Source organism: Pseudomonas sp. BS-2016, from assembly GCF_001806145.1.
In the GTDB taxonomy this organism is placed as follows: Bacteria; Pseudomonadota; Gammaproteobacteria; order Pseudomonadales; family Pseudomonadaceae; genus Aquipseudomonas; species Aquipseudomonas lundensis.
Window position 1 is genome coordinate 633,172 of record NZ_MLCT01000015.1, and the last position, 56,395, is coordinate 689,566.

Below are 56,395 nucleotides of genomic sequence, written 5' to 3' on the forward strand. Positions count from 1 at the left end.
ATGTCGTTTTCGTTCACACCGTGGCGAACCAGGGCATCAACGGCACCACTCACCAGGCTTTCGACGACGAAGCTGTTGAAACGGCCAACCACGAGTGCGTAGCGGCCTTTGGGGGCAATGAAGGTACCTTCGATGGTCTTCAGGGTCATTCGGTATGTCTCGTATTAAAGAGCCAGAACGCACTCGCGTGCGTTCTTTAATGAGTTTGGGCCACGAATTTCAGGCGGGAAACACCCGGTCTTTATTCGGAGGGCACGTATTCTACAACTTCCAGATCGAAACCGGATATGGCGTTGAACTTCATCGGTGAACTCATCAGGCGCATTTTGCGCACACCGAGGTCACGCAGGATCTGCGAACCGGCCCCCACAATGCTGTAGGTCGTCGGTTTTTTGGCCGGCAAAGCGTCGGCTGTTTCGCGGATGTGCGCCAGCAACACGTCGCCATCCAGCGGGTGCCCCAACAGCAGCACCACACCGCTGCCAGCCTCTGCGACGGCGCTCATGGCAGCACGCAGGCTCCAGCGGCCGGGCTGCTTGACCATCAGCAGGTCACGCAGCGGGTCCATGTTATGCACCCGCACCAGCGTCGGTTCATCTGCGCAGATCTTGCCCAGAGTCAGTGCCATGTGCACGTCGCCTTCGACTGAGTCACGATAGGTCACCAGGTTGAATTGGCCCAGTTCGCTGTCCAGCGGCTGCTCGGCTATCCGCTGAACGGTACGTTCGTGGATCATCCGGTAGTGGATCAGGTCAGCGATGGTGCCGATTTTGATGTTGTGTTCAGACGCGAATTTTTCCAGCTCGGCGCGACGCGACATGGTGCCATCGTCGTTCATCACTTCGCAGATCACGCCGCTTGGCTCAAAACCGGCCATGCGCGCCAGGTCACAGGCCGCTTCGGTGTGACCGGCACGCGCCAGCGTGCCGCCAGCCTGTGCCATCAGCGGGAAGATATGCCCCGGGCTGACGATGTCTTCAGCCTTGGCGTCCTTGGCGGCGGCAGCTTGCACGGTGCGGGCGCGATCAGCGGCGGAGATGCCGGTGGTGACGCCGGTGGCGGCTTCGATGGAAACGGTGAACTTGGTGCCGAACCCCGAGCCGTTGCGCGGTGCCATCAACGGCAGCTTGAGCAGCTCGCAACGCTCGCGGGTCATCGGCATGCAAATCAGGCCACGGGCGAAACGCGCCATGAAGTTGATGTGCTCGGCCTTGCAGCACTCGGCGGCCATGATCAGGTCGCCTTCGTTCTCGCGGTCTTCGTCATCCATGAGGATGACCATCTTGCCTTGGCGGATGTCTTCAACCAGTTCTTCGATGCTGTTGAGCGCCACGCGGCACCCCCTTAAGTCAGGATTTGAGGTAGCCGTTGGCGGCCAGAAAACTTTCGCTGATGGTGCTGCCCTTGGTCGGCTCGGCGGCCTTGTCGCCCAGCAGCAAGCGCTCCAGATAACGCGCCAGCAGATCGACCTCAAGGTTCACCCGGCGGCCCGGACGGTAGTCGTCCATGATGGTTTCGCTCAGGGTGTGCGGGATGATGGTCAACGAGAATTCGGCGCCATTGACCGCGTTCACGGTCAGGCTGGTGCCGTCGACCGTGATCGAGCCTTTATGGGCGATGTACTTGGCCAGCTCTTTCGGCGCGCGGATGCGGAATTCGATGGCGCGGGCGTTCTCTTCGCGGGAGATCACCTCGCCGACGCCGTCCACGTGACCGCTCACCAGATGACCGCCCAGACGCGTGGTCGGCGTCAGGGCTTTTTCGAGGTTGACCCGGCTGCCCGATTTCAAGTCATTGAAAGCCGTGCAGTCCAGCGTCTCGCGACTGACGTCGGCCATAAAGCCGTTGCCCGGCAGCTCAACGGCTGTCAGGCAAACGCCGTTGATGGCAATGCTGTCACCGAGTTTAACGTCGCTCAGGTCGAGCTTGCCGGTCTCTACATAAACCCGTACATCGCCACCTTTTGGGGTCAGTGCACGGATGTTGCCGATGGATTCGATGATGCCGGTAAACATGGCGTTCCCCTTGAGAACCAAGCCTGCGTAAAACGGAGGCTGAGAATTATACGCTGGCTGATGGCACAGGTATGGCAGTGACTCGCCAGTCATCCCCAACTGCGCGCATATCAATGATCTTGAGCTCGGTTGCCTCGCTCATGCGGGTCAAGGGCAATTCCAGCAACGGACGTGCCGTTGAACCCAAAAACTTGGCCGCGATGAAAATCTGATATTCGTCCACCAGCCCTTGCTCGGCAAATGCGCCCGCCAGACGTGGACCGGCTTCAACCAATACCTCGTTGACGCCCCGCGCCGCCAGCGCCACCAGCAATTGACGCAGATCGACCTGACCGTTCTCGCCAGGGATCACCAGGCACTCGGGCCCCGTGCGGTATTGCTCGGCAGGCGGTACGCAGGTGGCCACAAGCGCCGGGCCAGCCTTGAAAAACGGCGCATCGAGCGGCACGCGCAGGCGGCCATCGATCAACACGCGCAGCGGCGGGCGGCTCATGACCAGCGCGGTCTGCTCGGCATCCAGCCCCAGCTCGTCGGCACGTACGGTCAGGCGCGCACCGTCGGCCAGCACGGTGTCGGCGCCCGTGATCACGACGCTGGCCTCGGCGCGTAGACGCTGCACGGCCGAACGCGCGGCAGGGCCGGTGATCCATTGGCTCTCGCCACTGGCCATCGCCGTGCGCCCGTCCAGGCTCATTGCCAATTTGACCCGCACAAACGGCAAGCCGTGTTCCATGCGTTTGAGAAACCCCTGGTTCAGGGCCCGCGCCTGGGTTTCAAGCACGCCGCAGCGCACGTCGATCCCGGCATCCGTCAAACGCTTGAGGCCACGCCCGGCGACTTCCGGGTTCGGGTCTTGCATGGCGGCCACCACGCGGGCGACCCCGGCCGTGACCAACCCTTCGGCGCACGGCGGGGTGCGGCCATGGTGGCTGCACGGCTCAAGGGTGACATAGGCGGTCGCCCCGCGAGCCAGCTCGCCAGCGGCACGCAATGCGTGAACCTCGGCATGGGGTTCACCGGCCCGCACATGCCAGCCCTCGCCCACGACCTGACCGTCACGCACAATCACGCAGCCGACACGCGGGTTGGGATGGGTGGTATACAGGCCCTTTCGGGCCAGTTCGATGGCACGCGCCATGTAATGGGCGTCCAGTACGGATTGCTCAGTGGACACAATCACTCCTTTGAAGGCTCACGGGCAAGGCGGTCGATCTCTTCGCGGAACTCGTTGAGGTCCTGGAAGCGTCGATACACAGAAGCAAAACGGATGTAGGCCACTTCGTCGAGTTTTTGCAGCTCGGTCATGACCAGCTCACCGACCACCAGCGATTTGACTTCGCGTTCGCCGGTGGCGCGCAGCCTGCTTTTGATATGCGCCAGCGCCGCTTCAAGACGCTCGACACTGACCGGGCGTTTTTCCAGCGCACGCTGCATACCGGCGCGCAGTTTTTCTTCGTCGAACGGCTGACGGCTGCCGTCCTGCTTGATGAGGCGAGGTAAGACCAACTCAGCTGTTTCAAAGGTGGTGAAGCGTTCACCACAGGCCAGGCATTCGCGCCGGCGACGCACCTGATCGCCCTCGGCGACCAGACGCGAGTCGATGACTTTAGTGTCGTTGGCACCGCAGAAGGGACAGTGCATGGTGGCAGGCAACAAAAAATGGGGAGCGCCATGGTAGCGCATCCCACTGGCAAGACAAGCCATAGGCTTTACGGTATACAGTCCGCCTACTACGTTTTACACAATCCGATACGTCGACTGACCTGCCGCTGGAGCCCTCTATGTCGCTACGAACGCTTGTTTTGCTGTGCCTCGCCAGTGTGCTGGTCGCCTGTAGCAGCGAGCCGCCCAAGTCGGCGCAACCTCAAGTGCTGACCCAGCCTAAAACCGATGCGCCTGCCGATCTGGGGCCCTTGCCTGCCTATCAACGTGAACTGAGCGGCGTATTGACGGGCGCGCCCGCAGGCGCCGAAGTTGAATTGGCGATGTTGATCGTGGATGAACGCGGTCGCCCTCAAGGGCTGATGGCCAGCAGCAAGATTGTCGGCAACAACCAGCCACTGCCATTCAAGCTGCGCTTTAACCCGCAGGCATTTCCGGCCGGTGCACGGGTCGAACTGCGCGGGCGCGCCAGCCAGTCCGGGCAACTGATCCTGCACTTGCCGTCGCGCATCATCCAGCAGCCGACCACGCAAGCCTTGGGCACCCTGGCCTTTGTCAAAGCACCATGAACCCGCCGTTGGCCCTGCAACAGTCGCTGAGTGAACTGCTGGGGGATGCGCAACTGGTGGTCACCGACCTGCCCGACACGTCGCTCAAGCTGTGGCTGATCGACGCGCAGAACATGGACCGCGCCTTCACCCCGGACGAGACCCGGCGCATTTTGCATGAGCCGCCGTACTGGGCGTTTTGCTGGGCCAGCGGTTTGGCCCTGGCGCGCTACCTGGCCGAGCAGCCGCATTGGGTCCAAGGCAAGCGCGTGCTGGACTTCGGTGCTGGCTCAGGCGTGGCCGCGATTGCAGCAGCCAAGGCTGGCGCGCTGGAAGTGCTGGCGTGCGATCTCGACCCGCTGGCGCTGGCCGCCTGCCAGGCCAATGCCGCGCTCAATCACGTGCAGTTGGGCTACTCCGACGATTTCTTCGCCGAGGCAGATCGCTTTGATCTGATCCTGGTCGCTGATGTGCTGTACGACCGCGAAAACCTGCCCCTGCTTGACCAGTTCCTAACCCGCGGGCAGCAAACGCTGGTGGCCGATTCACGGGTGCGCGACTTCAGGCATCCGCTGTACCGCCAGTTGGAAAGCCTCAAGGCGCTCACCTTGCCGGATCTGGCCGAGCCCCATGAGTTCCGTCACGTGAGCCTGTATCACGCGCAGCGCTGACACGCGACTTTCAGCGTGCCCGCGCAGCCTTTATAGTTGCCTTCATTTACCTGTTTCGAGACCCACAATGACTCAACCTACGACTGCATATAGCTTTGACGTGACGTCGGCAGACTTCGACAAACAGGTTGTTGAAGCCTCTTTTGAACAACCCGTCCTGGTGGATTTCTGGGCAGAGTGGTGCGCCCCGTGCAAGGTGATGCTGCCGATTCTGGAGCAGATAGCCGAGGACTATCAGGGCGAGCTGCTGCTGGCCAAGGTCAACTGCGATGTGGAACAGGACATCGTGGGCCGCATCGGCATCCGCACCCTGCCGACGGTGGTGTTGTTCAAGGACGGCAAGGTGGTTGATGGCTTTCAGGAGGCGCAACCCGAATCCGCGATTCGCGCCATGCTTAAGCCTCATGTCGAAATGCCCGCTCCGCCAGCTGAAGACCCGATGGTGCAAGCGCAGGCCCTGTTTGCCGAAAGCCGCTTTGCCGACGCAGAAGCGTTGCTCAAGCAGGTACTGACCGAAGACAACACTAATGCCAGGGCATTGATTCTGTATGGCCGTTGCCTGGCCGAGCGAGGTGAGCTGACTGAGGCCCAAGCCGTGCTGGACGCGGTCAAGAGCGACGAACATAAAGCCGAGCTGGCGGGCGCCAAGGCGCAGTTGACCTTCTTGAGCCAGGCCAAAGACCTGCCGGATGTGGCAGACCTCAAAACCCGTGTGGCGCAGAACCCGCAGGACGACGAAGCTGCCTACCAACTGGCCGTGCAGCAGTTGGCGCGCCAGCAATACGAAGGCGCACTGGAAGGTTTGCTGAAATTGTTTATCCGCAACCGCAGCTACAACGAAGGCATCACCCACAAAACCCTGCTGCAAGTGTTTGACCTGCTGGGCAACGATCACCCGCTGGTCACCACCTATCGCCGCAAACTGTTTGCCGCGCTGTACTGATCTCGCTGCGGCGACAACGCGCCCTCACCGGTTTATTCGACCCAGCTGTAAACCGGTGAGTCCGCGCCGCTCGCCACTTGCACTTGCGGGCTATGACGCAAGCGCACCAACAGCCGCTTGCCCGCTCCCGTGCTGCCGGTCAAGGCCTCTAATTGCGCCAGCAACTGCGGCCCGGTCATGTGTCCGGCCTTGCGCAGTAACGCCTTGGTCATTTCCCACACCGCGTCGTCCTGACTGACCGGCGTGCTGGCAACCGCCACGCTGGCGGGCGCCGCTGCTTTTAACGTCCCGCCCAACTGCGCCCACTCCGTCTCGTCCAGCTCAACCGTCAGATCGACGGGCCAATCGCCAATTGTTCCGCGAATCCGCACCATTGCAGGGCTCCTCAAGTTTCATGTGCGCATGCTCCCATGCGTCTTGCGTAACGCCAAGCACACGGGCAAACTCTCGCAAATTCGTTATAAGATTACATAACAAAACATTCATCCCATTGTTGCTGGAGTTATGCTATGCGTCGTTTGCTGCTCGCTTTGCCGTTCGCTTTATTACCGCTGGCCGTGGCGCATGCGGCTCAAGCGCATGATCACGAACATGGCAGCCTTGCTCCCCATGAGCACGGCGTAGGCACCTTGAATGTGGCACTCGACGACAAAACACTGGAACTGGACCTCGACGGCCCGGCGATGAACCTGGTGGGGTTTGAACACGCGGCCACCACCGATGCCGACAAAGCCACCGTGGCGGCCGCCAAGGCTCGACTGGAAAACCCGCTGGCCCTGTTCAACCTGCCGCCAGCGGCAAAGTGTGTGGTTGAGGCGCAGGAGCTGAACAGCCCGTTGTTCGATCCGGCTCCCGAAGAAGGCGCCAGCAATGCCAAGGCCGAGCATCACCACAGCGACATCGAAGCTCACTACGCGTTTACCTGTGCCGATACGGCCTCGTTAAAAACCCTCGACCTCAGCAGGTTTTTCAAGACATTCCCCGGCACCCACTCATTCAAGGTACAACTGATCGGCCCGAACGGTCAGCAAGCGGTTAACGTGTCAGCGAAAGCCCCGACGCTGACGTTCTAACCACGGCCAGTGGCTGGCGCCGCCCTTTACGCAGACGGCGCCACTGACATCCTCGTTTTCCCGACATTGCAGGCGACCCTGATTTCCCATGACCCAAGCACTCATCGAACTGAGCGACCTGCGTTTTAGTTGGCCGGGCCATCCCGTGCTGCTGGACATCCCCCACTTCAGCCTGCAGGCCGGCGAAACCCTGTTTCTCAAAGGGCCCAGTGGCAGCGGTAAAACCACCCTGCTGGGCTTGCTCGGGGGGGTGCAAAAGGCGGACTGCGGGTCGATCCGCCTGCTGGGCCAGGAGTTGAGTGAGTTGGGCTCCGGTGCGCGCGACCGTTTTCGCGTCGACCACACGGGGTACATCTTCCAGCAATTTAACTTGCTGCCTTTTTTGTCCGTGCGTGAAAACGTCGAGCTGCCTTGCCATTTTTCCAAACGGCGGGCCAGCCGCGCCGCTCAACGTCATGGCAGTGTCGACACAGCCGCGCGCACCTTGCTCGCGCACTTGGACCTTAAAGACCCTGCTTTGCTGGAGCGACGGGCCGACTCGTTGTCCATCGGCCAGCAACAACGGGTCGCGGCGGCCCGCGCCCTGATCGGCCAACCGGCGCTGGTGATCGCTGACGAGCCCACCTCGGCCCTGGACGCCGACGCACGCGAAGCCTTCATCAAATTATTGTTCGCCGAATGCCGCGAAGCAGGCGCCAGCCTGTTATTCGTCAGCCACGATCAAAGCCTGGCCCCGCTGTTTGACCGCAACTTGTCGTTGTCTGAACTCAATCGTGCCGCCACTCCGGCAGAGGTCTGAGATGTATTTGTTCCGTCTTGCGCTGGCCAGCCTGGCCAACCGCCGCTTCACCGCGCTGCTGACCGCGTTCGCGATTGCCTTGTCCGTGTGTTTGTTGCTGGCCGTGGAGCGGGTGCGTACCGAGGCCCGCGCCAGCTTTGCCAGCACCATCAGCGGCACTGACCTGATCGTCGGCGCCCGTTCGGGTTCGGTGAATTTGCTGCTGTATTCGGTGTTTCGTATCGGCAATGCCACCAATAACATTCGCTGGGACAGCTTTGAGCACTTCGCCACGAACCCCAAGGTGAAATGGGCGATCCCCATGTCCCTGGGTGATTCCCATCGCGGCTACCGGGTGATGGGCACCAGCGAAGCCTATTTCGAGCACTATCAGTATGGTCATCGGCAAAACCTGCAGTTGGCCGATGGCCGCGCCTTTGCTAGCGACCCATTTGAAGTGGTGCTAGGCGCCGAGGTCGCACAGGAGCTGCACTACAAACTGGGGGACAAACTGGTGCTGGCCCACGGCGTAGCCGCAGTGAGTCTGGTCAAGCACGACGACAAACCCTTCACCGTGGTCGGCATTCTCAAGCGTACGGGCACGCCCGTGGACCGCACGCTGCACATCAGCCTGGGCGGCATGGAGGCCATTCACATCGACTGGCACAACGGCGTGCCAGCGCGCGGCGCAGGCCGTGTGACAGCCGATCAGGCCCGCAACATGGACCTCACACCCCAAGCCATTACCGCGTTCATGCTGGGGCTGAACAGCAAGATTTCGACCTTCGCCTTGCAACGTGAAATCAACGACTTCCGGGGCGAACCGATGATGGCCATTTTGCCCGGCGTCGCCTTGCAGGAACTGTGGAGCTTGATGAGCACCGCTGAAAAAGCCTTGTTTGTGGTCTCGCTGTTTGTGGTGCTGACCGGTTTGATCGGCATGCTGACGGCGATTTTGACCAGCCTCAATGAGCGACGGCGCGAAATGGCGATCCTGCGATCAGTCGGCGCCCGGCCGTGGCACATCGCTACTTTGCTGGTGTTCGAAGCGTTGGCATTGGCGCTGATCGGTGTAGTGGCGGGGGTTGCCCTGTTGTATGTGGGTATCGCGCTGGCACAAGGTTATGTGCAATCGAACTACGGCCTGTACTTGCCGCTGGCCTGGCCCAGTGAATATGAATGGACGCTGCTGGCAGGTATTCTGGCCGCCGCCCTGTTGATGGGCTGCGTGCCCGCCTGGCGCGCTTACCGCCAATCGCTGGCCGATGGCCTGTCCATTCGCTTATGAGCCTGTGTATGAAAATGTCCGTCTTGCCACGCGCACTGCTGGCCCTGTTACTGATGGTTTCAACCCTTGTATGGGCCGCCGAACCCAAGGAGTTGACGTGGTCGGAGATGATTCCGCCGGACGCCGCGCCCGAAGTGCCGGACACGGCGCCGATGCATGACCTGTCACAGTTGGGCAATCTTGACCCCGAGGCGGCCCCCGCTGCGCAGCAGAGCATGCCCAATGCGCCGGTTGTGCCTGCGCTGGACGGGCAAAACATTCGCTTGCCGGGCTACATCGTGCCCCTTGAAGTCAATGAAGAAGGCCGCACGACGGAGTTTTTGCTGGTGCCGTATTTCGGCGCCTGCATCCATGTCCCGCCACCGCCCTCGAACCAGATCGTGCACGTGACCAGTCACGTCGGGGTCAAACTGGACGAGCTGTACCAGCCGTACTGGATCGAAGGCGCATTGCAGGTCAAGCCAAGCAGCAGTGAGCTGGCCGATGCGGGGTATCAGATGGACGCGCAGAAGATCTACGTTTACGAGTTACCGGAGTAACCGCCGGGGGCCACGCTGCCCCGGCGTCGGAGCCGCCTGATGGCAGGCCACGACCGCGAGTAAAGAGTCCGTGTTTGCGGGTTAGTTCACGAAATTTTCACAATTTTTCAGCGCATCGTCGTTTCATTGAGCTGGGTCAACAGAGTGGCTCGGAGCGCTCATTACCATTGGTTATATAAATTTTAAATATCCAATTGGAGCTCCCATGCACAAGTCTTTGCTCAGCGCAGCGGCACTTGCCCTTGCCGTCGTTGCCCCGCTTGCCCACGCGCACACTGAAGGCGACATTATCGTCCGTGCCGGTGCCATCACGGTTAACCCGAAAGCCGACAGCTCCAGCGTAAAAGTGGACCAGGGTCCGCTGGCGGGTGCTGATCTGGGCGGCAAGGCAACCATGAGCAGCGACACCCAATTGGGTCTCAACTTTGCCTACATGGTCACCAACAACATCGGTATCGAGTTGCTGGCCGCCACTCCGTTCGAACACGACGTGAAAATCAAAGGCACCGGCCTTGATGCCGCCAACGGCAAACTGGGTTCCCTCAAGCACTTGCCGCCAACCCTGAGCGTTGTGTACTACCCGCTGGACTCCAAGTCCGCGTTCCAACCGTACGTGGGTGCCGGTATCAACTACACCTGGATTTACGACGAGCACGTGGGCAGCCGCGCCAACGCTGCGGGCTTCGATAACTTCAAAGCGAAAAACTCGTGGGGCATGGCCTGGCAGATCGGTGCTGACTACATGCTGACCGACAACATCATGATCAACGCCCAGGCGCGCTACATCGACATTGATACCCGCGCGACCGTGGAAAACAACAGCGTTGCGCCAGGCACCCGCGCCAAGGTCAACGTTGACGTCGATCCATGGGTTTACATGGTTGGCTTGGGTTACAAGTTCTAAGCAATAGCCGAACCTAAAAAGGCGCCTTTCGAGGCGCCTTTTTCATGTGCAGCGTTTATTAGCGACCCAACAAACGCGCCAAGCCTTCACTCATGGGCGTGGTCTGGCCCAGTGTGAAACGGTCTAACAGGCGGCTGTTATCGGCACGCGAATGCCGAATGTCACCTGAGCGCGCCGGGCCATAGCTGATCGGTGGCAACTCACCGACCACTTCACTTAGGGCAGCCAGCATTTGCTTGAGGGTCGTGGCTTGGTTCAGGCCCACGTTGACCGCGCCTTCTTCCACGTGTTCGGCTTCGACTGCCTGCACCAGAATCTTCACCAAATCGCCCACATACACGAAGTCGCGGGTTTGTTCGCCATCGCCAAAGATAGTGATGGGCAGGCCTTTTTCAGCGCGCTCACTGAAAATGCTGATCACGCCCGAGTACGGCGAGGACGGGTCCTGACGCGGCCCGAAAATGTTGAAGAAGCGGAAAATCACGGGCTCCAGATCGTGCTGGCGGCGGTAGAAGTCCAGGTAGTATTCGCTCGACAGTTTGTCCGAGGCATACGGGGTGAGCGGCGCTTTGGCGGTGTCTTCGACAATCGACTCACCTTCGCCGTTGTTGCCGTAGACCGCTGCGCTGGAGGCAAAGACCACGCGCTTGACGCCCGCTTCGCGCATGGCTTCGCAGACGTTCAAGGTGCCGACAAAATTGCTCTGGTGGGTGCGTACGGGGTCATCCACCGAGGCCTGCACCGACGCCACTGCCGCCAGGTGCACCACGGCACTGCAGCCGGCCATGGTTGAGGCGACGAGCGCGGCATCGGCCACATCCCCTTCGATCAGTTCGACCTTGGGATTATCCAGCGGCAGGTTGCTGCGCTTACCGGTGGACAGGTCATCCAGGATGCGCACTGCGTAGCCCTTAGCCAGCAATGCATCGACCAGATTGGAACCAATAAACCCGGCACCGCCGGTTACGAGAATGGGGGCATCAGCCATGACGATAAAACCTGTCCAGTAGGATCGGGAGGCCAGCGCGCCAGGCGCGGGGCTTGATCCCGAAGGTGTGTAGAATTTTTTTGCACGCCAGCACCGCATGCTGCGGTTCTTCAGCGGCATCGGGGCGTGCGGCGTGCGCTTGGGGGGTCGGGGCTTCGATGGCCAGCGGGTGCAGGTTGCGCGCCTCGGTCAGGATGGCCTGGCCCAGCGCCAGCGGCGTGGTGGCCTCGTGCCCTGCATAGTGGTAGGTGCCCCACAGCGGCGCCGCGCAATCGAGTTGTTTGAGCACCGAAATGATCACCCGGGCCGCATCATCGACCGGCGTCGGGTTACCGCGACGGTCATCGGCCATCAGCAACTCGCCCGGTTTTTCAGCCTGTGCCAAAAAGCGTCCCAACGTGCCGTCCGGGCTGTCATCGAGCAGCCAGCCAAAACGCAGCAACACGTGTTGCGGGCAAATGGCACGCACGGTTTGTTCGATCCGCCACAAGGCCTGCCCGCGCAAACCCAGCGGCACAGGTTCATCTTTCTCGCTGTAGGCCGTGGCTCGGGAGCCATCGAAGACGCGGTAACTGGAAGGCTGGATCAGCGTGATGCTGTGGTGCTGGCACAGTTCGGCCAGGCGCTCGACAGCTCGTTCCTGGGCAGCCAGGCGAGCCTCGCTGACAGACTGCGCCTGAAACCAGTCGAAGTAGTACGCAAGGTTGATGACGGCGTCCGGTCGGGTGTCATCGAGCAGTAGGGTCAGACTCGCAGCATCCCAGCCGTCTTGCGGCGGACGCGGGGCCAGGAAGTTGATGTCTTCCTCGGCACCCAGACGAATCAGCGCCTGCCCGAGAGCATTTCCGCCGCCCAATAACATAAGGCGCATTCGCATAGAGTGTGCAGGCTCAGTCTATTCAGAACGGTGATGTATACCAGAAAACCAACCATACAAGCCGTTGGCCATGATCAAGACCCCCGCATTTTGCGGGTTTCTGTGCGTGTCGTCACTGACAAACTGCATCAGTTTCCTACACCGATTATTGCGATGACGGTGGTGCATCGGTCAGTACCAGCGTGGATCGATGGGCCGCCGCCTCCGCTGGCTGTGGCGGCGTGAACCCGCTGATTGGCGCCAGCAACGCCTGTGGATAGGTTTGGGCGAAGTGAACGTCTTCTGACTTATCCACAAGCTTTTTCAAGCGATCGTTGAATGCCCGTGTGATCGTGCTCTGCGCACCGGACATGGTTCGAAATTGCGCGGTAACCGTTACGCCATCAAGGTTCATGCTGTCCACCCCGAACACCGTCAACGAGCCTTGCAAGCTCAGGCTCAGCAGCGGGTCATCGCTGATCTGGCGCCCGGCTTCGCGAATAAGATCAGTGGCTTTGTCGATGTCCGTGGCATAGGTGAACTGCACGGAAAAGAACGCATAGGCGAACTGACGGGAATGGTTGACCACGGCCTTGATCTGGCCGAACGGCACCGAGTGGACGAAGCCGCGACTGTCGCGCAGGCGCAGGGTGCGGATTGTCAGGCCTTCGACGGTACCCGCGTGATTGGCGTCCACCACCACCCAGTCACCGACCGAAATGGTGTCTTCAATAATGATGAACAACCCGGTGATGACATCCTGAACCAATTGCTGTGAGCCAAAACCGATCGCCAGACCGATCACCCCGGCCCCGGCCAGAAACGGCGCAACGTTCACGCCCAGATTGGCCATGGTGGTGATGGTGCACACCACCACCAGAATCACTTTGATGGCATTGCGCAGCAACGGCAGGATGGTTTTGATCCGGGTACTCGGTTCTCGCGTGCCACGCCGGTTGGTAGTGGGTTGCAAGGCTTGTTGAATCGAGGTGTCCAGCACCACCCACGTCAGCCAGGTCACCAACAGGATCAAGAGGATATGCCCGAGGGAATCGCTGATGACCTTGCCGGTGCTGCTATCGGACGCAAACGCCAGCAGCGAAAAGCCCCAGATTTGCGCCAGCAGTTCTATAAACGTAACGGCCAGCGCTATGCGCAACAGCGCGTACACCACCGTCATCAAACGCTCTCTGTAAGCGCCGTTGCGGTTGGCGTGGGTGCTGAACCAGTGATGCAGGATTGTGCTCAGGAACACGGTGCCGATTAACAGCCCGGAGGTCAGTAACGCGTTGCGTAACGCCCGTTCACTGCCCTCACCCACGCCAATCAGATTCAGCATCGAGACCAGCAGCATCAGCAGGATTGGCCAGTACCAGAGGGCGGAGAAAATGCGCAGCGACTCTTGCAGCGCCGGTTGTCCCAGGCGCTGGGCCAGTGCGCGGTTACGAATCAGGTGGGCCACCGGACGCCGCAACTTGATGGCCAAAAATGCGAACACACTGCACGCGATCAGGCCGGTCAGTACCGACAGGCAACTGGCGATGTTGCCGCCCAATTGGCGAGCGATTTGCGGGCTGTTCATGGCATCGCTGAACGCTGCAAAAAAACCGATGATGAACAAAGGCCGCAGCGAATAGCCGCGAATAATCTCTACTGCCCGTCGCTTGTGGCCGACATAAAACATCGAACTCAGCGACAACACCAACGCCGTGCAAAATACGCCAGCGCTGCTGGCATAGGAAAGACTCAGCGCCAGCGAGCGGCCCATGGAATCATGCAGAAAACGACTCGCGTAGAGGGTCAGCGGTAAGGCGATCAAGGCCGGGGCTAAATACGAAGCGCAGTACTGCGTCAACGTCTGCAAGCGCGGGCGATTTCGCAGGGGGCGGGTTGTGCTCGCATACCGCGCCACCAGACAGCCGCCGAACCACGCAGCGGCAAAAATGCCGATCCATACCACGGATAACCACACGAAATCGGCGACACCACTCCAGGAAGGATGAGTCGCAGCCTGCTCCACCAAAACGCCGACTTCATCGGCGGCCTGCTCGGAGCGCAGTCGCCAGCTGTCCAGTAAGTGCATGCTCAGACCGAGCTGACCTTGCATCTCGTCCATGCCGGCACCCAGCGCGCCCAGCAAGCCACCGTCTACCAAAACCGGCGGCTTGCCGTCGGTTTCCTCAGCTTTGATGACGGATGACAGCGTGGGCGCAGCCTGCAAGATTCCATTGCCTGTCAGCAACAGGATAAGCAGCAGAAAAACCGTTTTGAAATGGGACAAAACCGGGGTGACCTCCTGGGCGTCTGTAGTCAACTGATCGATAGAGCTGAGCGAAGTTCGATTTCAGTCGCCTCGCTGTTTTCTGGTTACAGCGTAGTCAATCACTAGGAAGACTTCGCACCTTCGCCAGAAAACCTTCTTACAGAGCACTCAGACAAACCTTTCGAGGTACTTTTAGGCCGTCAACGCGGTACCTAAGGCCTCCAGCACGACGCTGACCCTGGCCTGGGATTGGCGACGCTTGAGCCACAGCAAGTGGATGGGCGATCCGTCCGTCGCCAGATGCGCCAGCACTTGCACCAGTTTTCCCTGGTCCAGCGACGCTTGCACCAGCCAGGTCGGCAACTGGGCAATGCCGTGCCCGGCCAGCACCGCAGCGGCCTGCCCTTCGCCGTCACCTATCGCGATGTGCGCCGGCAATAACCGCCGCTCCCGCCCTCCGTGCGGCCCGGCGAACCACCACGGGTTAACGCTCCCGTCCGCGCGGCCATACATCACGCAATGGTGGTGCTCCAAATCCTGTTCCGTCCGGGGTACACCGTGCCGGTGCAAATAGTCGGGCGAGGCGCAAAACACCAGGCGCTCGGCCCCCAGATAACGTCGACCCAACGCCTGTGACAGCAGATCCGGCCCACCTATGCGCACGACAATGTCGATGTCTTCTTCGACCGGGTCCACATAACGGTCCGAGAACGAGATATGCGGCTGCAACAAACCATGCTCGCGCGCGCAAGCCAAAATAGCCCCCAACGCATGCAGGCGACCGTAGGCAGCAGGCAGGTCAATGCGCACCTGCCCGACGGGCTCGGTACTGTGCGCGTGCAGCGACAACTCAGCCTCTTCCAGCTCACCCAGCACGTTGGTGCAGGTGCGGTAAAACCTGACCCCGGCCTCCGTCAGTGACAACGTGCGGGTGGTTCGATTGAACAGTCGGGTATCCAGCCGCGCTTCCAGCCGGGCGATGGCTTTGCTGATGGCCGAGCGCGTGAGGTTTAAACGCTCAGCGGCACCGGTAAAACTGCCGGTTTGTGCAACAGACACAAAAACATCCAGCCCTTTCAACCGCTCTGAAGAAAACATCGCGCCTCGCCATTAGGGAATTCAATTCATCGGATTGCGTAGTTTATAGCCGCAATCAGAATTTACTTCTCCAATAAGCTGACGCCCTGTTTTTTTTGAGCTTCTGACCATGCCCTCTACCTCTCAGGCCCCATCCACGGCCGCAGCCACAACGCATTCACACACGGCAGTTCAAATCGCCATCATGGCCATTGCCGCCTTTGTGATTGTGACCACTGAGTTTCTGATCATCGGCCTCTTACCTGCGCTGGCACGCGACTTGAATGTCTCGGTGACGCTCGCTGGCCAGTTGGTGACGTTATTTGCTTTCACGGTGATGCTGTTCGGCCCGATCCTGACGGCACGGCTGGCGCACATTGATCGCAGGAAGTTGTTCACTTGTATTTTGCTGGTGTTCGCTGCGTCGAATGCGCTGGCAGCGATGTCCGCCAACATCTGGATTTTGGCGATTGCACGGTTTATTCCCGCACTGCTTTTACCGGTTTTCTGGGGCACGGCGAGCGAAACAGCCGGACAACTGGCCGGGCCGGCGAATGCCGGGAAAGCGGTGGCCAACGTGTACATGGGTATTTCAGCGGCACTGGTTTTCGGTATCCCGCTGGGCACGCTGGCGGCGGACGCCATTGGCTGGCGTGGCACCTTCTGGATGCTGGCCGCGCTGTGCCTGTTAATCGCCGCACTGATGCGCAGCTCTATGCCGACCTTACCCGCCGCGCCCCAGCGCAAACAGGGTGAAAAACAAACGCTGATCTTCAAGGACCCGCGCTTTATCGCCCATGTCGCGCTGTCTGTCCTGACCTTCACGGCCATGTTCACGGCCTACACCTACCTCGCAGATACCCTCGAAAGCCTCGCGGGCATCTCGCCCGGTCATATGGGTTGGTGGCTGATGGGCTTTGGGGCCGTCGGCATGCTCGGCAATCACATCGGCGGGCGCCTGGTCGATCGCAGCCCATTGGGTTCGAGTGTGGTATTTCTCGCGTTACTCGCTGCCGGCATGCTGGCCGCCACGCCACTGGCGACACAGCACACAGGCTTGATGGTCGCGTTGGCTGTGTGGGGCATTGCGTATACGGCACTGTTCCCCATTTGCCAGGTCCGGGTCATGCGAGCAGGCGCCAAGGCTCAGGCATTGGCCGCGACGATGAACATTTCGGCCGCTAACGCGGGTATCGGGTTAGGTGCGATCTTCGGCGGCCTGGGGATTCGTCACTATGGGCTGGAGTCTCTGGGGGTTATTTCAACGGCTATTGCTGGCGTAGCCATTGTGCTTGCTGTGCTGTTGATGCGTCGTCGGTAGTGCGATTAACACGCTCACCCCTTAACCGCGGCGAGCGTGTTCACAACTGACGTGTCTTGCCTGAGCGAGCCCTCGGGCTTACCACAGCGCGATATCGTAAGTCAGGTAAAGACGATTACTGTCCCTGCCCCGCGCCCCATCGGAGCGGTAAACATAATTACGCATTTTTAAGCCCACGCCTTTAAGCGCCCCGCTTTGCACAACATAAGCCAGCTCTGCGTCGCGCTCATGTTCGTGCAACTGCGCGGACCCAGTCTTGCCATTTCTCCCACTCAAGTAGCGGCCAGATAGCGTCAAGCCAGGTAAACCCACCCTTGAAAAGTCATAGCCGTAACTGAGCATCCAGGTCTTTTCGTCTTCATGAATGAACTTGCCTATTCCGGCGTTGCTAAAGGAGTACACGCTCGCACCCGTGATGTACGGTAAACCGGCTTGGCCATTGAGCACTTGATAACCGGCGCCGACCCGGTGGCCTGCGATCGAATAGCTCAGCAGGCCACTGAGCAAGGTATTGTCAATTGCACCGGCCTTCTGCATTCCGGCGTCAACACTACGAAAATAACGAACATCGGTCGTTAACAGGCCTGTTCCCCATTGCTGATCGTGCTGTACCGAAGCGAAATGCTGTCTGTAAAAGTTGTCCAGCTGCGCGTAGAAATACCCTAACCGGGTACGTTCACCCAGTGTGTATTCGCCGCCTATAAATGAGAAGGGCGCCCCTTGTCCCGTAAAACCGTTGGGTGTTATCGAGCGGCTATCCGAGGAGTCCCTTAACTTGAATTGATTCAGGCGCCCGCCCGAAAGTGTCAAGTTATCGATGTCGGTACTGGTGAACAGTGTTCCCTGATAAGTCTGAGGTAAAAGGCGCGCATCGTTGTAGATCAAGACCGGCGTTTTGGGCAATACAGATCCGTGTTGAACGGTGGTGTGTGCAAACCGGACTTTACCGGCGATGCCCAGACTGGCGAACTCATCGGCGGCTTGTCCATCTGAGCCTACAGCAAGCAAACCAGTGCCACTGCGCCCTTTGCCAGAGTCCAGCTTAAAGCCTGTCAGCCCCATTGCATCTACACCAAAACCAACCGTGCCCGGTGTAAACCCGGACTTGAAGTCCAGTAGAAAACCTTGAGCCCACTCTGTTCGCTCACTCTTCGCGTTTTTAGCCGCGCGGGGGCTCAGTCCGTTCTCATCCCGAAAATTCTCATTGAAGTAAACGTTTCGCAACTGAAGTTTCAAATGACTGCCGTCAATAAACTCCGTCGCGTTGGAATTGATGAACGGTGAAGCACTCAGGGACGTAACAAGGACACCCCGCAGTAGAAGTTCTTTCATGACACGACTCTTTTTATTATTGGAACTGCATGGGCCTGTCACCCGAAGCAGGTGTTATGCAAAAAACATCAGATCCACAGTGTCAAAGCCCCTGTTAATAGCGCGATGGCGGTCACCACGAGCGAGGTGAGCACCGCCCACTTGCAAGCCGCTTTCTGAAAATCCCCGATATTGCAGTCGATCATGCCCATCAGCAGTAACGTAGAGGCGACCAGAGGGCTCATCAAATGAACGGGCTGCCCTAAAATAGAGGCCCGTGCAATTTCCAGGGGGCTAATGCCGTAGATAGCTGCCGCATTGGCAAGGATGGGGACAACGCCGAAGTAATACGCGTCATTGGACAGTACAAAGGTCAGTGGCATGCTGGTGAGGGCCACAATAAGAGGAAACAGATGGCCCCAGTCTGGCGGGATCCACTCCACTAATGTGTGTGCCAGGGCATCTACCATCTTGGTGCCTGAGAATATCCCTGCAAAGATGCCGGCACCAAATACCAGTACCACCACGGTCATGGCATTGCCGGAATGGGCGAGCAGGCGCTCTTTTTGTATGTCCAGTTGTGGGTAATTGATCATCAATGCGCACACAAACCCGATCAAAAACAAGATCGCGGAGTGCATCAATCCCATGACCAAAGCTGTCATCACCGCGATAACCAGCATCAAGTTGATGTAGGCCAGCCGGGGGCGCTTATGCGGGGTATCGTTCAGAATGGCTTTGATGTAGCAATCGCTGCCACCGCTGGACAAAAGCACATTGCCAATACGTTTGCGCTCTCTGCGTCCCAATAGAAAGGCGGTGAAAACAACCCAGAGCGCACCACCGATCATGGTGGGCAATAACGGGATGAAGTACTCCCCGGCATCCAGCCCCAGCGCCGCTATGGCTCGCGTGGCCGGCCCGCCCCACGGGGTCATACCGCTCATGATGCTCAGTGACAACATTGCAATGATGCCCAGGATCATCGGGTTCATGCCAATACGCTTGTATAAGGGCAACATTGCAGCGCAGGTGATCATGTACGTGGTCGTGCCGTCCCCATCCAGCGCAACGGTCAATGACAACAGTGCAGTACCTATAGCAATCTTCATCGGGTCCCCATTAACCCGCTTCAGGATTTTGCGGATCAACGGATCGAACAGGCCCGCATCAATCATCAAGCCAAAGAAAAGAATGGCAAATAACAACAATGCTGCCGAAGGCGCGACCATTTTCAGCCCATCCAACATCATTTTTCCGGTTGTACCGCCGAACCCCCCGATCAGCGCAAATGCAATCGGTACAAGTGTCAAGGCAACTATCGGTGAAAGGCGCTTGGTCATGATCAGCAACGTGAACACGACCACCATGGCCAACCCCAGTAAGGCGAGCATAGATTATTCTCTTATTGTTATAGATGAAGTAATCGACAACCACGTATTAAGCGGCATTTAACCGTTACAGAGACTCGGTACAACTTACATCCCTACAATGAACCTTATAGGTACTGCGCAGCGGTACATAATTACAGCACACGTCAAAAAGCGAATTAATAACTTTCATGCCATCACCTTTTTTAGAATTATTTTGAGGTAACTGTTTAAAGCGGACGTTAATTAAAGTCACTCACTCGTTCGTTTTCGTGAGGGAAAGGCATATACGTATCCGGAAAACAATCGACGTGCTGTTCGTACAACAGAAGCGCAAATAATTTCGCCGCTCACGCCGGTGTAAGACAACATGACATCGATACCGCCGCCTGGGTGTTCAATGCGCACGTGTTGCTGACGTGGCTTGCAAGCCGTACCCAGCATCTGTGCTGCGACGCTTCCTTGGCTAACACAAGCGGTCGCCAGGCCAATCGAGCCGGTAATGGCCAAGGCACGATGACAGGCGTGAGGCATGAAATACCTGACTAGAAGCGTTCCACCTGCTTTGGCGGGTGCTATCAACACAGGTTTGGGGATGACCCGGTCACTCACATCGCCCAACCCCATTGCCGCACCAGCACGCAGGCGCAGAGCTTCCAGACGGTGCAGAAATGGCGTATCGGCATCGAGCTCTCCAGGCGATTCATCACCTTGCTTACCCAGGTGCCGAGCCTCGACGATCACCATCGGCATGGCCATGTCGATGCAGGTCACGGGAATGCCGTCAAATTCGTCTTGAACATTGCCCGTCGGAAACAGCGCGCCTGTCTTGCTACCGGCAGCATCCAGAAAGGTAAGGTGAACAGCCGCCGCGCTACCCGGCACGCCATCAATGGTTGTCTGCCCTTCATAAGTCACCTTGCCTTGTGGCGTCTGTACTTGAGCGGTGACAAATGTATGGGTGTTCAGGTTACGGATACGCACCCGGGTTGTAGGACCGTCGGGTTTTACCAAGCCTTGTTCAATAGCAAACGGGCCAACTGCACAGAGCATGTTGCCGCAGTTAGGCGTCGTATCCACACGGCGCGTTGAGACCATCACCTGGACAAAAAGATAATCGACATCTGCATCAGGGTGGCGCGAAGGACTGACGATGGCCACTTTACTTGTTTGAGGACTACCACCCCCGATCCCGTCAATCTCCAACTCGTGACCCGACCCCATCAACGCAAGCAATAACTCATCTCGTTCCGTCATTGACTCGGGTAGATCATGCGCGAGAAAAAACGCCCCTTTTGAAGTACCGCCGCGCATTAGAACGCATGGAACACGCTGCATAATTAGTAACTCTTTTTAAATTAACTTATTGAATTATTTCCTTGCGAAGAGAGTGACAGGGAAGCAATAGTGTTTCCAATGCAAAGATTTCAACCATTATTGCGTTTCACAAAATAATAATCCCAAGCCACTTCCGGTGAAGCTGACCTTTCTGGCGAGAAAAACTATGGAATACGAACTTCAAGACATTCGCTCTTTCGTTAAAATCGCCGAACTCGGCAGTTTTCACGAAGCGGCTGATGCACTTCATCTTTCTCAGCCAGCGCTAAGTCGCCGGATAAAAAAACTTGAAGAGGGGTTGGGGACTGCTCTGCTTGATCGAACAACGCGTAAAGTGAGCGTGACAAGCGTAGGCCGCGATTTTTTACCCAAAGCGCGCAGACTGCTCGACGACTTTGATGACTCGATTCTTAATATTAGGGAGTTGGCTGAACGACGAAGCGGTCGTGTCACGCTGGCTTGTATCCCCACGGCAGCCTTCTATTTTTTGCCTTCAGTGATCCGGCTCTACAACGAGCGTTATCCTAAAATCCATATTCGATTGTTAGACCTGAGCGCAAACGACGGCCTGGAAGCAGTACTGCGTGGCGAAGCCGATTTTGGTATCAACATGATGAGTGGCCAACACCCGGATATCGAGTTTGTAACCTTGGTCAATGAGCCTTTTGTGTTGGCCTGCAGACGAGACCATGAGCTGGCCAATTGTGCGTCTGTAAAGTGGTCGCAACTCAGTGAGTATCGGTTGATTGGCGTGGGCCGTTTAAGCGGAAACCGCATGCTTTTAGACCATGCCTTGTCGAGTTTAAGCTGGCGACCGAAGTGGTTTTATGAGGTCCAGCACCTTTCAACCTCATTGGGTTTAGTCGAAGCAGGACTTGGCGTATCGGTGATGCCCAGTCTGGCAATGCCGACGGGCGATCATCCCACACTGGTCAGCGTCCCCTTGATTGAGCCCGTGGTGAATCGCTCATTGGGTCTGGTGTATCGCAGAGGTGCGTCTCTGTCTCCGGCGGCAGAAAAGTTTGCCTCGATCTTGCTTGAGCAGTGGCCTCAATAAGTGTCTGCCGTTCTACAAGTGCAAACCTTAGGCATAACCAAAGCTTCAAAACGCCGCATTGCTCTGCAACCCCTTGGTTTGCCCTACACGGGCGACATGCCTGTAAGGCATTGCGCACCAATGAAAAAGCCCCAAAAACAGCGTTTTCGGGGCTTTGGTCTAAACCTTACAAAATTGTCTTAGGTAAGTCCTAGAACGGGATATCGTCATCAAAGCTGTCGAAATCAGGGGCTGGCTGTTGAGCCTGCTGTTGCGGTGCCGGACGCGACTCGCGCTGTGGCTGCTGCTGCGGTGCCGGGCGTTGAGCCTGCTGACGCGGCGCGGATTGCTGGTAGTTGTTACCGCCACCCTGATTTTGCTGGTCGCCTTGTGGGCGGCCGCCGAGCAGTTGCATGGTGCCTTGCATGTCGACCACGATTTCAGTGGTGTAACGCTTGATACCGTCTTTTTCCCACTCGCGGGTTTGCAGCTTGCCTTCGATGTACACCTGCGAACCCTTACGCAGGTATTCGCCAGCAATTTCGGCTACTTTGCCGAACATCGATACACGGTGCCATTCAGTCTTTTCAACTTTCTGGCCGGTTTGCTTGTCAGTCCACTGTTCGCTGGTTGCCAGACTCAGGTTGGTCACGGCATTACCGTTAGGCAAGTAGCGAACTTCGGGATCCTGGCCGCATGTGCCGACCAATATAACTTTGTTAACCCCACGGGCCATAACGTTCTCCTAGGCTTCGCACGTCGGCGCCGGGTTGACCAGCTGCTCGAGTGTCGCGCGATCCAATAGTTCGGTGTCCAATTTGATATAAATGGCAGCCTCTTCGGCTACCACCACTGCATCCGTTACGCCTGCAACGGCCTTTAAACGCTCGGTCAAACCTGCTTCGCGAAGCGCCTCAGGCGACAGCGGCAAGCGCAGGCTGGTTACATACGGCGGTTCGCGCATGGTAACAGCAAAGGCTAGCCAGAGTGCAGCCAGACCTGCGCATCCCAGGAACACAACCGACAGACCGCCATGCTGGAACATCCAGCCGCCGAGTATGCCGCCCAATGCCGACCCCAGGAACTGGCTGGTGGAGTAGACCCCCATCGCCGTACCCTTGCCGCCCGCCGGTGACACCTTGCTGATCAGAGAAGGCAACGAAGCCTCCAGCAGATTGAACGCGGTGAAGAACACCACCGTGCCGATCACCAACGCACGCAAGCTGTCGCCGAACTGCCAGAAGAATAGCTCAGTGAGCATTAACGTCGCGACGGCACCGAGTAAAACTCGTTTCATTTTGCGTTTCTTTTCGCCGTAGATGATGAACGGGATCATGGCGAAGAAAGAAATCAACAACGCGGTCAGGTAGACCCACCAATGCTGCTCCTTGGGTAAACCGGCTTTTTCAACCAGCGCCAGCGGCAAGGCAATGAAGCTGGACATCAACATGGCGTGCAACACAAAAATGCCGAGGTCCAGACGCAGCAGGTCGGGATGGCGCAAGGTCGGCAGCAACGCCTGCCTGGCCACGCCTGACTCCCGGTGCTGCAGCGTGCCGGTTGAGCGCGGCACCATGAACATGACGATGACAATCCCCACCAATGCCATGGCCCCGGTAGCCAGAAACAGCCCGGACAAACCAAAGGCGCGGGTCAGCAGTGGCCCCACCACCATCGCGACTGCGAACGACAAGCCGATGGTCATGCCAATCATGGCCATGGCCTTGGTGCGGTGCTGCTCGCGGGTCAGGTCTGAAAGCAAGGCCATCACCGCCGCAGAAATCGCGCCCGCCCCTTGCAGGATGCGCCCGGCAATCACGCCCCAGATTGAGTCAGAACAGGCAGCCACTACGCTGCCCACTGCGAACACCACCAGCCCCAGGTAGATAACGGGGCGACGGCCAATGCGGTCGGAAATGACCCCAAAAGGGATCTGGAAGATGGCCTGGGTCAAGCCATAAGCGCCAATCGCCAGACCAATCAAGGCCGGCGTTGCACCTGCAAGGTCCATCCCATAGGTCGCCAGTACCGGCAACACCATGAACATACCAAGCATGCGGAAGGCAAACACAAGGGCCAGACCGCTTGCTGCGCGGGTCTCGCTACCACTCATGCGTTCGCTGTGGGGATCGTGCATGGAAAAACCTCGTGTGAACCGGCGGCGATTCTACCAGTCCCATCGAGTAACAGCACACACACGAGCGATGCGCGACGCTTTGTCACGTAAAAGTTATAAAGACCCTTAATGACAACGTGCCATTAAGGACCTGCACAGCTTTCACACAGATCCGTATACTCATTCGTTTATGTTATGCCCGCCAAGCGAGGCCGCAGTGGACAAGATCCTGATACGTGGGGCACGAACCCACAACCTGAAGAACATCGACCTGACCCTGCCACGGGACAAACTGATCGTCATCACCGGACTGTCTGGCTCCGGCAAATCATCCCTGGCGTTTGACACGTTGTATGCCGAAGGCCAGCGTCGGTATGTCGAGTCGCTGTCGGCCTATGCGCGGCAGTTCCTTTCGATGATGGAAAAGCCTGACGTCGACACCATTGAAGGTTTGTCGCCAGCCATCTCCATCGAGCAAAAATCGACGTCGCACAACCCGCGTTCCACCGTCGGCACCATCACTGAAATCTACGATTACCTGCGTTTGCTTTATGCCCGCGTCGGCATTCCGCGCTGCCCGGATCACGATATTCCACTGGAAGCACAGACCGTCAGCCAGATGGTCGACCTGGTGCTGGCGCAACCCGAAGGCAGCAAGTTGATGCTGCTGGCCCCGGTGATTCGTGAACGTAAAGGCGAGCACCTGTCGGTATTCGAAGAGCTACGGGCTCAGGGCTTCGTTCGCGCGCGCGTAGACGGCAAGCTGTGCGAACTGGATGAGTTGCCAAAGCTCGACAAGCAGAAGAAACACTCGATTGACGTGGTCGTTGACCGCTTCAAGGTCAGAGCGGATCTGCAACAGCGCCTGGCCGAATCGTTTGAGACCGCGCTCAAGCTGGCTGACGGTATCGCGCTGGTGGCGCCGATGGACGACGAGCCCGGCGAAGAGATAATTTTTTCGGCACGCTTCGCTTGCCCCATTTGCGGACACGCTATCAGCGAGCTGGAACCCAAACTGTTTTCCTTCAACAACCCGGCCGGTGCATGCCCGACCTGCGACGGGCTCGGGGTTAAGCAGTTTTTCGACATCAAGCGACTGGTCAATGGTGATTTGACCTTGGCTGAAGGCGCCATTCGCGGCTGGGACAGGCGTAACGTCTATTACTTCCAGATGCTGGGTGCACTGGCCAAGCATTACGATTTCAGCCTTGAAGTGCCGTTCAGCGAACTGCCCGCCGACAAACAGAAAGTCATTCTGTACGGCAGCGGCACGCAGAACGTTGATTTCCGCTATCTCAATGATCGGGGTGACATCGTCAAGCGGGCGCACCCGTTTGAAGGGATCGTGCCTAACCTTGAGCGCCGCTATCGCGAAACCGAGTCGGCGACCGTTCGTGAGGAGTTGGCCAAGTTTCTCAGCACCCAGGCTTGCCCGGACTGCCGCGGCACACGCCTGCGTCGTGAAGCGCGTCACGTGTGGGTCGGGGAGAAAAACCTGCCGGCCGTGACCAACATGCCCATCGGCGATGCCACTGAATATTTCAGCGCGCTGAGCCTGACCGGGCGTCGTGGCGAGATTGCAGACAAAATCCTGAAAGAAATTCGCGAACGCCTGCAGTTTTTGGTGAATGTGGGCCTCGATTATCTGTCCCTGGATCGCAGTGCTGACACGCTGTCCGGCGGCGAGGCGCAGCGTATCCGTCTGGCCAGCCAGATCGGCGCGGGCCTGGTGGGTGTTCTTTACATCCTTGATGAGCCGTCTATCGGCCTGCATCAGCGCGATAACGATCGTTTGCTGGGCACCCTCAAACACCTTCGCGACATCGGCAATACCGTGATAGTGGTCGAGCACGATGAAGATGCAATTCGTCTGGCGGACTATGTCGTGGATATCGGCCCGGGGGCAGGCGTGCATGGCGGACACATCGTGGCCGAAGGCACACCGGCCGAAGTGATGGCCCACCCTGATTCGCTGACCGGTAAATACCTGTCGGGGCGGGTGAAGATCGAAGTTCCGGCCAAACGCACTCCGCGCAACAAAAAGCTGACGCTGTCGCTCAAAGGTGCGCGCGGCAACAACTTGCGTAATGTTGACCTCGAAATCCCCATTGGCTTGCTGACCTGCGTGACCGGGGTTTCAGGTTCGGGCAAGTCCACACTGATCAACAACACGCTCTACCCGCTCAGCGCGACAGCCTTGAACGGCGCGAGCACGCTGGAAGCGGCGGCTCACGACAGCATCAAAGGGCTTGAGCATCTGGACAAGGTCGTCGACATCGATCAAAGCCCGATCGGCCGCACCCCGCGCTCTAACCCTGCGACCTATACCGGGTTGTTTACGCCTATTCGCGAGCTGTTCTCCGGCGTACCGGAATCCCGCTCCCGAGGCTATGGTCCGGGACGTTTCTCCTTCAACGTGAAGGGTGGACGTTGCGAGGCGTGTCAGGGTGACGGCCTGATCAAGGTAGAAATGCACTTTCTGCCCGACATCTACGTGCCTTGCGACGTGTGCAAGAGCAAGCGCTATAACCGCGAAACCCTTGAGATCAAGTACAAGGGCAAGAGCATCCATGAAGTGCTGGAGATGACCATTGAAGAAGCCCGCGAGTTCTTCGATGCCGTCCCTGCGCTGGCGCGTAAGCTACAGACGCTGATGGACGTAGGTTTGTCGTATATCAAGCTGGGGCAATCCGCCACGACCCTGTCAGGCGGCGAGGCTCAGCGGGTCAAGTTGTCCCGCGAGCTGTCCAAGCGCGATACTGGCAAAACGCTGTACATCCTCGACGAACCGACAACAGGCCTGCACTTCGCCGATATCCAGCAATTGCTGGATGTATTGCATCGATTACGCGACCACGGCAATACCGTGGTGGTCATCGAGCACAATCTCGACGTCATCAAGACCGCGGATTGGCTGGTGGACTTGGGCCCTGAAGGCGGTTCCAAAGGTGGGCAGATTATCGCAACCGGTACGCCAGAAGACGTGGCAAACATGAAGCAATCTCACACCGGCTTTTACCTGAAGCCGCTGTTGATTCGCGACAAAGCTTAAATCAGCGTATGAAAAAGGCCCTGCCATTGTGAGATGGCAGGGCCTTTTAGTCTGCGTCATCGCTACCTGAAGCAGCGACAGGCAATAACGCTAATCAGAACTGTGACTGAAGGTAGTTCTGCAAGCCAATCGACTTAATCAGACCGAGCTGTTTCTCCAGCCAATAGGTGTGGTCTTCTTCAGTGTCTGCGAGCTGAATGCGCAGCATGTCGCGGCTGACGTAATCCTTGTGCAACTCGCACAGCTCAATACCTTTGCACAGCGCTGCCCGGACTTTGTATTCCAGACGCAAGTCTGCGGCGAACATCTCCGGGACTGTGGTCCCCACATCCAGGTCGTCGGGCCGCATGCGGGGGGTGCCTTCGAGCATCAGAATCCGGCGCATCAACGCATCGGCGTGCTGCGCCTCTTCTTCCATCTCGTGATTGATACGCTCGTAGAGCTTGGTGAAACCCCAGTCTTCGTACATGCGGGAATGGACAAAATATTGATCACGTGCAGCCAGCTCACCGGTGAGCAACGTGTTGAGATAATCGATTACTTCCGGGTGCCCTAGCATTGGCCCACATCTCCCTGCTTGAAAGGCTGTAGTTTGAACCAAGCTGACCAAGAGGTCACGGCTCAATCGCAGTAAATGTGCTGTTTATCTGAGAAAACGAGCCTAAATAACGCAAAAACCGCCCAATTGAGGGCGGTTCTGCTTCTCACTTAGAGTTAGTTACGCTGTACACCCAACGCTTTTGCCACCCCTTCTCCGTACGCCGGATCAGCGTTATAGAAGTGAGGCAATTGACGCTGCACCACGTCGTCAGACACCCCGGCCATTGCCCCGGCAATGTTGTTAATCAACAGGGCTTTCTGTTCCGGGCTCATCAAACGGAACAGAGCACCTGCGTGGCTGTAGTAATCAGTATCTTCGCGATGATCGTAACGATCCGCCGCGCCATTCAACGCCAATGGTGGCTCAGCATACTGTGGCGCCTGCTTAGGGGCGTCAGAGAAACTGTTGGGCTCGTAGTTCGGTGTCGCGCCGCCGTTGTTGCCATAAGCCATGGAGCCATCACGCTGGTAGTTGTGCACAGGCACACGTGGCGAGTTGATCGGCAAATGTTGGTGGTTGGTGCCTACGCGATAGCGATGGGCATCCGCATACGCGAATACACGGCCCTGTAGCATGCGATCAGGCGAGAGGCCTACACCCGGAATCATATTGCTGGGGCCAAAGGCCGCCTGCTCAACCTCGGCGAAATAATTAAGCGGGTTGCGGTTGAGCTCCAGTTCGCCAATCTCAATCAATGGAAACTCTTTCTGCGACCAGGTTTTGGTGACATCAAACGGGTTCTCGTGATGCGCAGCCGCCTGTGCTTCGGTCATCACTTGCATGCAAACGCGCCATTTAGGGAAATCTCCCCGTTCAATCGCACCAAACAAATCGCGTTGCGCATAGTCAGGGTCTGTACCCGCCAAACGCGCCGCCTCGGCAGGCGCCAAGTTTTTAATTCCCTGCTTGGTTTTGTAATGCCACTTGACCCAATGGCGCTCGCCGGCGGCGTTGATCAGGCTGTACGTGTGGCTGCCGAAGCCATGCATATGACGATAGCCATCCGGGATACCGCGGTCAGAAAACAGGATGGTCACCTGGTGTAAAGACTCAGGGGAATGTGACCAGAAATCCCACATCATTTGCGCGCTTTTCAAGTTGCTTTGCGGGAGACGCTTTTGGGTGTGGATAAAGTCCGGAAACTTGAGTGGGTCCCGGATAAAGAACACGGGGGTGTTATTACCCACGATGTCCCAATTGCCTTCTTCGGTATAGAACTTGATGGCAAAACCGCGAGGGTCGCGCTCGGTGTCGGCAGAACCGCGTTCACCGCCGACCGTCGAGAAGCGCATAAAGATGGGTGTTTGCTTGCCGATCGTATCGAACAGCTTCGCGCTGCTGTATTGCGACATGTCACGCGTCACAGTGAACGTACCGTGAGCCCCCGAACCTTTGGCATGTACACGACGTTCAGGAATGTTTTCACGGTTGAAGTGGGCGAGCTTCTCGATCAAATGAAAGTCATCAAGCAGCAAGGGGCCACGAGGACCGGCAGAACGAGAATTCTGGTTGTCAGCCACTGGGGCGCCGCTGGCGGTGGTAAGCGTTTTGGTCTGGCTCATGCGTTTACTTCCTCAGTCAGTCTTGATGCTGCCGTGTAATCGGCTGACGAGGAGTATTGACCATGCACTTCACATGGGCAAATTCATTAAATGATGGAGATCAATAGAAAACCATAATACAACGCGCACAAAAAACCGGGCACTAGGCCCGGTTTTTTGTAGAGACTGACGTCTTACTCAGCGGATACAGCTTCACCGCCAACTGGACGATCAACCAACTCGACGTACGCCATAGGCGCGTTGTCGCCAGCGCGGAAACCGCACTTGAGGATGCGCAGGTAGCCACCCTCACGAGTTGCATAACGCTTGCCCAGATCGTTGAACAGCTTACCAACGATTGCTTTCGAACGAGTACGGTCGAAAGCCAGACGGCGGTTAGCAACAGAATCGTTCTTGGCCAGAGTAATCAGCGGCTCAGCAACGCGACGCAGTTCTTTGGCTTTCGGCAGAGTCGTTTTGATCAGCTCGTGCTCGAACAGCGACACTGCCATGTTTTGAAACATAGCCTTGCGGTGCGAGCTAGTGCGGCTCAGGTGACGACCACTTTTACGATGACGCATGGTTCATTCCTTACCAAACACAACGTTCGGTGATTACGACGATCAGGCAGTCGCCTTGTCGTCCTTCTTAAGACTTGCAGGCGGCCAGTTGTCGAGGCGCATGCCGAGGGACAGACCACGGGAGGCCAGAACGTCCTTGATTTCAGTCAAGGATTTCTTGCCCAGGTTCGGAGTCTTCAACAGTTCTACTTCGGTGCGCTGAATCAGGTCACCAATGTAGTAAATGTTCTCCGCCTTAAGGCAGTTGGCCGAACGCACGGTCAGTTCCAGATCGTCAACCGGACGAAGCAGGATCGGATCGATCTCGTCTTCCTGTTCGATAACCACTGGCTCGCTGTCACCTTTGAGGTCGACGAATGCAGCCAACTGCTGTTGCAGGATGGTTGCAGCACGACGAATGGCCTCTTCAGGATCCAGGGTACCGTTGGTCTCCAGATCAATAACCAGTTTGTCCAGGTTAGTACGCTGCTCGACACGGGCGTTTTCCACCACGTATGCGATACGGCGAACCGGGCTGAACGAAGAGTCAAGCTGCAAGCGACCAATGCTGCGGCTTTCATCTTCATCGCTCTGACGCGAGTCTGCTGGTTCATAACCACGACCACGAGCTACGGTGAGCTTCATGTTCAAGGCGCCGTTAGACGCCAGGTTGGCGATTACGTGATCGGGATTAACGATCTCGACATCATGATCCAGCTGAATATCGGCAGCGGTAACCACCCCCGAACCCTTCTTCGACAAGGTCAGCGTAACTTCGTCACGGCCGTGCAGCTTGATAGCCAGACCTTTAAGGTTCAACAGGATTTCAATTACGTCTTCCTGTACACCTTCGATGGCGCTGTACTCGTGGAGCACACCATCAATCTCGGCCTCGACTACTGCACAGCCTGGCATTGAGGACAACAGGATGCGGCGCAGCGCGTTGCCCAGGGTGTGGCCAAAACCACGCTCGAGAGGCTCGAGAGTGATTTTAGCGCGGGTTGGACTGACAACTTGCACATCAATATGGCGAGGTGTCAGGAACTCATTTACCGAAATCTGCATGGATGCACCTATTTTCTAGCCCTTACTTGGAGTAGAGCTCGACAATCAGGCTTTCGTTGATGTCGGCGGACAGATCACTGCGAGCTGGAACGTTCTTGAAAACGCCCGACTTCTTCTCAGTGTCTACTTCTACCCATTCTACGCGGCCACGTTGGGCACACAGATCGAGAGCTTGGACAATGCGAAGCTGGTTCTTTGCTTTCTCGCGGATAGCGACCACGTCACCAGCACGAACCTGGTAGGACGGAACGTTTACGGTCTGACCGTTAACGCTGATCGACTTGTGCGATACCAACTGACGAGATTCGGCACGAGTAGAACCGAAACCCATACGGTATACGACGTTATCCAGACGGCATTCGAGCAGTTGCAGCAGGTTTTCACCGGTTGCACCTTTCTTGCCAGCAGCTTGTTTGTAGTAGCCGCTGAACTGACGCTCGAGAACGCCGTAGATACGACGGACCTTCTGCTTTTCACGCAGCTGGGTGCCGTAGTCGGATTGGCGACCGCGGCGCTGGCCGTGGATGCCTGGAGCAGCTTCAATATTGCACTTCGATTCGATAGCGCGCACACCACTCTTCAGGAAGAGATCGGTGCCTTCACGACGTGCCAGTTTGCATTTTGGACCAATGTAACGAGCCATTCTTTACAGTCTCCTGGATTACACGCGGCGCTTCTTCGGCGGACGGCACCCGTTGTGCGGGATTGGCGTCACGTCGGTGATGCTGGCGATCTTATAGCCACAGCCGTTCAAAGCACGGACAGCGGACTCACGACCTGGACCTGGGCCCTTAACGTTAACGTCAAGGTTTTTCAGGCCATATTCCAGCGCAGCTTGACCAGCACGTTCAGCAGCTACTTGAGCAGCGAACGGGGTGGACTTGCGAGAACCGCGGAAACCCGAACCACCGGAGGTTGCCCAAGAAAGCGCATTACCCTGACGGTCGGTGATGGTCACGATGGTGTTGTTGAAAGACGCGTGGATGTGGGCGATGCCATCAACCACTGTCTTTTTAATTTTTTTACGAGGACGAGCAGCAGGTTTTGCCATGACTAAATTCCTGTCGATTCGCTGGTGCGATTACTTGCGGATCGGCTTACGCGGACCTTTGCGAGTACGCGCGTTGGTCTTGGTACGCTGACCGCGCACTGGAAGACCACGACGATGGCGCAGACCGCGGTAGCAGCCCAAGTCCATCAAGCGTTTGATTTTCATGTTGACTTCACGACGCAGGTCACCTTCAGTGGTGAACTTTGCCACTTCGCCACGCAGCTGTTCAATCTGCTCGTCGCTCAGATCCTTGATCTTAGCGGCTGGGTTTACACCAGCATCTACACAGATTTTCTGTGCAGTAGTGCGACCAACACCATAGATGTAGGTCAGCGAGATAACAGTGTGCTTGTTATCTGGAATGTTAACGCCTGCAATACGGGCCATTCAGTGGGACTCCAATTGACAGCTACCTACGCCCCGGAAGCCAAGAAATAGGGCGCGAGATAATATCGCTGTAATAACAAATAATCAACCCAGCAGCGCACTAGCTGCTGGGCTTCAAACAGATCACACTCAGCCTTGGCGCTGTTTGTGACGTGGTTCCGCGCTGCAAATTACCCGAACAACACCTTCGCGGCGAATAATCTTGCAGTTACGGCACAGCTTTTTCACCGATGCACGAACTTTCATCACCAACTCCTCTAACCTTATGGGTACTTCAGCGAAGCATTCCGCTGCCGTAGCCCTTCAGGTTGGCTTTCTTCATCAGGGATTCGTACTGGTGCGAAACGAGGTGCGATTGTACTTGCGACATGAAGTCCATAACAACCACGACAACGATCAGCAACGAGGTCCCGCCAAGGTAGAACGGAACGTTGGCTGCAACCACCAGGAATTGGGGCAGCAGACACACGGCCGTCATATAAAGAGCACCGAACAGAGTCAAACGAGTCAAAACGCCATCAATATAGCGCGCCGACTGCTCGCCTGGACGGATACCCGGAATAAAGGCACCGGACTTCTTCAGGTTTTCCGCTACGTCTTTCGGATTGAACATCAACGCCGTATAGAAGAAGCAGAAGAAAATAATCCCTGCACTAAACAGCAGAATATTCAACGGCTGACCAGGAGCGATCGACTGTGAGATGTCCTGCAACCAGCCCATACCTTCAGACTGACCAAACCAGGCACCCAGCGAAGCCGGGAACAGCAAAATGCTGCTCGCGAAAATAGCCGGGATTACGCCGGCCATATTCACTTTCAGCGGCAGGTGGCTCGTTTGAGCAGCAAACACCTTACGGCCCTGCTGACGCTTAGCGTAGTGAACAGCAATACGACGCTGGCCACGCTCAATGAACACCACAAAACCGATAATCGCTACTGCCAGCAAACCGATAGCAACCAGAGCGAAGATATTGATATCACCCTGACGCGCAGACTCGAACGACTGCCCAATTGCTCTCGGAAGACCGGCGACGATACCCGAAAAAATCAACATCGAGATACCGTTGCCAACTCCACGTTCAGTAATCTGCTCACCCAGCCACATCATGAACATTGCACCAGCCACAAATGTGGTCACTGCAACGAAATGAAAGCCCAGGTCACCAGTGAACGCTACGCCCTGCCCCGCCAGACCAATGGACATGCCAATAGCCTGGACGAGAGCAAGAGCGACAGTGAGGTAGCGGGTGTACTGGCTAATCTTGCGACGGCCAGCTTCACCTTCCTTCTTCAACTGCTCCAGCTGCGGGCTAACAGCGGACATAAGCTGCATGATGATCGATGCCGAAATGTACGGCATGATCCCCAGCGCAAAAATACTCATCCGCTCCAGCGCGCCGCCGGAAAACATGTTGAACAAGCTAAGAATGGTCCCCTCATTCTGTCGAAACAGGTCCGCCAGCCGGTCCGGGTTAATACCAGGAACTGGGATGTGTGCGCCTATCCGGTAGACGATGATCGCCAGGAATAGAAAACGCAGACGAGCCCAGAGCTCGGACAACCCGCCTTTGCTGAGCGCTGAGAGAGCACCTTGCTTAGCCATTTATTCCTCGAACTTGCCGCCAGCTGCTTCGATAGCCGCACGCGCACCTTTGGTGGCTGCGATACCTTTGATGGTGACAGCGCGAGTCACTTCACCGGACAACATGATTTTCACACGTTGTACGTTGACGTTGATCACGTTGGCATCCTTCAGAGTCTGCACAGTTACGATGTCGCCTTCCACTTTAGCCAGCTCGGACAAACGCACTTCTGCGCGATCCATAGCTTTCAGGGAAACGAAACCGAACTTAGGCAGACGGCGATGCAACGGCTGTTGGCCGCCTTCAAAGCCTGGAGCAATGGTGCCACCGGAGCGGGAAGTCTGACCTTTGTGACCACGGCCACCAGTCTTACCCAAACCACTACCGATACCACGGCCCGGACGATGCTTTTCGCGACGGGAACCCGGCGCTGGACTCAGATCATTGAGCTTCATCGATTAACCCTCTACACGCAGCATGTAGTAAGCCTTGTTGATCATCCCGCGATTCTCGGGAGTATCAAGTACTTCTACAGTGTGACCGATGCGACGCAGACCCAGACCCTTAACGCACAGTTTGTGGTTAGGGATACGGCCGGTCATGCTTTTGATCAACGTTACTTTAACGGTAGCCATGATCAGAAGATCTCCTTAACGCTTTTGCCACGCTTAGCGGCAATAGATTCAGGAGACTGCATAGCTTTCAAACCTTTAAATGTGGCGTGAACCACGTTTACAGGGTTAGTCGAGCCGTAGCACTTAGCCAGTACGTTCTGAACGCCAGCAACTTCGAGGACAGCACGCATAGCGCCGCCAGCGATGATACCGGTACCTTCAGAAGCAGGCTGCATGTACACCTTCGAAGCGCCATGGGCAGACTTCATTGCGTACTGCAGAGTGGTGCCGTTCAGATCAACCTGGATCATGTTGCGGCGAGCAGCTTCCATTGCCTTCTGGATCGCAGCAGGCACTTCACGTGACTTGCCACGGCCGAAGCCAACACGCCCTTTACCATCACCAACCACGGTCAACGCGGTGAAAGTGAAGATACGGCCGCCTTTAACGGTTTTGGCTACGCGGTTAACTTGAACCAGCTTCTCAATGTAGCCTTCGTCGCGCTTTTGGTCGTTATTTGACATAACTTAGAACTCCAGCCCAGCTTCACGAGCAGCCTCAGCCAGCGCTTTAACGCGGCCGTGGTACTTGAAGCCAGAGCGGTCGAAAGCCACCTGCGAGACGCCAGCGGCTTTTGCACGCGTAGCGACCAGCTGGCCAACCTTTGTGGCCGCGTCGATGTTGCCAGTGGCAGCATCACGCAGTTCTTTGTCCAAAGTCGAGGCGCTTGCCAGGACTTTGCTGCCGTCGGCCGAGATGACCTGGGCATAGATGTGCTGCGAAGAGCGGAACACGCAGAGACGCACGACTTCTAGTTCGTGCATTTTCAGACGTGCTTTGCGAGCGCGACGCAGTCGAGTAACTTTTTTGTCGGTCATTTGCTAGGCCCTACTTCTTCTTGGCTTCTTTACGGCGGACGACTTCGTCCGCGTAACGCACACCTTTACCTTTGTAAGGTTCTGGCGGACGGAAGTCGCGGATCTCAGCGGCCACTTGACCTACTAGCTGCTTATCGATGCCCTTGATCAGGATATCGGTCTGGCTAGGAGTCTCAGCGGTGATGCCTTCCGGCAGTTCGTAATCCACTGGGTGCGAGAAGCCAAGAGCCAGGTTCAGCACTGTGCCTTTTGCTTGCGCTTTGTAACCAACACCGACCAGCTGGAGCTTGCGCTCGAAGCCTTGGCTTACGCCTTGGACCATGTTGTTTACCAACGCACGAGTGGTACCAGCCATTGCGCGAGTTTGTTGATCGCCATTGCGAGCAGCGAAACGCAGCTCACCAGCTTCTTCAACGATCTCAACGGACGAATGGATGTTCAGTTCTAGAGTGCCCTTGGCACCCTTCACCGAAAGCTGTTGGCCGGCGAATTTTACTTCAACACCAGCTGGCAGCTTAACGGGGTTCTTAGCGACGCGTGACATGCTTATCCCCCCTTAGAACACAGTGCAAAGAACTTCGCCGCCGACACCGGCAGCGCGCGCAGCACGATCCGTCATCACACCTTTGTTGGTGGAGACGATAGACACACCCAGACCGCCACGAACTTTTGGCAGATCTTCGGAGGACTTGTACTGACGCAGGCCTGGACGGCTAACGCGCTTAACTTCTTCGATAACCGGACGGCCTTCGAAGTACTTCAGCTCGATAGACAGCAGTGGCTTGATTTCGCTGCTGATCTGATAATCCGCGATGTAACCTTCGTCCTTCAGAACTTTGGCTACAGCTACCTTCAACGTGGAAGATGGCATGCTTACGACGGACTTTTCAGCCATCTGGGCATTACGGATTCGAGTTAGCATGTCCGCTAACGGGTCCTGCATACTCATGGGCTAGACGCTCCTGATACAAAAAGAATTAGCCTTGCGGCTACAACTGTCGCCGAGTAACTCAATGCTTAAAAAGCACGGGCTCAGGCGAGCCGGTCATTCTAGACACACACCAGAAATGAATCAAGCCCCAATAGGGGCTTGATTCATGTTCAGGGTCACCGATTGTCAGGATCTTACGAACCTGACAACGATAACTTTGCCTGTACAGCTTACCAGCTGGCTTTAACCAGACCTGGTACGTCACCGCGCATTGCTGCTTCACGCAATTTGTTACGGCCAAGGCCGAACTTGCGGTAAACACCATGCGGACGACCAGTCAGGCGGCAGCGGTTACGCATGCGCGAAGCGCTTGCGTCACGTGGCTGCTTCTGCAGAGCTACTGTAGCTTCCCAACGCGCTTCTGGACTTGCGTTCAGATCAACGATGATCGCTTTCAGCTCGGCACGCTTCTTGGCGTACTTGGCAACCGTGAGCTGACGCTTCAGCTCGCGGTTTTTCATGCTCATCTTAGCCATGGTCCTACTCCAATCAGTTGCGGAACGGGAATTTGAATGCACGCAGCAATGCGCGACCTTCATCATCCGTCCGAGCAGTGGTGGTCAGGGTAATATCCAGACCGCGGAGTGCATCGATCTTGTCGTAGTCGATTTCCGGGAAGATGATCTGCTCTTTAACGCCCATGCTGTAGTTACCACGACCATCGAAGGACTTGGCATTCAGGCCGCGGAAGTCGCGAACCCGAGGCAGGGAGATCGACAGCAGACGATCCAGGAATTCATACATACGCTCACGGCGCAGAGTTACTTTGACGCCGATCGGCCAGCCTTCGCGAACTTTAAAGCCTGCGATGGACTTGCGAGCGTAAGTCACAACAACTTTTTGACCCGTGATTTTTTCCAAATCAGCTACAGCGTGCTCGATGACTTTTTTGTCGCCGATCGCTTCGCCCAGACCCATGTTCAGGGTGATTTTGGTAACGCGCGGAACTTCCATCACGTTCGAAAGCTTAAGTTCTTCCTTAAGTTTCGGAGCGATTTCCTTCCGGTAAATCTCTTTTAGTCGTGCCATGGTCTTATCTACCTAGCAGTGTTCAAGCATCAACCGCTTTTTGGGTCGACTTGAAGACACGAATTTTTTTGCCTTCTTCTACTTTGAAACCAACGCGGTCAGCCTTGTTGGTTTCGCCGTTGAAAATGGCGACGTTAGAAGCGTGCAATGGCGCTTCTTTTTCGACGATACCGCCTTGTACGCCCGACATCGGGTTAGGCTTGGTATGACGCTTTACCAGGTTCAGACCACCAACAACCAGACGGTTGTCAGCGAGAACCTTAAGCACCTTACCGCGCTTACCTTTGTCTTTGCCGGCGATCACGATGATCTCGTCGTCACGACGAATCTTTTGCATGTCGGATCTCCTTACAGCACTTCTGGGGCGAGCGAGACGATCTTCATGAACTTCTCAGTACGAAGTTCACGGGTCACTGGCCCAAAGATACGGGTGCCGATAGGCTCTTGCTTGTTGTTCAGAAGAACAGCAGCGTTGCCATCAAAGCGGATAATGGAGCCATCAGCACGGCGTACGCCGTGACGAGTGCGGACTACTACTGCAGTCATCACTTGGCCTTTTTTCACTTTACCGCGCGGAATTGCTTCCTTGACGGTTACTTTGATGATGTCACCGATACCAGCGTAACGACGATGGGAGCCACCCAGCACCTTGATGCACATAACGCGGCGTGCGCCGCTGTTATCGGCCACATCGAGCATGGATTGAGTCTGAATCATATAATTTCTCCGACCCCTAGTCCTTAGACTTCCACAGCGCGTTCGAGAACATCAACCAGCGCCCAAGACTTGGTCTTGGCCATCGGACGAGTTTCACGAATAGTGACTTTGTCGCCGATGTGGCACTGATTGGTTTCGTCGTGCGCGTGCAGCTTAGTCGAACGCTTAACGTATTTACCGTAGATCGGGTGCTTAACGCGACGCTCAATCAGAACGGTGATGGTTTTGTCCATCTTGTCGCTGACAACACGGCCAGTCAGCGTACGGACAGTTTTTTCGGCTTCAGCCATGATTACTTACCTGCCTGCTGTTTGAGCACAGTCTTCACGCGAGCGATGTCACGCTTAACTTGCGAGAGCAGATGCGACTGCCCCAACTGGCCAGTTGCTTTCTGCATACGCAGATTGAACTGGTCGCGCAGCAAGCCGAGCAGTTGCTCGTTCAGCTGCTGTGCGGATTTTTCACGAAGTTCATTCGCTTTCATCACATCACCGTCCGTTTAACAAAGGAGGTGGCGAGCGGCAGCTTTGCAGCAGCCAGGGCGAAAGCCTCACGCGCCAGCTCTTCAGAAACACCCTCGATTTCATACAGGACTTTGCCTGGCTGAATCTGGGCAACCCAATACTCCACGTTACCCTTACCTTTACCCATACGAACTTCGAGGGGCTTTTTGGTTACAGGCTTGTCCGGGAATACACGGATCCAGATCTTGCCACCACGTTTCACGTGACGGGTCAGTGCACGACGCGCTGACTCGATCTGACGAGCGGTGAGACGACCACGAGCAACAGACTTCAGCGCGAACTCGCCGAAGCTGACTTTGCTACCGCGCAATGCCAAGCCACGGTTGTGGCCAGTCATTTGCTTGCGGAACTTCGTACGCTTAGGTTGTAACATTTGGCGTACCCCTTACTTAGCAGCTTTTTTACGAGGCGCTGGTGCTTGTGGTTTCAGTTCTTCTTGGCGACCACCAATTACTTCGCCTTTGAAGATCCAAACCTTTACACCGATCACACCGTAAGTGGTGTGAGCTTCGTAGTTGGCATAGTCGATGTCGGCACGCAGGGTGTGCAATGGCACACGACCTTCGCGATACCATTCAGTACGTGCAATTTCAGCACCGCCGAGACGACCGCTCACTTGGATTTTGATGCCCTTGGCACCAATGCGCATAGCGTTCTGTACAGCGCGCTTCATAGCGCGACGGAACATTACACGACGCTCCAGCTGCTGAGCTACGCTCTGCGCAACCAGCATACCGTCGAGCTCCGGCTTACGGATCTCTTCGATATTGATGTGCACAGGCACACCCATTTGCTTGGTCAGGTCCTGACGCAGTTTCTCAACATCTTCACCTTTCTTCCCGATAACAATACCTGGACGAGCGGTGTGGATGGTGATGCGTGCAGTTTGGGCCGGACGATGGATATCGATACGGCTTACGGACGCGCTTTTTAGTTTGTCTTGGAGGTATTCACGCACCTTCAGATCAGCGAACAAGTAGTCCGCATAAGTCCGGCCGTCTGCGTACCAGACGGAGGTGTGCTCCTTGACGATTCCCAGGCGAATGCCAATGGGATGTACTTTCTGACCCATCTCTTCGACTCCGTTACTTGTCAGCAACCTTGACAGTGATATGGCAAGACCGCTTGACGATGCGATCAGCGCGGCCTTTGGCACGCGGCATGATGCGCTTCAGCGAACGCCCTTCGTTGACGAAAACGGTGGCGACTTTCAAGTCGTCAACGTCTGCGCCTTCGTTATGCTCGGCGTTGGCTACGGCCGACTCCAGCACTTTCTTGATGATCTCGGCGGCTTTCTTGTTGCTGAAAGCCAACAGGTTGAGCGCTTCGCCCACCTTCTTCCCGCGGATCTGGTCGGCGACCAAGCGGGCTTTCTGGGCGGAGATTCGAGCGCCCGACAACTTAGCGGCTACTTCCATCGTTCCTTACCCCTTAACGCTTGGCTTTCTTGTCTGCCACGTGCCCACGATAAGTGCGGGTACCGGCAAACTCGCCTAGTTTATGGCCAACCATGTCTTCGTTCACGAGAACTGGAACATGCAGACGACCGTTATGCACAGCGATGGTCAGACCGACCATTTGTGGCAGGATCATCGAACGACGCGACCAGGTTTTCACCGGCTTGCGATCATTCTTTTCCGCCGCCACTTCGATCTTCTTCAGTAGGTGAAGATCAATAAAAGGACCTTTTTTCAGAGAACGTGGCACTGTCGTATCCCTCTATTTACTTGCGACGACGGACGATCATTTTGTCGGTACGCTTATTACCACGAGTCTTCGCGCCCTTAGTCGGGAAGCCCCATGGCGATACCGGATGACGACCACCAGAGGTACGACCTTCACCACCACCATGTGGGTGGTCAACCGGGTTCATGGCAACACCACGAACGGTTGGGCGAACGCCACGCCAGCGTTTGGCACCAGCTTTACCCAGCGAACGCAGGCTGTGCTCGGAGTTCGAGACCTCACCCAGGGTCGCACGGCATTCAGCCAGGACTTTACGCATTTCACCGGAGCGCAGACGCAGGGTCACGTAGACACCTTCACGAGCTACCAGCTGAGCAGATGCACCAGCGGAGCGAGCGATTTGCGCGCCTTTACCCGGCTTCAACTCGATGCCGTGTACGGTGCTACCAACTGGAATGCTACGCAGCTGCAGCGAGTTACCCGGCTTGATCGGAGCCAAAGCACCCGAAATCAGCTGGTCACCAGCGCTCACGCCTTTTGGGGCGATGATGTAACGGCGTTCGCCGTCTGCGTACAGCATAAGAGCAATGTGAGCAGTACGGTTTGGATCGTATTCGATACGCTCAACAGTGGCAGGAATGCCATCTTTGTCGTTGCGACGGAAGTCGACCATACGGTAATGCTGCTTATGACCACCACCGATGTGACGCGTGGTAATGCGGCCATTGTTGTTACGACCACCAGACTTCGATTTTTTCTCGAGCAGCGGTGCGTGAGGAGCGCCTTTATGCAGCTCCTGGTTGACCACCTTGACCACATGACGGCGGCCAGGGGAAGTCGGTTTGCATTTAACGATTGCCATGATGCACCCCTTCCTTACTCAGCACTGCTGCTGAAATCGAGATCTTGGCCTGGCTGAAGGGAAATTACCGCCTTCTTCCAGTCATTACGCTTGCCCACGCCGCGAGCGGTGCGCTTGCTCTTACCCAGTACATTCAGGGTAGTAACACGCTCAACTTTCACGCTGAACAGGCTTTCGACGGCCTTCTTGATTTCCAGCTTGGTTGCATCAGTAGCAACCTTGAAAACGAACTGGCCTTTCTTGTCTGCCAGAACCGTAGCCTTCTCGGAAACGTGCGGGCCAAGCAGAACTTTAAATACGCGTTCCTGGTTCATCCCAGCAGCTCCTCGAATTTCTTCACGGCCGACACGGTGATCAACACCTTGTCGTATGCGATCAGACTAACTGGATCGGAACCTTGCACGTCACGGACATCAACGTGTGGCAGGTTACGAGCAGCCAGGTACAGGTTCTGATCAACAACTTCAGACACGATCAGGACATCAGTCAGACCCATGCCATTCAGTTTGTTCAGCAGATCTTTGGTTTTCGGCGCTTCAACAGCGAAGTCCTGAACCACGACCAGACGATCAGTACGCACCAGCTCAGCAAGGATGGAACGCATTGCTGCGCGATACATCTTCTTGTTCAGCTTCTGAGAGTGATCCTGTGGACGAGCTGCGAATGTGGTACCACCGCCACGCCAGATTGGGCTACGGATAGTACCGGCACGAGCACGGCCAGTACCTTTCTGACGCCAAGGGCGCTTACCGCCACCACGAACGTCGGAACGGGTCTTTTGCTGCTTGCTACCTTGACGGCCGCCAGCCATGTAGGCCACGACTGCTTGGTGAACCAGCGTCTCGTTGAACTCGCCGCCGAATGTCAGTTCGGAAACTTCGATCGCTTGAGCGTCATTTACGTTTAATTGCATGTCAGCTTCCCCTTAACCGCGAGCCTTGGCCGCCGGACGTACAACCAGGTTGCCGCCAGTAGCGCCAGGAACAGCACCCTTGACCAACAACAGATTGCGTTCAGCGTCGACGCGCACTACTTCGAGGGACTGCACGGTCACGCGCTCAGCGCCCATATGACCGGACATTTTTTTGCCCTTGAATACACGACCAGGAGTCTGGCACTGGCCAATAGAGCCCGGGACGCGGTGGGAAACGGAGTTACCGTGAGTGTTATCTTGGCCACGGAAATTCCAACGCTTGATCGTACCCTGGAAGCCTTTACCTTTGGACTGACCGGTCACATCGACCATCTGACCTGCGGTGAAGATTTCAGCGTTGATCAGATCGCCTGCTTGGTACTCGCCTTCTTCAAGGCGGAATTCCATTACGGTACGACCGGCTGCAACGTTTGCCTTGGCGAAGTGACCCGCCTGGGCAGCTGTTACACGCGAAGCGCGACGCTCGCCGACAGTGACTTGCACTGCACGATAGCCATCGGTTTCTTCAGTTTTGAACTGGGTGACGCGATTCGGCTCGATCTCAATGACCGTGACCGGAATGGAGACACCTTCTTCGGTGAAAATACGGGTCATACCGCATTTACGACCGACTACACCAATAGTCATGTTGTAAACCTCATGAGTGTACGGGGCTTTCACCCGCTATGGCCGCCCATTTCAGAGCGTTACACGACTAAGACCCAAGTCTTAGCCGAGGCTGATCTGCACTTCCACACCGGCCGCAAGATCAAGCTTCATAAGTGCATCAACGGTTTTATCCGTTGGCTGGACGATGTCCAGTACGCGCTTATGAGTACGGATCTCGTACTGGTCACGCGCGTCTTTGTTGACGTGCGGGGAGACCAGAACGGTGAACCGCTCTTTACGGGTAGGCAGTGGAATTGGACCACGCACTTGAGCACCAGTACGTTTCGCGGTTTCCACGATTTCCTGGGTTGATTGGTCGATCAGGCGATGGTCAAAAGCCTTCAACCTGATACGGATTTGCTGATTTTGCATTGGATTTCAGACTCCAGATTGCTATTCCCACCGAGCGCAATACGCCCGTTAAAAGGAGGCGCAATTCTATAGACGACCCCAGTAGGTGTCAACTCAATAAAAAAAGCCCCCGCTAGGCGGGGGCTTTTTCATGCAATCATCGATTACTCGATGATTTTGGCTACGACGCCAGCGCCGACGGTACGACCGCCTTCACGGATAGCGAAACGCAGACCATCTTCCATTGCGATGGTTTTGATCAGGGTAACAGTCATTTGAATGTTATCACCCGGCATTACCATTTCAACGCCTTCTGGCAGCTCGCAGTTACCAGTCACGTCAGTAGTACGGAAGTAGAACTGTGGACGGTAGCCTTTGAAGAACGGAGTATGACGGCCGCCTTCTTCCTTGCTCAGAACATATACTTCTGCAGTGAACTTGGTGTGCGGCTTAACCGAACCCGGCTTAACCAGAACCTGACCACGCTCAACGTCGTCACGCTTAGTACCACGCAACAGAACGCCGCAGTTCTCGCCTGCACGACCTTCGTCAAGCAGCTTGCGGAACATTTCAACGCCGGTGCAAGTGGTAACAGTCGTGTCACGCAGACCAACGATTTCCAGCGGATCCTGAACGCGAACGATACCGCGCTCGATACGACCAGTCACAACAGTACCGCGACCAGAGATCGAGAATACGTCTTCGATTGGCATCAGGAACGGCTTGTCGGTCAGACGAACTGGTTCTGGGATGTAGCTGTCCAGAGTTTCAACCAGCTTACGAACGGCAGTGGTGCCCATTTCGTTTTCGTCGTTGCCTTCCAGAGCCATACGAGCAGAACCGATGATGATCGGAGTGTCGTCACCTGGGAAGTCGTAAGTGCTCAGCAGATCGCGCACTTCCATCTCAACCAGTTCCAGCAGCTCAGCGTCGTCTACCAGGTCAGCCTTGTTCAGGAAAACCACGATGTACGGAACGCCTACCTGACGGGACAGCAGGATGTGCTCACGGGTTTGTGGCATCGGACCATCAGCGGCCGAACAAACCAGGATCGCGCCGTCCATCTGGGCAGCACCAGTGATCATGTTCTTCACGTAGTCAGCGTGACCTGGGCAGTCAACGTGAGCGTAGTGACGAATTGTCGAGTTGTACTCAACGTGAGCAGTGTTGATGGTGATACCACGAGCTTTTTCTTCTGGCGCGCTGTCGATCTTGTCGAAGTCAACACGAGCAGAACCGAAAACTTCGGAGCAAACACGAGTCAGAGCTGCAGTCAGAGTGGTTTTACCATGGTCAACGTGACCGATAGTGCCAACGTTGACGTGCGGTAGGGAACGATCAAATTTTTCTTTAGCCACGACAATTAACTCCTTGCCTAAAGGACTGAACTAAATCAGCCTTGTTTTTTAGTAACAGCTTCGACGATGTGCGACGGCGCTGTATCGTATTTTTTGAATTCCATAGAGTAGCTTGCGCGACCCTGGGACATGGAACGAACGTCGGTTGCATAACCGAACATTTCACCCAACGGAACCTCAGCGCGGATAACCTTGCCAGAAACCGTATCTTCCATACCCTGAATCATGCCGCGACGACGATTCAAGTCGCCCATCACGTCACCCATATAGTCTTCTGGTGTAACAACCTCTACCGCCATGATCGGCTCAAGCAGCTCACCACCACCTTTGGTAGCCAGTTGCTTGGTCGCCATGGAAGCAGCCACCTTAAACGCCATCTCGTTGGAGTCGACGTCGTGGTAAGAACCATCAAACACGGTAGCCTTCAGGCCGATCAGCGGATAGCCGGCAACAACACCGTTCTTCATCTGCTCTTCGATACCCTTCTGGATAGCCGGGATGTATTCCTTAGGAACCACACCACCTACCACTTCGTTCACGAACTGCAGACCTTCCTGACCTTCGTCAGCAGGTGCAAAACGGATCCAGCAATGGCCAAACTGACCACGACCGCCGGACTGACGAACGAACTTGCCTTCGATCTCACAGCTCTTCGTGATGCGCTCACGATAAGAAACCTGAGGCTTACCGATGTTGGCTTCGACGTTGAACTCACGCTTCATCCGGTCTACCAGGATGTCGAGGTGCAATTCGCCCATGCCAGAGATGATCGTCTGACCAGTCTCTTCATCAGTTTTTACACGGAAAGATGGATCTTCCTGAGCAAGCTTGCCCAGTGCGATACCCATTTTTTCCTGGTCATCCTTGGTTTTAGGTTCAACGGCAACCGAAATAACCGGCTCCGGGAATTCCATACGAACCAGAATGATTGGCTTGTCAGCGGCGCACAGGGTATCACCAGTGGTGACATCCTTCATGCCGATCAAGGCCGCGATGTCACCAGCGCGCACTTCCTTGATCTCTTCACGGGCGTTTGCGTGCATTTGCACCATACGACCCACACGCTCTTTCTTGCCTTTAACCGAGTTGATCACGCCGTCACCGGAGTTCAACACGCCCGAATAAACACGGACAAAGGTCAAAGTACCCACGAATGGGTCAGTCGCAATCTTGAACGCCAAAGACGAGAACGGTTCAGCATCATCCGCGTGACGCTCCATCTCGATATTTTCGTCATCCGGATCAGAACCCTTGATGGCTGGAATATCGGTAGGCGCTGGCAGGTAATCGATCACAGCATCGAGAACCAGGGGAACACCCTTGTTCTTGAAGGAAGAACCACAAACAGCCAGAACGATCTCACCAGCGATAGTACGCTGACGCAGAGCCGCCTTGATTTCCGCGACGGTGAGCTCTTCACCTTCGAGGTACTTGTTCATCAGCTCTTCACTGGCTTCGGCCGCAGCCTCAACCATCTGGCTGCGCCACTCTTCAGCCAATTCCTGCATTTCAGCAGGGATAGCTTCACGACGCGGCGTCATGCCCTTGTCAGCATCGTTCCAGTAAACCGCTTCCATGGTCATCAGATCGATCTGACCCTGGAAGTTGTCTTCGGAACCGATAGCCAACTGGATAGGCACCGGAGTGTGACCCAGACGCTTCTTGATCTGACCTACTACGCGCAGGAAATCTGCACCAGCACGGTCCATCTTGTTTACGTAAACAAGACGCGGAACCCCGTACTTGTTGGCTTGACGCCATACGGTTTCAGACTGAGGCTCAACACCCGAGGTGCCGCAGAACACAACAACCGCGCCATCGAGTACACGCAGGGAACGTTCAACTTCAATCGTGAAGTCAACGTGGCCCGGGGTATCAATTACATTGAAACGGTAGTTGTCGTACTGCTTGGCAGAACCCTGCCAAAAGGTAGTGATCGCAGCAGAAGTAATGGTAATACCACGCTCCTGCTCCTGCACCATCCAGTCCGTGGTCGCGGCGCCGTCATGCACCTCGCCCATCTTGTGACTTTTGCCCGTGTAAAAAAGTACCCGCTCAGTAGTCGTGGTTTTACCCGCGTCCACGTGAGCACAGATACCAATGTTACGGTAGCGGTTAATCGGTGTAGTACGAGCCATAAAGCCCTCGCAAAGTGAGTAGCGCTGAAATTAGAAGCGGTAGTGCGAGAAAGCTTTGTTAGCTTCAGCCATACGGTGCACGTCTTCACGCTTCTTAACTGCTGCGCCTTTGCCTTCAGCAGCGTCCAACAGTTCGCCAGCCAAGCGCAAAGCCATAGACTTTTCGCCACGCTTGCGCGCGAAGTCTACCAACCAGCGCATGGCCAGAGCGTTACGACGGGACGGACGAACTTCGACCGGAACCTGGTAAGTAGCACCGCCTACACGGCGCGACTTCACTTCGACCAGCGGAGCGATGGCGTCGAGTGCTTTCTCGAAGAGTTCCAGGGGATCGCTGTTCTTACGCTCTTTAACCTTCTCCAGCGCGCCATAAACGATACGCTCGGCAACGGCTTTCTTGCCGCTTTCCATCACGTGGTTCATGAACTTGGCCAGGATTTGGCTTCCGTATTTTGGATCGTCAAGCACTTCGCGCTTGGCTGCTACGCGTCTTCTTGGCATGGATAAGCCCTCAAACGGTCTTCAGGTTAGCTCGGAACCATTGCATCTTGACGATGCACGTCCGACCTTACTCTTATCGACTCAGAAAAAAAGAAATCTGCATTATTTACCAGCTACCGAAAACTACTTCGGCTTCTTGGTACCGTACTTCGAGCGACCCTGGTTACGACCTTTAACGCCGGAAGTATCCAAAGAACCGCGAACGGTGTGATAACGAACACCTGGCAAGTCTTTTACACGACCGCCACGAATCAGTACCACGCTGTGCTCTTGCAGGTTGTGGCCTTCACCGCCGATGTACGAGGAAACCTCGAAACCGTTGGTCAGACGCACACGGCATACTTTACGCAGTGCCGAGTTAGGTTTTTTCGGCGTAGTTGTATACACACGAGTGCATACACCACGACGTTGCGGGCAGTTTTGCAGCGCAGGCACGTCGGATTTCTCGACGATACGCTTACGCGGCTGACGTACCAGCTGGTTGATAGTTGCCATCTACTAGCTCCACTGTTGTCTTGCGACGCTATTGTCTTGCAAGAAAAGCAAAATGGCAGGAACGAATTCCCGCCAAATTTAGGGGTACAAGAGTCTAAAGAGGATCTTGCCCCCAGTCAAGGCAAGGCCCCGACCTTCCGCATCATCAAACCTAGACTATTGGTCTCGATTCGATGAACGGAACAGCCAGGGCCCTTCCTTCATTTAGTACCGAACTCAGTTACCGCTTGAGTTCAGCGCTTCGGTCAGTGCAGCTTCCACTTCACTGGCGCTAACGCGCAATGGCTTGTCAGCATCACGGCGGCGCTTGCGCTCGCTGTGGTAAGCCAAACCAGTACCTGCCGGGATCAAACGACCCACGACAACGTTTTCTTTCAGGCCGCGCAGGTAATCGCGCTTACCCGTTACCGCTGCTTCGGTCAGAACGCGGGTTGTCTCTTGGAAAGAGGCCGCAGAGATGAACGATTCAGTCGACAACGATGCCTTGGTGATACCCAACAGAACACGCGTGAACTTGGAGACAAACTTGTCTTCAGTGCTCAGACGCTCGTTCTCGGTCAACACCTGCGTCAACTCCATCTGGTCACCCTTGATGAAGGAGGAGTCGCCAGACTCGGAAATTTCAACTTTACGCAGCATCTGACGCAGGATGGTCTCGATGTGCTTATCGTTGATTTTCACGCCTTGCAGACGGTAAACATCTTGAATCTCGTTAACGATGTACTTGGCCAGCGCACTCACACCCAGCAGACGCAGGATGTCATGCGGATCGCTAGGACCGTCGGAGATAACTTCGCCACGGTTCACTTGTTCGCCTTCGAAGACGTTCAGGTGACGCCACTTCGGAATCAGCTCTTCATACGGATCGCTACCATCGTTCGGGGTAATGACCAGACGGCGCTTGCCCTTGGTCTCTTTACCGAACGCGATTGTGCCGCTGACTTCAGCCAAAATCGAAGCTTCTTTTGGACGGCGCGCTTCGAACAAGTCAGCAACCCGCGGAAGACCACCGGTGATGTCTCGAGTTTTCGAAGTCTCTTGCGGAATACGAGCGATAACGTCACCGATCGCGATTTCCGCACCATCCGCCACACCAACCAAGGCGTTTGCAGGCAAGAAGTACTGTGCCGGTACGTCAGTACCTGGCAAGAGCAAGTCTTTGCCATCTACACCCACCATCTTCACAGCAGGACGGATATCCTTACCGGCAGCTGGACGGTCTTTGGCATCAAGCACTTCAATGTTGGTCATACCGGTCAATTCGTCAGTCTGACGCTTGATCGTGATGCCTTCTTCCATGCCCACGTAGGTCACGGTACCTTTCATTTCGGTAACGATTGGGTGAGTGTGCGGATCCCACTTGGCTACGATTGAGCCAGCATCGACCTTGTCACCCTCTTTAACCGAGATAACAGCACCGTAGGGCAGCTTGTAACGCTCACGCTCACGACCGAAGTCATCAGCGATCGCCAGCTCACCGGAACGCGAAACAGCGACCAGGCAGCCATCTACACGCTCAACGTGCTTCAGGTTGTGCAGACGGACAGTACCGCCATTCTTCACCTGGACGCTGTCAGCAGCCGAGGTCCGGCTAGCCGCACCACCGATGTGGAACGTACGCATTGTCAGCTGTGTACCTGGCTCACCGATCGACTGAGCGGCGATTACGCCGACAGCTTCACCAATGTTCACCTGGTGACCACGGGCCAGATCGCGGCCGTAGCACTTGGCGCAGATACCAAAACGGGTTTCGCAGCTGATTGGCGAGCGAACGATAACTTCGTCGATGCTGTTCAGCTCGATGAACTCAACCCATTTCTCGTCAACCAGAGTGCCAGCAGGAACGATAACTTCCTCAGTACCCGGCTTGAATACGTCGCGGGCGATCACTCGGCCCAATACGCGCTCACCCAACGGCTCTACAACGTCACCGCCTTCAATGTGCGGCGTCATCAGCAGACCGTGCTCGGTACCGCAATCAACTTCAGTTACAACCAGGTCTTGTGCGACGTCCACGAGACGACGAGTCAGGTAACCGGAGTTAGCCGTTTTCAAGGCCGTATCCGCGAGACCCTTACGAGCACCGTGAGTCGAGATGAAGTACTGAAGTACGCTCAAACCTTCACGGAAGTTCGCAGTGATCGGCGTTTCGATGATCGAGCCGTCCGGCTTGGCCATCAGACCACGCATACCGGCCAACTGACGGATCTGCGCAGCAGAACCACGAGCACCGGAGTCAGCCATCATGTACATCGAGTTGAACGACTCTTGCTCAACTTCATTGCCGTGACGATCGATAACCTTCTCTTTCGAGAGGTTCGACATCATCGCCTTGGAAACTTCATCGTTAGCTTTCGACCAAAGGTCGATTACCTTGTTGTACTTCTCGCCCTGAGTCACCAGGCCGGAGGCGTACTGACTTTCGATTTCTTTCACTTCATCGGTAGCAGCACCGATGATGCGGGCTTTTTCATCCGGGATAACGAAGTCGTTAACACCGATGGAAACGCCGGAAATAGTCGAGTAAGCAAAACCTGTGTACATCAACTGGTCAGCAAAGATCACAGTCTCTTTCAAGCCAACCACGCGGTAGCACTGGTTGATCAGTTTGGAGATTGCCTTTTTCTTCATTGGCAGGTTGACGACGTCGTAAGACAGACCTTTTGGGACAACTTGGAACAACAACGCACGGCCGACAGTCGTGTCGACGATACGGGTGTTGGTCACGCTGCCGCCATCACGATCATTGACGGTTTCGTTGATCCGCACCTTGACCTTAGCGTGCAGCGCAGCTTCGCCGGCGCGGAACACGCGGTCAACTTCCTGCAGGTCTGCGAATACACGACCTTCACCCTTGGCGTTGATCGCTTCGCGGGTCATGTAGTAAAGACCCAGTACAACGTCCTGCGAAGGAACGATGATTGGCTCACCGTTGGCTGGCGACAGAATGTTGTTGGTCGACATCATCAATGCACGCGCTTCCAGCTGGGCTTCCAGCGTCAGCGGTACGTGCACGGCCATTTGGTCGCCGTCGAAGTCGGCGTTGTACGCAGCACAAACCAGAGGGTGAAGCTGAATAGCCTTACCTTCGATCAGTACTGGTTCAAATGCCTGGATACCCAAACGGTGCAAGGTTGGCGCACGGTTAAGAAGTACCGGGTGTTCGCGAATGACTTCGGCAAGAACGTCCCAAACTTCAGGCAGCTCGCGCTCAACCATTTTCTTGGCGGCTTTAATAGTGGTAGCGAGACCACGCATTTCAAGCTTGCCAAAAATGAACGGCTTGAACAGCTCAAGGGCCATTTTCTTCGGCAGACCGCACTGGTGCAGACGCAAGGTCGGACCTACGGTAATTACCGAACGACCCGAATAGTCAACGCGCTTACCGAGCAAGTTCTGACGGAAACGACCTTGCTTACCCTTGATCATGTCAGCCAGGGATTTCAGAGGACGCTTGTTAGAACCGGTAATGGCACGGCCGCGACGACCGTTGTCGAGCAGGGCATCGACAGCTTCCTGCAACATACGTTTTTCGTTACGCACGATGATGTCCGGTGCGGACAGATCAAGCAGGCGCTTCAAACGGTTATTACGGTTGATCACGCGACGATACAGGTCGTTGAGGTCGGAGGTCGCAAAACGACCGCCATCCAACGGAACCAGAGGACGCAGATCTGGCGGCAGTACTGGCAAAACAGTCAGAACCATCCACTCTGGCAAGTTGCCGGAGCCTTGGAAGGCTTCCATCAACTTCAGACGCTTGGACAGTTTTTTAATCTTGGTTTCAGAGTTGGTTTGCGGAATCTCTTCGCGCAGACGACCAATCTCATGCTCCAGATCGATAGCGTGCAACAGTTCGCGAACAGCTTCGGCACCCATACGGGCATCGAAATCGTCACCAAACTCTTCCAGCGCTTCGAAATACTGCTCATCGTTCAGCAGCTGACCTTTTTCCAGCGTGGTCATGCCCGGATCGATAACGACGTAGCTCTCGAAATAGAGAACGCGCTCGATATCACGCAGGGTCATGTCCATCAGCAAACCGATACGGGACGGTAGCGACTTCAGGAACCAGATGTGGGCTACTGGCGAAGCCAGTTCAATGTGGGCCATGCGCTCACGACGGACCTTGGCCAGCGCAACTTCAACGCCGCACTTCTCACAGATCACACCGCGGTGCTTCAAGCGCTTGTACTTACCGCACAGGCACTCGTAATCCTTTACCGGGCCAAAGATTTTGGCGCAGAACAGGCCGTCACGCTCAGGCTTGAACGTACGGTAGTTGATGGTTTCCGGCTTTTTAACTTCACCGAACGACCACGAACGGATCATCTCAGGCGATGCCAATCCAATACGGATGGCGTCGAACTCTTCGACTTGACCCTGGTTTTTCAGCAAATTCAGTAGGTCTTTCAAGGCCTTTCCTCCTGGCGGAGCAGAGAGCGGGCAGTACAGCCCCGCTCTCGATTCGCGTCACGTGTTATTCGGTTTCCAGATCGATATCGATGCCGAGGGAACGAATTTCTTTGATCAACACGTTGAAGGACTCGGGCATGCCCGGCTCCATACGGTGATCGCCGTCCACGATGTTTTTGTACATCTTGGTACGACCGTTCACATCGTCCGACTTCACTGTGAGCATTTCTTGCAGAGTGTATGCCGCGCCATAGGCTTCCAGCGCCCAGACCTCCATCTCCCCGAAACGCTGACCACCGAACTGCGCCTTACCACCCAACGGCTGTTGAGTAACCAGGCTGTAAGAACCGGTAGAACGAGCATGCATCTTGTCGTCTACCAAGTGGTTCAGTTTCAGCATGTACATGTAGCCAACGGTAACCGGACGCTCAAACTTGTTGCCGGTACGACCGTCAGTCAGCTGCATCTGGCCGCTGTCGGGCAGATCTGCCAAGCGCAGCATGGCCTTGATTTCGCTTTCCTTGGCACCGTCAAACACCGGGGTAGCCATAGGAACACCGCCGCGAAGGTTCTTCGCCAGATCAAGAATTTCCTGATCAGAGAAGTCATCCAGGCTTTCTTGACGACCGCCAATTTCGTTGTAGATCTCATGCAGGAACTTACGCAGGTCTGCAACCTTGCGCTGCTCCTCGATCATGAGGTTGATCTTCTCGCCCAACCCTTTGGCTGCAAGGCCCAAGTGAGTTTCAAGAATCTGACCAACGTTCATACGCGATGGTACGCCCAACGGGTTGAGGACAACATCAACCGGGGTACCATTGGCATCGTACGGCATGTCTTCAACCGGCATGATCACGGAGACCACACCTTTGTTACCGTGACGACCAGCCATCTTGTCACCCGGCTGGATGCGACGGCGAATTGCCAGGTAAACCTTGACGATTTTCAACACGCCTGGAGCCAGGTCATCGCCTTGCTGCAGCTTGCGTTTCTTATCTTCGAACTTGTCATCCAGCAGACGACGACGGTCGATGATGTAAGCCTGAGCCTTTTCAAGTTGCTCGTTCAGAGCATCTTCAGCCATGCGCAGCTTGAACCACTGTCCATGCTCAAGACCATCCAGGACCTCATTGGTGATTTCCTGGCCTTTCTTGAGACCAGCACCACCTTCGGCAATGTTACCCACCAATGCAGAGCGCAGACGTTCGAAAGTTGCACCTTCAACGATACGGAACTCTTCGTTCAGATCCTTGCGGATTTCGTCCAGCTGGGTTTTTTCGATCGAGAGTGCACGAGCGTCACGCTCAACGCCGTCGCGGGTGAAAACCTGAACGTCAATGACAGTACCTTTGGTGCCGGTCGGCACACGCAGAGAAGTGTCTTTTACGTCGCTGGCTTTTTCACCGAAGATTGCGCGCAAGAGCTTCTCTTCTGGCGTCAGCTGCGTCTCACCTTTCGGTGTCACTTTACCAACCAGAATGTCGCCCGGGCCGACTTCAGCGCCCACATAAACGATACCGGCCTCATCCAGCTTATTCAGAGCAGCTTCACCGACGTTCGGGATGTCTGCAGTGATTTCCTCTGGACCAAGCTTGGTGTCACGAGCCACACAGGTCAGTTCCTGAATGTGGATCGTGGTGAAACGGTCTTCCTGAACGACACGTTCCGACAGGCAGATGGAGTCTTCGAAGTTGAAGCCGTTCCATGCCATGAAGGCAATACGCATGTTCTGACCCAGAGCCAGTTCACCCATGTCGGTGGACGGACCGTCGGCCATGATGTCACTACGCTGGACCCGATCACCTTTGCGAACCAGCGGACGCTGGTTGATGCAGGTGTTCTGGTTGGAGCGCGTGTACTTGGTCAGGTTGTAGATATCGACACCGGCTTCACCGGTTTCAACTTCATCATCTGCAACGCGAACAACGATACGACTTGCATCCACGGAGTCAATAACGCCACCACGACGGGCTACAACACAAACCCCCGAGTCTCGCGCTACGTTACGCTCCATACCAGTACCCACCAGCGGCTTGTCAGCACGCAGTGTTGGTACAGCTTGACGCTGCATGTTCGAACCCATCAATGCACGGTTGGCATCGTCATGCTCAAGGAACGGAATCAGCGACGCAGCAACCGAAACTACCTGCTTCGGCGACACGTCCATCAAGGTGACGTCTTCCGGCGCCTTAACGGTGAATTCGTTCAAGTGACGAACAGCTACCAGCTCATCGATCAGGACTTTCTGATCGTTCATGGTGGCCGAAGCCTGAGCAATAACGTGATCTGCTTCTTCAATGGCAGACAGGAACACGATCTCGTCGGTTACTACGCCTTCTTTCACAACACGGTACGGGCTCTCAAGGAAACCATACTGGTTGGTGCGGGCGTAAGCAGCCAATGAGTTGATCAGACCGATGTTCGGACCTTCCGGTGTTTCAATCGGGCATACACGACCGTAGTGAGTCGGGTGTACGTCACGAACTTCAAAGCCAGCACGCTCACGTGTCAAACCACCTGGGCCCAGTGCAGAGACACGGCGCTTGTGGGTGATTTCGGAAAGCGGGTTGTTTTGGTCCATGAACTGCGAAAGCTGGCTGGAGCCAAAGAACTCTTTCACCGCCGCAGCAACTGGCTTGGCGTTGATGAGGTCTTGCGGCATCAGGCCTTCGCTTTCTGCCATCGACAGACGCTCTTTAACTGCACGCTCAACACGCACCAGACCAACACGGAACTGGTTTTCAGCCATCTCGCCAACGCAGCGAACACGACGGTTACCCAAGTGGTCGATGTCATCGACGATGCCTTTACCGTTACGGATGTCGACCAGAGTCTTCAACACTGCAACGATGTCTTCCTTGCACAGCACACCCGAACCTTCGATTTCGGTACGACCGATACGACGGTTGAACTTCATTCGGCCGACCGCAGACAGGTCATAACGCTCAGGGCTGAAGAACAGGTTGTTGAACAGGGTCTCGGCAGCGTCTTTGGTTGGTGGCTCGCCAGGACGCATCATGCGATAGATTTCGACCAGCGCTTCCAATTGGTTGCTGGTGGAATCAATTTTCAGCGTGTCCGAAACAAACGGACCACAGTCGATGTCGTTGGTGTACAACGTTTCGATACGGACAACCTGGCTCTTGGCAACTTTTGCCAGAATTTCAGTGGTCAGTTCGGTGTTGCACTCGGCAATGATTTCGCCGGTAGCCGGATGCACGATTGCCTTGGCCGTCGTGCGACCCAGGACATAGTCCAGAGGCATTACGAGCTCTTTGACACCGGCTTTTTCCAGCTGGTTAATATGGCGAGCAGTAATACGACGGCCTTGCTCGACAATCACTTTGCCCTTGTCATCCATAATATCGATGACCGCGATTTCACCGCGCAGACGCTGAGGTACCAGCTCCAGGCTGATGCTCTCACCTTGAACGTGGAATACGTTCGTGGTGTAGAACGCTTCAAGCACCTGTTCAGTGGTATAACCCAATGCGCGCAGAAGCACGGACGCAGGCAATTTGCGACGACGGTCGATACGTACGAATACGCAGTCTTTCGGGTCGAACTCGAAATCCAACCACGAACCACGGTAAGGAATGATACGCGCGGAATAAAGCAGCTTACCGGAGCTGTGCGTCTTGCCGCGGTCGTGGTCGAAGAACACGCCCGGGGAACGGTGCAGCTGGGAAACAATTACACGCTCGGTACCGTTAATAACGAAGGTACCGTTTTCAGTCATCAATGGGATTTCGCCCATGTAGACTTCTTGCTCTTTGATGTCCTTGATCGCTTTGTTCGACGATTCTTTGTCGAAAATGATCAAGCGAACTTTAACCCGCAAAGGTACGGCGTAAGTTACACCGCGCAACACGCATTCTTTGACATCAAATGCCGGTTCACCCAAACGATAACCCACATACTCCAGCGCAGCATTGCCGGAGTAGCTGATGATCGGGAAAACGGATTTGAAGGCCGCATGCAGGCCCACGTCGCGGAACTGATCTTTAGTCGCTCCCGCCTGCAAGAATTCACGATACGAATCCAGCTGGATTGCCAAGAGATACGGCACATCCATGACGTCCGGCAACTTGCTAAAGTCCTTGCGGATACGTTTTTTCTCAGTATATGAGTAAGCCATCAGCGTTCCCCAGCTTGGTCACCTGCTTGTTTGGCCCCTCCCGACGGGAGCAGCCAGAAAATCGTGCAAACCCCTTGGTTTGCTCCACCGCACAGGGTGGTTACAGCACGTTAAAAGCACCGACCCAGTCGGAAGCCAATAACGGAAAAAGGCCGGTGGCAAGAGCCACCAGCCATCA

Annotated in this window: 62 protein-coding genes (1 of these 62 cut by a window edge); 11 read left to right on the forward strand and 51 right to left on the reverse strand. The window is 56.0% G+C overall.

Translation table 11 applies throughout. The annotated features are described in order from the left end of the window. The 5 genes from ribE to nrdR form a co-directional block, all read right to left on the reverse strand. A protein-coding gene (gene ribE / locus BKD70_RS08345) for a 6,7-dimethyl-8-ribityllumazine synthase (protein ID WP_047277819.1) crosses the window boundary here: on the reverse strand, positions 1–149 show its 5' portion. It extends 328 nt beyond the left edge of the window; 149 of the gene's 477 nt are visible here — the first part of the coding sequence; the start codon lies at positions 147–149; the stop codon falls past the left edge of the window. Between the two features lie 92 nt (positions 150–241). Next, positions 242–1,333 (reverse strand): bifunctional 3,4-dihydroxy-2-butanone-4-phosphate synthase/GTP cyclohydrolase II, encoded by a 1,092-nt coding sequence (gene ribBA, locus BKD70_RS08350; protein ID WP_047277821.1) that lies wholly within the window; start codon positions 1,331–1,333, stop codon positions 242–244. 16 nt (positions 1,334–1,349) lie between these two features. Next, on the reverse strand, positions 1,350–2,015 hold the full coding sequence (locus tag BKD70_RS08355) for a riboflavin synthase (RefSeq protein ID WP_047277823.1): 666 nt from the start codon (positions 2,013–2,015) through the stop codon (positions 1,350–1,352). A gap of 46 nt (positions 2,016–2,061) precedes the next feature. Next, positions 2,062–3,153 carry a bifunctional diaminohydroxyphosphoribosylaminopyrimidine deaminase/5-amino-6-(5-phosphoribosylamino)uracil reductase RibD gene (ribD, locus tag BKD70_RS08360; RefSeq protein WP_047277935.1) on the reverse strand — a complete coding sequence of 364 codons (1,092 nt, stop codon included), beginning with the start codon at positions 3,151–3,153 and terminating at the stop codon, positions 2,062–2,064. A gap of 38 nt (positions 3,154–3,191) precedes the next feature. Then, positions 3,192–3,656 (reverse strand): transcriptional regulator NrdR, encoded by a 465-nt coding sequence (nrdR, locus tag BKD70_RS08365; RefSeq protein WP_162199719.1) that lies wholly within the window; start codon positions 3,654–3,656, stop codon positions 3,192–3,194. A 140-nt stretch (positions 3,657–3,796) separates the two neighbouring features. Here nrdR and BKD70_RS08370 point away from each other — a divergent pair, with 140 nt between their 5' ends. The 3 genes from BKD70_RS08370 (at position 3,797) to trxA (ending at position 5,839) form a co-directional block, all read left to right on the forward strand. Continuing rightward, positions 3,797–4,246, forward strand: coding sequence for a YbaY family lipoprotein (locus BKD70_RS08370; protein WP_047277826.1), 450 nt, complete (start codon positions 3,797–3,799; stop codon positions 4,244–4,246). Next, positions 4,243–4,896, forward strand: a complete 654-nt coding sequence (locus BKD70_RS08375; RefSeq protein ID WP_047277828.1) for a methyltransferase — start codon at positions 4,243–4,245, stop codon at positions 4,894–4,896. Before BKD70_RS08370 ends, BKD70_RS08375 begins: the two co-directional genes overlap by 4 nt. 67 nt (positions 4,897–4,963) lie before the next feature. Then, the gene (trxA, locus tag BKD70_RS08380) at positions 4,964–5,839 is read left to right on the forward strand and encodes a thioredoxin (protein WP_047277830.1); all 876 of its coding nucleotides are present in this window, start codon (positions 4,964–4,966) and stop codon (positions 5,837–5,839) included. A 32-nt stretch (positions 5,840–5,871) separates the two neighbouring features. Here trxA and BKD70_RS08385 read toward each other — a convergent pair whose 3' ends face one another. Next, the gene (locus BKD70_RS08385; protein WP_047277832.1) at positions 5,872–6,213 is read right to left on the reverse strand and encodes a hypothetical protein; all 342 of its coding nucleotides are present in this window, start codon (positions 6,211–6,213) and stop codon (positions 5,872–5,874) included. Positions 6,214–6,348: 135 nt separating this feature from the next. Between BKD70_RS08385 and BKD70_RS08390 the strand changes: the two genes are divergently transcribed. The 5 genes from BKD70_RS08390 (at position 6,349) to BKD70_RS08410 (ending at position 10,421) form a co-directional block, all read left to right on the forward strand. Then, positions 6,349–6,912: a DUF2796 domain-containing protein gene (locus BKD70_RS08390; RefSeq protein WP_047277834.1), complete on the forward strand. Its 564-nt coding sequence runs from the start codon at positions 6,349–6,351 to the stop codon at positions 6,910–6,912. An 88-nt stretch (positions 6,913–7,000) separates the two neighbouring features. Next, positions 7,001–7,711: an ABC transporter ATP-binding protein gene (locus BKD70_RS08395; protein ID WP_047277835.1), complete on the forward strand. Its 711-nt coding sequence runs from the start codon at positions 7,001–7,003 to the stop codon at positions 7,709–7,711. A gap of 1 nt (position 7,712) precedes the next feature. Next, a complete protein-coding gene (locus BKD70_RS08400; RefSeq protein ID WP_047277837.1) occupies positions 7,713–8,978 on the forward strand; it encodes an ABC transporter permease in 1,266 nt (421 codons plus the stop codon). 23 nt (positions 8,979–9,001) lie between these two features. Continuing rightward, positions 9,002–9,517 carry a DUF3299 domain-containing protein gene (locus BKD70_RS08405; protein WP_169835857.1) on the forward strand — a complete coding sequence of 172 codons (516 nt, stop codon included), beginning with the start codon at positions 9,002–9,004 and terminating at the stop codon, positions 9,515–9,517. Between the two features lie 205 nt (positions 9,518–9,722). Continuing rightward, positions 9,723–10,421 carry an OmpW family protein gene (locus BKD70_RS08410; RefSeq protein ID WP_047277839.1) on the forward strand — a complete coding sequence of 233 codons (699 nt, stop codon included), beginning with the start codon at positions 9,723–9,725 and terminating at the stop codon, positions 10,419–10,421. A 58-nt stretch (positions 10,422–10,479) separates the two neighbouring features. Here the strand turns inward: BKD70_RS08410 and BKD70_RS08415 are convergent, their stop codons facing one another. The 4 genes from BKD70_RS08415 to BKD70_RS08430 all read right to left on the reverse strand — a co-directional run bounded on the left by BKD70_RS08415 (position 10,480) and on the right by BKD70_RS08430 (position 15,626). Then, positions 10,480–11,409, reverse strand: coding sequence for an NAD-dependent epimerase/dehydratase family protein (locus BKD70_RS08415; protein ID WP_047277841.1), 930 nt, complete (start codon positions 11,407–11,409; stop codon positions 10,480–10,482). Continuing rightward, positions 11,402–12,286 (reverse strand): sugar nucleotide-binding protein, encoded by an 885-nt coding sequence (locus BKD70_RS08420; protein ID WP_162493711.1) that lies wholly within the window; start codon positions 12,284–12,286, stop codon positions 11,402–11,404. The genes BKD70_RS08415 and BKD70_RS08420 overlap by 8 nt, the downstream gene beginning before the upstream one ends. A 145-nt stretch (positions 12,287–12,431) precedes the next feature. Then, complete coding sequence (locus BKD70_RS08425; RefSeq protein ID WP_047277844.1) at positions 12,432–14,546, reverse strand: mechanosensitive ion channel family protein; 2,115 nt, start codon at positions 14,544–14,546, stop codon at positions 12,432–12,434. 174 nt (positions 14,547–14,720) lie between these two features. Next, a complete protein-coding gene (locus tag BKD70_RS08430) occupies positions 14,721–15,626 on the reverse strand; it encodes a LysR family transcriptional regulator (protein ID WP_047277846.1) in 906 nt (301 codons plus the stop codon). Between the two features lie 109 nt (positions 15,627–15,735). Between BKD70_RS08430 and BKD70_RS08435 the strand changes: the two genes are divergently transcribed. Further along, positions 15,736–16,926: an MFS transporter gene (locus BKD70_RS08435; protein ID WP_047277849.1), complete on the forward strand. Its 1,191-nt coding sequence runs from the start codon at positions 15,736–15,738 to the stop codon at positions 16,924–16,926. A gap of 78 nt (positions 16,927–17,004) precedes the next feature. Here the strand turns inward: BKD70_RS08435 and BKD70_RS08440 are convergent, their stop codons facing one another. The 3 genes from BKD70_RS08440 to BKD70_RS08450 all read right to left on the reverse strand — a co-directional run bounded on the left by BKD70_RS08440 (position 17,005) and on the right by BKD70_RS08450 (position 20,945). Then, the gene (locus tag BKD70_RS08440) at positions 17,005–18,258 is read right to left on the reverse strand and encodes an OprD family porin (RefSeq protein ID WP_047277851.1); all 1,254 of its coding nucleotides are present in this window, start codon (positions 18,256–18,258) and stop codon (positions 17,005–17,007) included. A 68-nt stretch (positions 18,259–18,326) separates the two neighbouring features. Then, entirely contained in the window at positions 18,327–19,631 is a 1,305-nt protein-coding gene (locus BKD70_RS08445; RefSeq protein WP_047277853.1) for a CitMHS family transporter, read from the reverse strand. A 228-nt stretch (positions 19,632–19,859) separates the two neighbouring features. Continuing rightward, positions 19,860–20,945, reverse strand: coding sequence for a 4-oxalomesaconate tautomerase (locus BKD70_RS08450; RefSeq protein ID WP_047277855.1), 1,086 nt, complete (start codon positions 20,943–20,945; stop codon positions 19,860–19,862). A gap of 166 nt (positions 20,946–21,111) precedes the next feature. Between BKD70_RS08450 and BKD70_RS08455 the strand changes: the two genes are divergently transcribed. After that, positions 21,112–22,002: a LysR family transcriptional regulator gene (locus BKD70_RS08455; protein WP_047277858.1), complete on the forward strand. Its 891-nt coding sequence runs from the start codon at positions 21,112–21,114 to the stop codon at positions 22,000–22,002. Positions 22,003–22,192: 190 nt separating this feature from the next. Here the strand turns inward: BKD70_RS08455 and BKD70_RS08460 are convergent, their stop codons facing one another. Together BKD70_RS08460 and BKD70_RS08465 are read right to left on the reverse strand one after the other, a co-directional pair. After that, positions 22,193–22,717: a single-stranded DNA-binding protein gene (locus tag BKD70_RS08460; RefSeq protein ID WP_047277860.1), complete on the reverse strand. Its 525-nt coding sequence runs from the start codon at positions 22,715–22,717 to the stop codon at positions 22,193–22,195. A 9-nt stretch (positions 22,718–22,726) separates the two neighbouring features. Further along, positions 22,727–24,118 carry an MFS transporter gene (locus BKD70_RS08465; RefSeq protein ID WP_047277862.1) on the reverse strand — a complete coding sequence of 464 codons (1,392 nt, stop codon included), beginning with the start codon at positions 24,116–24,118 and terminating at the stop codon, positions 22,727–22,729. Positions 24,119–24,314: 196 nt separating this feature from the next. Between BKD70_RS08465 and uvrA the strand changes: the two genes are divergently transcribed. After that, positions 24,315–27,149 (forward strand): excinuclease ABC subunit UvrA, encoded by a 2,835-nt coding sequence (uvrA, locus tag BKD70_RS08470; protein ID WP_047277864.1) that lies wholly within the window; start codon positions 24,315–24,317, stop codon positions 27,147–27,149. A gap of 94 nt (positions 27,150–27,243) precedes the next feature. Here the strand turns inward: uvrA and bfr are convergent, their stop codons facing one another. The 36 genes from bfr to rpoB all read right to left on the reverse strand — a co-directional run bounded on the left by bfr (position 27,244) and on the right by rpoB (position 56,217). After that, positions 27,244–27,708, reverse strand: a complete 465-nt coding sequence (bfr, locus tag BKD70_RS08475; RefSeq protein WP_047277866.1) for a bacterioferritin — start codon at positions 27,706–27,708, stop codon at positions 27,244–27,246. Between the two features lie 155 nt (positions 27,709–27,863). Beyond that, a complete protein-coding gene (locus BKD70_RS08480; RefSeq protein ID WP_047277868.1) occupies positions 27,864–29,312 on the reverse strand; it encodes a catalase in 1,449 nt (482 codons plus the stop codon). Between the two features lie 173 nt (positions 29,313–29,485). Further along, entirely contained in the window at positions 29,486–29,872 is a 387-nt protein-coding gene (rplQ, locus tag BKD70_RS08485) for a 50S ribosomal protein L17 (RefSeq protein WP_047277870.1), read from the reverse strand. A 42-nt stretch (positions 29,873–29,914) separates the two neighbouring features. Beyond that, on the reverse strand, positions 29,915–30,916 hold the full coding sequence (gene rpoA, locus BKD70_RS08490; protein ID WP_003176403.1) for a DNA-directed RNA polymerase subunit alpha: 1,002 nt from the start codon (positions 30,914–30,916) through the stop codon (positions 29,915–29,917). 22 nt (positions 30,917–30,938) lie between these two features. Next, the gene (gene rpsD / locus BKD70_RS08495) at positions 30,939–31,559 is read right to left on the reverse strand and encodes a 30S ribosomal protein S4 (protein ID WP_003444359.1); all 621 of its coding nucleotides are present in this window, start codon (positions 31,557–31,559) and stop codon (positions 30,939–30,941) included. 18 nt (positions 31,560–31,577) lie between these two features. Next, positions 31,578–31,967 (reverse strand): 30S ribosomal protein S11, encoded by a 390-nt coding sequence (rpsK, locus tag BKD70_RS08500; RefSeq protein ID WP_007924177.1) that lies wholly within the window; start codon positions 31,965–31,967, stop codon positions 31,578–31,580. Positions 31,968–31,997: 30 nt separating this feature from the next. Further along, positions 31,998–32,354, reverse strand: coding sequence for a 30S ribosomal protein S13 (gene rpsM, locus BKD70_RS08505; protein WP_047277874.1), 357 nt, complete (start codon positions 32,352–32,354; stop codon positions 31,998–32,000). 129 nt (positions 32,355–32,483) lie between these two features. Then, entirely contained in the window at positions 32,484–32,600 is a 117-nt protein-coding gene (gene rpmJ, locus BKD70_RS08510) for a 50S ribosomal protein L36 (protein WP_002555468.1), read from the reverse strand. A gap of 28 nt (positions 32,601–32,628) precedes the next feature. Further along, positions 32,629–33,957: a preprotein translocase subunit SecY gene (gene secY, locus BKD70_RS08515; protein WP_003444361.1), complete on the reverse strand. Its 1,329-nt coding sequence runs from the start codon at positions 33,955–33,957 to the stop codon at positions 32,629–32,631. Continuing rightward, positions 33,958–34,392, reverse strand: coding sequence for a 50S ribosomal protein L15 (gene rplO, locus BKD70_RS08520; RefSeq protein WP_047277881.1), 435 nt, complete (start codon positions 34,390–34,392; stop codon positions 33,958–33,960). It abuts the gene before it with no gap. A 3-nt stretch (positions 34,393–34,395) separates the two neighbouring features. Beyond that, entirely contained in the window at positions 34,396–34,572 is a 177-nt protein-coding gene (rpmD, locus tag BKD70_RS08525) for a 50S ribosomal protein L30 (RefSeq protein WP_003186033.1), read from the reverse strand. A 2-nt stretch (positions 34,573–34,574) separates the two neighbouring features. After that, complete coding sequence (rpsE, locus tag BKD70_RS08530; protein WP_003186035.1) at positions 34,575–35,075, reverse strand: 30S ribosomal protein S5; 501 nt, start codon at positions 35,073–35,075, stop codon at positions 34,575–34,577. A 3-nt stretch (positions 35,076–35,078) separates the two neighbouring features. Further along, positions 35,079–35,429: a 50S ribosomal protein L18 gene (gene rplR, locus BKD70_RS08535; protein WP_003444364.1), complete on the reverse strand. Its 351-nt coding sequence runs from the start codon at positions 35,427–35,429 to the stop codon at positions 35,079–35,081. Positions 35,430–35,439: 10 nt separating this feature from the next. After that, entirely contained in the window at positions 35,440–35,973 is a 534-nt protein-coding gene (gene rplF / locus BKD70_RS08540) for a 50S ribosomal protein L6 (protein WP_003176412.1), read from the reverse strand. Positions 35,974–35,985: 12 nt separating this feature from the next. Then, positions 35,986–36,378, reverse strand: a complete 393-nt coding sequence (gene rpsH, locus BKD70_RS08545) for a 30S ribosomal protein S8 (RefSeq protein ID WP_047277884.1) — start codon at positions 36,376–36,378, stop codon at positions 35,986–35,988. Positions 36,379–36,590: 212 nt separating this feature from the next. Beyond that, on the reverse strand, positions 36,591–36,896 hold the full coding sequence (gene rpsN / locus BKD70_RS08550; RefSeq protein ID WP_047277885.1) for a 30S ribosomal protein S14: 306 nt from the start codon (positions 36,894–36,896) through the stop codon (positions 36,591–36,593). A 13-nt stretch (positions 36,897–36,909) separates the two neighbouring features. Beyond that, complete coding sequence (gene rplE, locus BKD70_RS08555) at positions 36,910–37,449, reverse strand: 50S ribosomal protein L5 (protein ID WP_003186044.1); 540 nt, start codon at positions 37,447–37,449, stop codon at positions 36,910–36,912. A 22-nt stretch (positions 37,450–37,471) separates the two neighbouring features. Beyond that, entirely contained in the window at positions 37,472–37,786 is a 315-nt protein-coding gene (gene rplX, locus BKD70_RS08560; RefSeq protein WP_042561341.1) for a 50S ribosomal protein L24, read from the reverse strand. Between the two features lie 11 nt (positions 37,787–37,797). After that, entirely contained in the window at positions 37,798–38,166 is a 369-nt protein-coding gene (rplN, locus tag BKD70_RS08565) for a 50S ribosomal protein L14 (protein ID WP_002555479.1), read from the reverse strand. Positions 38,167–38,189: 23 nt separating this feature from the next. Then, positions 38,190–38,456, reverse strand: coding sequence for a 30S ribosomal protein S17 (rpsQ, locus tag BKD70_RS08570; protein WP_003194644.1), 267 nt, complete (start codon positions 38,454–38,456; stop codon positions 38,190–38,192). 2 nt (positions 38,457–38,458) lie between these two features. After that, entirely contained in the window at positions 38,459–38,650 is a 192-nt protein-coding gene (rpmC, locus tag BKD70_RS08575) for a 50S ribosomal protein L29 (protein WP_003444371.1), read from the reverse strand. Beyond that, positions 38,650–39,063: a 50S ribosomal protein L16 gene (rplP, locus tag BKD70_RS08580; protein ID WP_003186052.1), complete on the reverse strand. Its 414-nt coding sequence runs from the start codon at positions 39,061–39,063 to the stop codon at positions 38,650–38,652. The genes rpmC and rplP overlap by 1 nt, the downstream gene beginning before the upstream one ends. Positions 39,064–39,075: 12 nt before the next feature. Next, the gene (gene rpsC, locus BKD70_RS08585) at positions 39,076–39,762 is read right to left on the reverse strand and encodes a 30S ribosomal protein S3 (RefSeq protein WP_003176422.1); all 687 of its coding nucleotides are present in this window, start codon (positions 39,760–39,762) and stop codon (positions 39,076–39,078) included. A 13-nt stretch (positions 39,763–39,775) separates the two neighbouring features. Then, positions 39,776–40,108 (reverse strand): 50S ribosomal protein L22, encoded by a 333-nt coding sequence (gene rplV / locus BKD70_RS08590; RefSeq protein WP_003444373.1) that lies wholly within the window; start codon positions 40,106–40,108, stop codon positions 39,776–39,778. Between the two features lie 13 nt (positions 40,109–40,121). After that, positions 40,122–40,397 carry a 30S ribosomal protein S19 gene (rpsS, locus tag BKD70_RS08595; RefSeq protein ID WP_003232420.1) on the reverse strand — a complete coding sequence of 92 codons (276 nt, stop codon included), beginning with the start codon at positions 40,395–40,397 and terminating at the stop codon, positions 40,122–40,124. 16 nt (positions 40,398–40,413) lie between these two features. After that, on the reverse strand, positions 40,414–41,238 hold the full coding sequence (gene rplB, locus BKD70_RS08600) for a 50S ribosomal protein L2 (protein ID WP_047277892.1): 825 nt from the start codon (positions 41,236–41,238) through the stop codon (positions 40,414–40,416). Between the two features lie 14 nt (positions 41,239–41,252). Continuing rightward, on the reverse strand, positions 41,253–41,552 hold the full coding sequence (gene rplW, locus BKD70_RS08605) for a 50S ribosomal protein L23 (RefSeq protein WP_003444375.1): 300 nt from the start codon (positions 41,550–41,552) through the stop codon (positions 41,253–41,255). Beyond that, positions 41,549–42,151, reverse strand: a complete 603-nt coding sequence (gene rplD / locus BKD70_RS08610) for a 50S ribosomal protein L4 (protein ID WP_047277894.1) — start codon at positions 42,149–42,151, stop codon at positions 41,549–41,551. Before rplD ends, rplW begins: the two co-directional genes overlap by 4 nt. A gap of 12 nt (positions 42,152–42,163) precedes the next feature. Continuing rightward, positions 42,164–42,799, reverse strand: coding sequence for a 50S ribosomal protein L3 (rplC, locus tag BKD70_RS08615; RefSeq protein WP_003444377.1), 636 nt, complete (start codon positions 42,797–42,799; stop codon positions 42,164–42,166). Positions 42,800–42,880: 81 nt separating this feature from the next. Next, the gene (rpsJ, locus tag BKD70_RS08620; protein WP_003186070.1) at positions 42,881–43,192 is read right to left on the reverse strand and encodes a 30S ribosomal protein S10; all 312 of its coding nucleotides are present in this window, start codon (positions 43,190–43,192) and stop codon (positions 42,881–42,883) included. 143 nt (positions 43,193–43,335) lie between these two features. After that, complete coding sequence (gene tuf / locus BKD70_RS08625) at positions 43,336–44,529, reverse strand: elongation factor Tu (protein WP_005791980.1); 1,194 nt, start codon at positions 44,527–44,529, stop codon at positions 43,336–43,338. A 35-nt stretch (positions 44,530–44,564) separates the two neighbouring features. After that, on the reverse strand, positions 44,565–46,667 hold the full coding sequence (gene fusA / locus BKD70_RS08630) for an elongation factor G (protein ID WP_047277898.1): 2,103 nt from the start codon (positions 46,665–46,667) through the stop codon (positions 44,565–44,567). A 30-nt stretch (positions 46,668–46,697) separates the two neighbouring features. After that, positions 46,698–47,168, reverse strand: a complete 471-nt coding sequence (gene rpsG / locus BKD70_RS08635) for a 30S ribosomal protein S7 (RefSeq protein ID WP_016779172.1) — start codon at positions 47,166–47,168, stop codon at positions 46,698–46,700. Positions 47,169–47,291: 123 nt separating this feature from the next. Continuing rightward, a complete protein-coding gene (rpsL, locus tag BKD70_RS08640; protein ID WP_002555494.1) occupies positions 47,292–47,663 on the reverse strand; it encodes a 30S ribosomal protein S12 in 372 nt (123 codons plus the stop codon). Between the two features lie 216 nt (positions 47,664–47,879). Beyond that, a complete protein-coding gene (gene rpoC, locus BKD70_RS08645; protein WP_047277900.1) occupies positions 47,880–52,079 on the reverse strand; it encodes a DNA-directed RNA polymerase subunit beta' in 4,200 nt (1,399 codons plus the stop codon). Positions 52,080–52,143: 64 nt separating this feature from the next. Then, positions 52,144–56,217, reverse strand: coding sequence for a DNA-directed RNA polymerase subunit beta (gene rpoB / locus BKD70_RS08650; RefSeq protein WP_047277902.1), 4,074 nt, complete (start codon positions 56,215–56,217; stop codon positions 52,144–52,146). Positions 56,218–56,395 lie beyond the last annotated feature (178 nt).

Bases quoted from the DNA above. Each gene is read 5' to 3' on its own strand.
- rplC (WP_003444377.1), bottom strand. From the start codon at position 42,799: ATGACTATTGGTGTAGTCGGTCGTAAATGCGGTATGACCCGTATTTTC.
- rplB (WP_047277892.1), bottom strand. From the start codon at position 41,238: ATGGCAATCGTTAAATGCAAACCGACTTCCCCTGGCCGCCGTCATGTG.
- BKD70_RS08430 (WP_047277846.1), bottom strand. From the start codon at position 15,626: ATGTTTTCTTCAGAGCGGTTGAAAGGGCTGGATGTTTTTGTGTCTGTT.
- BKD70_RS08400 (WP_047277837.1), top strand. From the start codon at position 7,713: ATGTATTTGTTCCGTCTTGCGCTGGCCAGCCTGGCCAACCGCCGCTTC.
- rplX (WP_042561341.1), bottom strand. From the start codon at position 37,786: ATGCAAAAGATTCGTCGTGACGACGAGATCATCGTGATCGCCGGCAAA.
- nrdR (WP_162199719.1), bottom strand. From the start codon at position 3,656: ATGCACTGTCCCTTCTGCGGTGCCAACGACACTAAAGTCATCGACTCG.
- BKD70_RS08480 (WP_047277868.1), bottom strand. From the start codon at position 29,312: ATGAGCCAGACCAAAACGCTTACCACCGCCAGCGGCGCCCCAGTGGCT.
- BKD70_RS08355 (WP_047277823.1), bottom strand. From the start codon at position 2,015: ATGTTTACCGGCATCATCGAATCCATCGGCAACATCCGTGCACTGACC.
- rplV (WP_003444373.1), bottom strand. From the start codon at position 40,108: ATGGAAGTAGCCGCTAAGTTGTCGGGCGCTCGAATCTCCGCCCAGAAA.
- rpoA (WP_003176403.1), bottom strand. From the start codon at position 30,916: ATGCAGATTTCGGTAAATGAGTTCCTGACACCTCGCCATATTGATGTG.
- rpmD (WP_003186033.1), bottom strand. From the start codon at position 34,572: ATGGCTACCGTTAAAGTAACGTTGATCAAAAGCATGACCGGCCGTATC.
- BKD70_RS08435 (WP_047277849.1), top strand. From the start codon at position 15,736: ATGCCCTCTACCTCTCAGGCCCCATCCACGGCCGCAGCCACAACGCAT.
- ribD (WP_047277935.1), bottom strand. From the start codon at position 3,153: ATGGCGCGTGCCATCGAACTGGCCCGAAAGGGCCTGTATACCACCCAT.
- rplN (WP_002555479.1), bottom strand. From the start codon at position 38,166: ATGATTCAGACTCAATCCATGCTCGATGTGGCCGATAACAGCGGCGCA.
- rplW (WP_003444375.1), bottom strand. From the start codon at position 41,552: ATGAACCAGGAACGCGTATTTAAAGTTCTGCTTGGCCCGCACGTTTCC.
- rpsL (WP_002555494.1), bottom strand. From the start codon at position 47,663: ATGGCAACTATCAACCAGCTGGTACGTCAGCCGCGTAAGCGTATCGTC.
- BKD70_RS08420 (WP_162493711.1), bottom strand. From the start codon at position 12,286: ATGCGAATGCGCCTTATGTTATTGGGCGGCGGAAATGCTCTCGGGCAG.
- BKD70_RS08450 (WP_047277855.1), bottom strand. From the start codon at position 20,945: ATGCAGCGTGTTCCATGCGTTCTAATGCGCGGCGGTACTTCAAAAGGG.
- BKD70_RS08460 (WP_047277860.1), bottom strand. From the start codon at position 22,717: ATGGCCCGTGGGGTTAACAAAGTTATATTGGTCGGCACATGCGGCCAG.
- rpsN (WP_047277885.1), bottom strand. From the start codon at position 36,896: ATGGCTAAGATGAGCATGAAAAACCGCGAGCTGAAGCGTCAGCTCACG.
- BKD70_RS08455 (WP_047277858.1), top strand. From the start codon at position 21,112: ATGGAATACGAACTTCAAGACATTCGCTCTTTCGTTAAAATCGCCGAA.
- rpsD (WP_003444359.1), bottom strand. From the start codon at position 31,559: ATGGCTCGTTACATTGGTCCAAAATGCAAACTGGCACGTCGTGAAGGC.
- secY (WP_003444361.1), bottom strand. From the start codon at position 33,957: ATGGCTAAGCAAGGTGCTCTCTCAGCGCTCAGCAAAGGCGGGTTGTCC.
- bfr (WP_047277866.1), bottom strand. From the start codon at position 27,708: ATGCTAGGGCACCCGGAAGTAATCGATTATCTCAACACGTTGCTCACC.
- rpsG (WP_016779172.1), bottom strand. From the start codon at position 47,168: ATGCCAAGAAGACGCGTAGCAGCCAAGCGCGAAGTGCTTGACGATCCA.
- rpsE (WP_003186035.1), bottom strand. From the start codon at position 35,075: ATGTCAAATAACGACCAAAAGCGCGACGAAGGCTACATTGAGAAGCTG.
- rpsJ (WP_003186070.1), bottom strand. From the start codon at position 43,192: ATGCAAAATCAGCAAATCCGTATCAGGTTGAAGGCTTTTGACCATCGC.
- rplP (WP_003186052.1), bottom strand. From the start codon at position 39,063: ATGTTACAACCTAAGCGTACGAAGTTCCGCAAGCAAATGACTGGCCAC.
- BKD70_RS08440 (WP_047277851.1), bottom strand. From the start codon at position 18,258: ATGAAAGAACTTCTACTGCGGGGTGTCCTTGTTACGTCCCTGAGTGCT.
- BKD70_RS08395 (WP_047277835.1), top strand. From the start codon at position 7,001: ATGACCCAAGCACTCATCGAACTGAGCGACCTGCGTTTTAGTTGGCCG.
- BKD70_RS08370 (WP_047277826.1), top strand. From the start codon at position 3,797: ATGTCGCTACGAACGCTTGTTTTGCTGTGCCTCGCCAGTGTGCTGGTC.
- rpsQ (WP_003194644.1), bottom strand. From the start codon at position 38,456: ATGGCTGAAGCCGAAAAAACTGTCCGTACGCTGACTGGCCGTGTTGTC.
- BKD70_RS08390 (WP_047277834.1), top strand. From the start codon at position 6,349: ATGCGTCGTTTGCTGCTCGCTTTGCCGTTCGCTTTATTACCGCTGGCC.
- BKD70_RS08415 (WP_047277841.1), bottom strand. From the start codon at position 11,409: ATGGCTGATGCCCCCATTCTCGTAACCGGCGGTGCCGGGTTTATTGGT.
- BKD70_RS08465 (WP_047277862.1), bottom strand. From the start codon at position 24,118: ATGCACGATCCCCACAGCGAACGCATGAGTGGTAGCGAGACCCGCGCA.
- rpmJ (WP_002555468.1), bottom strand. From the start codon at position 32,600: ATGAAAGTTCGTGCATCGGTGAAAAAGCTGTGCCGTAACTGCAAGATT.
- fusA (WP_047277898.1), bottom strand. From the start codon at position 46,667: ATGGCTCGTACTACACCGATTAACCGCTACCGTAACATTGGTATCTGT.
- rpmC (WP_003444371.1), bottom strand. From the start codon at position 38,650: ATGAAAGCGAATGAACTTCGTGAAAAATCCGCACAGCAGCTGAACGAG.
- trxA (WP_047277830.1), top strand. From the start codon at position 4,964: ATGACTCAACCTACGACTGCATATAGCTTTGACGTGACGTCGGCAGAC.
- rplQ (WP_047277870.1), bottom strand. From the start codon at position 29,872: ATGCGTCATCGTAAAAGTGGTCGTCACCTGAGCCGCACTAGCTCGCAC.
- BKD70_RS08410 (WP_047277839.1), top strand. From the start codon at position 9,723: ATGCACAAGTCTTTGCTCAGCGCAGCGGCACTTGCCCTTGCCGTCGTT.
- rplO (WP_047277881.1), bottom strand. From the start codon at position 34,392: ATGAAGCTCAATGATCTGAGTCCAGCGCCGGGTTCCCGTCGCGAAAAG.
- rplD (WP_047277894.1), bottom strand. From the start codon at position 42,151: ATGCAATTAAACGTAAATGACGCTCAAGCGATCGAAGTTTCCGAACTG.
- rpoB (WP_047277902.1), bottom strand. From the start codon at position 56,217: ATGGCTTACTCATATACTGAGAAAAAACGTATCCGCAAGGACTTTAGC.
- rpsH (WP_047277884.1), bottom strand. From the start codon at position 36,378: ATGAGTATGCAGGACCCGTTAGCGGACATGCTAACTCGAATCCGTAAT.
- BKD70_RS08385 (WP_047277832.1), bottom strand. From the start codon at position 6,213: ATGGTGCGGATTCGCGGAACAATTGGCGATTGGCCCGTCGATCTGACG.
- BKD70_RS08375 (WP_047277828.1), top strand. From the start codon at position 4,243: ATGAACCCGCCGTTGGCCCTGCAACAGTCGCTGAGTGAACTGCTGGGG.
- rpsM (WP_047277874.1), bottom strand. From the start codon at position 32,354: ATGGCCCGTATTGCAGGCGTTAACATTCCAGATAACAAGCACACTGTT.
- BKD70_RS08445 (WP_047277853.1), bottom strand. From the start codon at position 19,631: ATGCTCGCCTTACTGGGGTTGGCCATGGTGGTCGTGTTCACGTTGCTG.
- rplE (WP_003186044.1), bottom strand. From the start codon at position 37,449: ATGGCACGACTAAAAGAGATTTACCGGAAGGAAATCGCTCCGAAACTT.
- rplF (WP_003176412.1), bottom strand. From the start codon at position 35,973: ATGTCACGCGTCGCTAAGAACCCCGTTAAGCTGCCAGCTGGTGTTGAA.
- rpsC (WP_003176422.1), bottom strand. From the start codon at position 39,762: ATGGGTCAGAAAGTACATCCCATTGGCATTCGCCTGGGAATCGTCAAG.
- rplR (WP_003444364.1), bottom strand. From the start codon at position 35,429: ATGACCGACAAAAAAGTTACTCGACTGCGTCGCGCTCGCAAAGCACGT.
- rpsK (WP_007924177.1), bottom strand. From the start codon at position 31,967: ATGGCAAAACCTGCTGCTCGTCCTCGTAAAAAAATTAAAAAGACAGTG.